Origin of the sequence: Nocardiopsis mangrovi (assembly GCF_042653925.1) — a bacterium.
Lineage (GTDB): Bacteria > Actinomycetota > Actinomycetes > Streptosporangiales > Streptosporangiaceae > Nocardiopsis_B > Nocardiopsis_B mangrovi.
Window position 1 is genome coordinate 1 of the sequence record NZ_JBHSFQ010000011.1, and the last position, 57,671, is coordinate 57,671.

General features: G+C 68.2%; 38 protein-coding genes (1 of these 38 running past the window's edge). 10 read left to right on the forward strand and 28 right to left on the reverse strand.

Annotated features, from left to right (window positions below; genetic code table 11):
- Positions 1–399: 399 nt before the first annotated feature.
- The 3 genes from ACFO4E_RS13190 to ACFO4E_RS13200 form a co-directional block, all read right to left on the reverse strand.
- Positions 400–3,654 carry an NB-ARC domain-containing protein gene (locus ACFO4E_RS13190; RefSeq protein ID WP_378574332.1) on the reverse strand — a complete coding sequence of 1,085 codons (3,255 nt, stop codon included), beginning with the start codon at positions 3,652–3,654 and terminating at the stop codon, positions 400–402.
- 438 nt (positions 3,655–4,092) lie between these two features.
- Entirely contained in the window at positions 4,093–4,497 is a 405-nt protein-coding gene (locus tag ACFO4E_RS13195) for a hypothetical protein (protein WP_378574334.1), read from the reverse strand.
- Positions 4,498–4,825: 328 nt separating this feature from the next.
- On the reverse strand, positions 4,826–5,746 hold the full coding sequence (locus ACFO4E_RS13200) for an NADP-dependent oxidoreductase (protein ID WP_378574336.1): 921 nt from the start codon (positions 5,744–5,746) through the stop codon (positions 4,826–4,828).
- 367 nt (positions 5,747–6,113) lie between these two features.
- Here ACFO4E_RS13200 and ACFO4E_RS13205 point away from each other — a divergent pair, with 367 nt between their 5' ends.
- A complete protein-coding gene (locus ACFO4E_RS13205) occupies positions 6,114–8,696 on the forward strand; it encodes a UvrD-helicase domain-containing protein (protein WP_378574337.1) in 2,583 nt (860 codons plus the stop codon).
- 316 nt (positions 8,697–9,012) lie between these two features.
- A complete protein-coding gene (locus ACFO4E_RS13210) occupies positions 9,013–10,344 on the forward strand; it encodes a helix-turn-helix domain-containing protein (protein ID WP_378574339.1) in 1,332 nt (443 codons plus the stop codon).
- A gap of 43 nt (positions 10,345–10,387) precedes the next feature.
- On the opposite strand, the gene ACFO4E_RS13215 is transcribed toward ACFO4E_RS13210, so the two are convergent.
- From ACFO4E_RS13215 to ACFO4E_RS13225, 3 genes are read right to left on the reverse strand one after another with little or no spacing between them, the layout of a single operon-like run.
- On the reverse strand, positions 10,388–11,545 hold the full coding sequence (locus ACFO4E_RS13215; RefSeq protein ID WP_378574341.1) for a hypothetical protein: 1,158 nt from the start codon (positions 11,543–11,545) through the stop codon (positions 10,388–10,390).
- A complete protein-coding gene (locus ACFO4E_RS13220; RefSeq protein ID WP_378574343.1) occupies positions 11,542–13,689 on the reverse strand; it encodes a hypothetical protein in 2,148 nt (715 codons plus the stop codon). The genes ACFO4E_RS13215 and ACFO4E_RS13220 overlap by 4 nt, the downstream gene beginning before the upstream one ends.
- The gene (locus ACFO4E_RS13225; RefSeq protein ID WP_378574345.1) at positions 13,686–14,492 is read right to left on the reverse strand and encodes a TIR domain-containing protein; all 807 of its coding nucleotides are present in this window, start codon (positions 14,490–14,492) and stop codon (positions 13,686–13,688) included. The genes ACFO4E_RS13220 and ACFO4E_RS13225 overlap by 4 nt, the downstream gene beginning before the upstream one ends.
- A 623-nt stretch (positions 14,493–15,115) precedes the next feature.
- On the opposite strand from ACFO4E_RS13225, the gene ACFO4E_RS13230 reads away from it, so the two are divergent.
- Together ACFO4E_RS13230 and ACFO4E_RS13235 are read left to right on the forward strand one after the other, a co-directional pair.
- On the forward strand, positions 15,116–16,402 hold the full coding sequence (locus ACFO4E_RS13230; protein ID WP_378574346.1) for a hypothetical protein: 1,287 nt from the start codon (positions 15,116–15,118) through the stop codon (positions 16,400–16,402).
- Positions 16,399–18,531: an ATP-binding protein gene (locus ACFO4E_RS13235; protein ID WP_378574348.1), complete on the forward strand. Its 2,133-nt coding sequence runs from the start codon at positions 16,399–16,401 to the stop codon at positions 18,529–18,531. Before ACFO4E_RS13230 ends, ACFO4E_RS13235 begins: the two co-directional genes overlap by 4 nt.
- Before the next feature lie 99 nt (positions 18,532–18,630).
- Here ACFO4E_RS13235 and ACFO4E_RS13240 read toward each other — a convergent pair whose 3' ends face one another.
- The 11 genes from ACFO4E_RS13240 to ACFO4E_RS13290 form a co-directional block, all read right to left on the reverse strand.
- A complete protein-coding gene (locus ACFO4E_RS13240) occupies positions 18,631–19,680 on the reverse strand; it encodes an SEC-C domain-containing protein (protein WP_378574350.1) in 1,050 nt (349 codons plus the stop codon).
- Positions 19,681–19,842: 162 nt separating this feature from the next.
- Positions 19,843–22,029 carry a hypothetical protein gene (locus ACFO4E_RS13245; protein ID WP_378574352.1) on the reverse strand — a complete coding sequence of 729 codons (2,187 nt, stop codon included), beginning with the start codon at positions 22,027–22,029 and terminating at the stop codon, positions 19,843–19,845.
- A gap of 17 nt (positions 22,030–22,046) precedes the next feature.
- Positions 22,047–22,865: a hypothetical protein gene (locus ACFO4E_RS13250; protein ID WP_378574354.1), complete on the reverse strand. Its 819-nt coding sequence runs from the start codon at positions 22,863–22,865 to the stop codon at positions 22,047–22,049.
- On the reverse strand, positions 22,862–23,701 hold the full coding sequence (locus ACFO4E_RS13255; RefSeq protein WP_378574356.1) for a hypothetical protein: 840 nt from the start codon (positions 23,699–23,701) through the stop codon (positions 22,862–22,864). The genes ACFO4E_RS13250 and ACFO4E_RS13255 overlap by 4 nt, the downstream gene beginning before the upstream one ends.
- A 137-nt stretch (positions 23,702–23,838) precedes the next feature.
- Positions 23,839–27,597 carry a caspase, EACC1-associated type gene (locus ACFO4E_RS13260; protein ID WP_378574358.1) on the reverse strand — a complete coding sequence of 1,253 codons (3,759 nt, stop codon included), beginning with the start codon at positions 27,595–27,597 and terminating at the stop codon, positions 23,839–23,841.
- Positions 27,597–27,992: a hypothetical protein gene (locus ACFO4E_RS13265; protein WP_378574360.1), complete on the reverse strand. Its 396-nt coding sequence runs from the start codon at positions 27,990–27,992 to the stop codon at positions 27,597–27,599. The genes ACFO4E_RS13260 and ACFO4E_RS13265 overlap by 1 nt, the downstream gene beginning before the upstream one ends.
- A 533-nt stretch (positions 27,993–28,525) precedes the next feature.
- Positions 28,526–30,658 carry a DEAD/DEAH box helicase gene (locus ACFO4E_RS13270; RefSeq protein WP_378574362.1) on the reverse strand — a complete coding sequence of 711 codons (2,133 nt, stop codon included), beginning with the start codon at positions 30,656–30,658 and terminating at the stop codon, positions 28,526–28,528.
- A complete protein-coding gene (locus tag ACFO4E_RS13275; protein WP_378574547.1) occupies positions 30,655–31,296 on the reverse strand; it encodes a BREX system ATP-binding domain-containing protein in 642 nt (213 codons plus the stop codon). Before ACFO4E_RS13275 ends, ACFO4E_RS13270 begins: the two co-directional genes overlap by 4 nt.
- The gene (locus ACFO4E_RS13280; protein ID WP_378574364.1) at positions 31,293–31,655 is read right to left on the reverse strand and encodes a hypothetical protein; all 363 of its coding nucleotides are present in this window, start codon (positions 31,653–31,655) and stop codon (positions 31,293–31,295) included. The genes ACFO4E_RS13275 and ACFO4E_RS13280 overlap by 4 nt, the downstream gene beginning before the upstream one ends.
- A 51-nt stretch (positions 31,656–31,706) precedes the next feature.
- Positions 31,707–31,979, reverse strand: a complete 273-nt coding sequence (locus tag ACFO4E_RS13285; RefSeq protein WP_378574365.1) for a hypothetical protein — start codon at positions 31,977–31,979, stop codon at positions 31,707–31,709.
- The gene (locus ACFO4E_RS13290; RefSeq protein WP_378574367.1) at positions 31,979–34,174 is read right to left on the reverse strand and encodes a tetratricopeptide repeat protein; all 2,196 of its coding nucleotides are present in this window, start codon (positions 34,172–34,174) and stop codon (positions 31,979–31,981) included. The genes ACFO4E_RS13285 and ACFO4E_RS13290 overlap by 1 nt, the downstream gene beginning before the upstream one ends.
- Before the next feature lie 458 nt (positions 34,175–34,632).
- Here ACFO4E_RS13290 and ACFO4E_RS13295 point away from each other — a divergent pair, with 458 nt between their 5' ends.
- From ACFO4E_RS13295 to ACFO4E_RS13305, 3 genes are read left to right on the forward strand one after another with little or no spacing between them, the layout of a single operon-like run.
- On the forward strand, positions 34,633–34,848 hold the full coding sequence (locus ACFO4E_RS13295) for a hypothetical protein (RefSeq protein ID WP_378574369.1): 216 nt from the start codon (positions 34,633–34,635) through the stop codon (positions 34,846–34,848).
- Positions 34,835–35,362: a DUF6879 family protein gene (locus ACFO4E_RS13300; RefSeq protein ID WP_378574370.1), complete on the forward strand. Its 528-nt coding sequence runs from the start codon at positions 34,835–34,837 to the stop codon at positions 35,360–35,362. The genes ACFO4E_RS13295 and ACFO4E_RS13300 overlap by 14 nt, the downstream gene beginning before the upstream one ends.
- Positions 35,363–35,411: 49 nt before the next feature.
- Positions 35,412–36,284, forward strand: a complete 873-nt coding sequence (locus tag ACFO4E_RS13305) for a methionyl-tRNA formyltransferase (protein WP_378574372.1) — start codon at positions 35,412–35,414, stop codon at positions 36,282–36,284.
- Positions 36,285–36,487: 203 nt separating this feature from the next.
- On the opposite strand, the gene ACFO4E_RS13310 is transcribed toward ACFO4E_RS13305, so the two are convergent.
- From ACFO4E_RS13310 to ACFO4E_RS13320, 3 genes are read right to left on the reverse strand one after another with little or no spacing between them, the layout of a single operon-like run.
- Positions 36,488–38,665 carry a WD40 repeat domain-containing protein gene (locus ACFO4E_RS13310; protein WP_378574374.1) on the reverse strand — a complete coding sequence of 726 codons (2,178 nt, stop codon included), beginning with the start codon at positions 38,663–38,665 and terminating at the stop codon, positions 36,488–36,490.
- Between the two features lie 44 nt (positions 38,666–38,709).
- On the reverse strand, positions 38,710–38,955 hold the full coding sequence (locus tag ACFO4E_RS13315) for a DUF397 domain-containing protein (RefSeq protein WP_378574376.1): 246 nt from the start codon (positions 38,953–38,955) through the stop codon (positions 38,710–38,712).
- Positions 38,956–38,959: 4 nt separating this feature from the next.
- Complete coding sequence (locus ACFO4E_RS13320; RefSeq protein ID WP_378574378.1) at positions 38,960–39,814, reverse strand: helix-turn-helix domain-containing protein; 855 nt, start codon at positions 39,812–39,814, stop codon at positions 38,960–38,962.
- A gap of 566 nt (positions 39,815–40,380) precedes the next feature.
- On the opposite strand from ACFO4E_RS13320, the gene ACFO4E_RS13325 reads away from it, so the two are divergent.
- Both ACFO4E_RS13325 and ACFO4E_RS13330 read left to right on the forward strand, forming a co-directional pair.
- Positions 40,381–40,845 carry an ATP-binding protein gene (locus tag ACFO4E_RS13325; RefSeq protein WP_378574380.1) on the forward strand — a complete coding sequence of 155 codons (465 nt, stop codon included), beginning with the start codon at positions 40,381–40,383 and terminating at the stop codon, positions 40,843–40,845.
- A gap of 252 nt (positions 40,846–41,097) precedes the next feature.
- Complete coding sequence (locus ACFO4E_RS13330; RefSeq protein ID WP_378574382.1) at positions 41,098–41,817, forward strand: RNA polymerase sigma factor; 720 nt, start codon at positions 41,098–41,100, stop codon at positions 41,815–41,817.
- A gap of 35 nt (positions 41,818–41,852) precedes the next feature.
- On the opposite strand, the gene ACFO4E_RS13335 is transcribed toward ACFO4E_RS13330, so the two are convergent.
- The 8 genes from ACFO4E_RS13335 to ACFO4E_RS13370 all read right to left on the reverse strand — a co-directional run bounded on the left by ACFO4E_RS13335 (position 41,853) and on the right by ACFO4E_RS13370 (position 56,117).
- Complete coding sequence (locus ACFO4E_RS13335; protein ID WP_378574384.1) at positions 41,853–44,024, reverse strand: AIPR family protein; 2,172 nt, start codon at positions 44,022–44,024, stop codon at positions 41,853–41,855.
- A 148-nt stretch (positions 44,025–44,172) separates the two neighbouring features.
- On the reverse strand, positions 44,173–44,706 hold the full coding sequence (locus tag ACFO4E_RS13340; RefSeq protein ID WP_378574386.1) for a DUF262 domain-containing protein: 534 nt from the start codon (positions 44,704–44,706) through the stop codon (positions 44,173–44,175).
- A gap of 356 nt (positions 44,707–45,062) precedes the next feature.
- Entirely contained in the window at positions 45,063–45,278 is a 216-nt protein-coding gene (locus tag ACFO4E_RS13345; protein ID WP_378574388.1) for a hypothetical protein, read from the reverse strand.
- 577 nt (positions 45,279–45,855) lie between these two features.
- The gene (locus ACFO4E_RS13350) at positions 45,856–47,424 is read right to left on the reverse strand and encodes a serine/threonine-protein kinase (RefSeq protein WP_378574390.1); all 1,569 of its coding nucleotides are present in this window, start codon (positions 47,422–47,424) and stop codon (positions 45,856–45,858) included.
- A 113-nt stretch (positions 47,425–47,537) separates the two neighbouring features.
- The gene (locus tag ACFO4E_RS13355; protein WP_378574549.1) at positions 47,538–50,687 is read right to left on the reverse strand and encodes a type I restriction endonuclease subunit R; all 3,150 of its coding nucleotides are present in this window, start codon (positions 50,685–50,687) and stop codon (positions 47,538–47,540) included.
- Complete coding sequence (locus ACFO4E_RS13360) at positions 50,687–51,772, reverse strand: hypothetical protein (RefSeq protein WP_378574392.1); 1,086 nt, start codon at positions 51,770–51,772, stop codon at positions 50,687–50,689. Before ACFO4E_RS13360 ends, ACFO4E_RS13355 begins: the two co-directional genes overlap by 1 nt.
- 62 nt (positions 51,773–51,834) lie before the next feature.
- Positions 51,835–53,880 (reverse strand): type I restriction-modification system subunit M, encoded by a 2,046-nt coding sequence (locus ACFO4E_RS13365; protein ID WP_378574393.1) that lies wholly within the window; start codon positions 53,878–53,880, stop codon positions 51,835–51,837.
- Positions 53,881–53,966: 86 nt separating this feature from the next.
- Entirely contained in the window at positions 53,967–56,117 is a 2,151-nt protein-coding gene (locus ACFO4E_RS13370) for an N-6 DNA methylase (protein ID WP_378574395.1), read from the reverse strand.
- A gap of 191 nt (positions 56,118–56,308) precedes the next feature.
- On the opposite strand from ACFO4E_RS13370, the gene ACFO4E_RS13375 reads away from it, so the two are divergent.
- Positions 56,309–57,671: the 5' portion of a TIGR04141 family sporadically distributed protein gene (locus ACFO4E_RS13375; RefSeq protein WP_378574397.1), read on the forward strand. Its footprint extends 317 nt past the window's final position; the window shows 1,363 of its 1,680 coding nt (coding positions 1–1,363); its start codon is at positions 56,309–56,311; the stop codon falls past the right edge of the window.

A 57,671-nucleotide genomic window follows, 5' to 3' on the forward strand; every position in this document is an offset into this window, starting at 1 on the left:
TGAGACCACTGGACAAGCCGGTCCCGCTCATCATCGGTCAACACGAACTCGGGGGCACGGCCTTCTTGATCCGCCACACGGAAAGCATAGCAATATATGTCGAAGATTTCAGACGCAGGATACTAGCGCTCCCGCGACCCGGCGCCGCCCGCAGAGCGGGAGGGGCGCGGGACGCACCCGCCCGACGACCCGGGCGGCCCTGGCCGACAGCCGAGGCCGCCCACTGCCGGGCCGCCTCCCCGCCGACCCGGGGCCGGGCAAGCTCCCACGCATCAGACACCGCCGACCCCACGTGCACGAACACCACCCCCTTCACACCACCCACCACCCACCACCCCCACGATCCAGACCGGGAGCCCCCGCGAACCACGACCCCCCGCACACCCACGACCGGCCCCGTCAATAGATCACCCACCCGCGAGCGACCCGCGAGTGCTCATTGGCGAACGTCGCCCGCCACCGGGCCGCCTCAGCCGCCAGCTCGGGCCGGGCATGCTCCCGCGCATCGGACACCGCCGACTCCAAGTGCGCGAACACCGCCTCGTTCTCGGCACCCACGGCCCACAGGATGCGGGCGAGCAGGATCCGGGTGCCGATGCGCCCGGAGTGGTTCTCCCGCTCCCCGTAGGCGGCGTGCGCCCGTTCCGCGTGCTCACGGGCGGCCTCCATCTGCGTGCGCGCCCACGCGGTCGAGGCCGACCGCGGCCCGGGCGGGTGCGGGCGCTGCTCGGCGCCATCCCCGCCGTCCCCGGGCTCGCCCGGAATCACGGCGGTGAACAGCTCCTCGGCCGCGATGTGGTGGGCCCGGGCCGCCCACCGCTTGTCCCCCGCTTCGTCGGGCCGCCCGCCGGCGGCGTGCAGCCGGGCGAACCCCTCCGCGGCCCGGCGCAGCTGGTCGCGCCCCCCGTTGAGGTCGCGCGCCCGGACCAGGGTCCGGCCCAGGGTGAGCTGGGCGCGGCGCATCCCCCACTCGTCGCCCATGCGCCCCATGAGCCCGATCGCCTCGCGCAGCAGGGCGGTGCGCCCCTTCATCGACCACGCGCGTCGGCGCGCCTGGGCGCGCCGACGCGCGCCCCGGGCCGGCCGGGTGAACTCCTCGTGCGCGTTCACGGCGTACTCGCCGAGGCGGTCCGCCGCGGACCGCTCCAGGCGCTCGTGGTGGCTCCGGCGCAGCGCCATGTGCTCGCTGAGGCCGCCGGGCGGTGTCCCGGCGCGCTCGCGCTCGCGCAGGTCGTGCGCGTACTCGCGCTCCACCCGCTCGCGCAGTTCGGCCTGGCGCCGGCCGTTGAAGACGAGGTCGCATGCCTGGTAGTGGCGTTCGAGGGCGTCGCCGTCGAGTTCGCCCATGACCCGCAGGCACTGGGCGACGTACCAGTGCCGGCCCTCCTCGGCGAAGCGGTCCCGCATCTCCCGCAGCATGTACCAGGCGCGCAGTTCACGGCCGCTGGCGGCCAGGACCTCGGCGAGCAGGATCCGCGACAGGTCCCGCTGCGTGGAGTCCCCCGCGGCGGCGAACGCCGCCGCGGCCCGTTCCAGCAGCTCGCGGGCGACATCGCGGCGGCCGAGGTCGAAGTGGAGCTCGGCCAGGTTGTAGAGGGTGCGGGCGTGCCACCAGTGCTCGCCGTGCTCGGCGAAGGCGCTCTCCGCCCGGCGCAGCTCCGCCAGCGCACCGTCGAGGTCGCCCCAGCGCTGGCGGCTGACCGCGCGTGCCCTGCGGGCGCGCGCGGTCCACCGGGCGTCGGTGCCGAGCTCCTCGAAGACGTAGGCGGCGCGCTGCGCGTAGGTGTCGCCGGGGAGGTAGCCGCCGCGGCACGCGCACAGCTCGGCGGCGTCGAGCAGCGCCATGCCCAGGGCGAGCAGGTCCTTCTGCCCCAGCGCGATCGCGAGCTGCGCGTCGACGGCCTGGTCCCACTCGTCCCAGTGCGTGCGCACGACGAGGCAGATCGCCGCGACCGCGCGGGACAGCCGCCAGGCCACCCCGGCGTGGCCGTCGGCGGCGGCCATCCAGATGCAGCCGAGCACCACCTCGCTCTCACGGTCCAGCCACTCCTGCGGGTGTTCGGGGGCCTCCAGCCCGAGGAGCGCGTCGACGCCCGGCCCGCGGGGGGCGCCGGCGAGAGCGGGCTGGGGGAACCCGTCGTCGGCGGGGTGGATGTCCTCGGCCACCCGCTCCACCATCCAGGTGTAGGTGTCCACCAGGCGCCGGCGGGCCGCCTGGGTGGCCTCGTCGCCCCATGCCCGGCCCTCCTCCTCGGGGATGGCGAAGTCGGCGGGCCGCAGCACGCGCAGCGTGTCCCCGACGAGTTCGTGCAGGCGGAAGCGGTGGACGCCGTCGTCGGCCCGGCCCACGGGCTCGATGAGGAACAGCGACTGGAGCTCGTCGATGACCCTGCGAGCGGCGGCCCGGTCGACGCCGAGGAGCGCGGCCGCGGCGTAGTCGGCGATCTCGCCCATTCCGGTCGCCGCCATGCGCCGCAGCAGCAGCCGGGCGGTGGGGCCGCTCATCTGGAAGACGACGGTGAACGACGCGGGGAACCCGCGCGGCCCGAGCAGCGGGGTCTCGTGCTCGTGCCGCAGCTTCTCCAGCAGCCCCCCGGAGTCGGGGCTGGACGGGGAGGCGAGGCGCTTGCCGCACATCGCGACCGCCAGCGGGAGCCCGTGGCAGTGCTCCACGATCTCGCGGCGCAGGGCGAGCTCCTGCCCGGGGCCGGCCGCGGCGGGGCCGACGGGGGCCAGGTGTTCCAGCAGCTCGATGCCCTCGTCGCCGGTCAGTCCGTCGATCGTGATGGAGACGAACTCGAACGACGCGTCCTGGAACGCGCGGCGGCTGGTGACCAGGACCGCGCTCATCGCGCTGTTGGGGCACAGCGCCTCGACCTGCCGGGGGTCCTCCGCGTTCTCCAGCACCAGCAGGATGCGCTTGCCCGCGGTCAGCGTCCGCCAGGCGTCCTGGAGCTGGCGGCGCGGGCCGCGCGGGGTGTCGCCCACCGCGTCCAGGGCCTCTTCCAGCAGGTTGGTCGGCGACCGCGGGACGACCGGGCCGAGCCGCGGCCCGTCGTCCCCGGACGGCTCATCAGCGGCCGGGCGGCGCCGTCCCCCCAGCGTCAACCAGCGCCGCCGGCCCTCCTCGGGCCGGTCCGCCCCGCCGGCCGCCGGGGCGTCGCCGCCCTCATCGCCGCCGAGCGTGCGGCTCAGGTCCATCCACCGGACGCCGTCGGGGAACCGGTCGGCTACGTGGCGGGCGACCCGGTTGGCGAGCTGGCTCTTGCCGGTGGCGGGCAGGCCCGTCACGACGATCACCAGCGGCGGGGCGTGCTCGCCGGGGTGGCGGCGCGCGAACGGCGGCGTCAGCACGCCGCGCCAGCCCTCCTTCGGGAAGCGGTGGAACAGCGCGTGCATGCGCTCCTGCTCGGACACGTACCCGACGAAGTGCGCGACGGGCTGGAGCAGGTTGTTGCCGAGCCCCGCGCGCCACACCGGGCGGGCCGCGTCGGCCGAGCGGTGGCCCAGGGGCGAGTCGGGTCCGAGGTAAAGGGCGGCGAATGCCTGGCCCAGGGCGCCCGCCAGGCTGCACACCCACACCACCCAGCGGGGCAGGTCCTCGAACATGTCGGGGGTGTTCTCGAGCCAGATGCCGGCCGCGAGGAATACCACTGCTCCGAACCCCAGCGCCGACCTCACCCAGCGCGCCCGCCGCGGCGGGCTCCCGTCGCCGCCGGTCGCCCACGTTCCCCGGTCGGTCACCGCGCGCCCCCGCCCGTTCGGGGGCGGGCGGGCGCGCACACGGGCTCCCGGGCGGCGGAGGGCGCGTTCCCGCAGGGTAAGGGGCGCCCGCGGGCCGCGTCGACGCGCCGTTCAGAGGTCTGCCGCACCATCCGGTCGCCCACTCCCACTGTGTCGCGAACGCGGTCCGGCCGAGCACGGGGACGCGTTCGTCGTCGTTGTCGCACTTTGATCCGTTGCGCCCCCATATTTCGGAAACGGACGGCCCGTGTCCAGCCGGAAGCCGTACCGACAGGCGATGCGGGCTCTTACGGGGGTTGGATGCCGCGGGCGGTGGCGTGGTTCACGAGCCCGCGCGAATGGGGCGGATCACCGACGCGGGCGGCCCTGACCTCGGCCGGGACGCGTCGCTCCGGAGGCACCGTCGAGCCGCGTGTAGAGCCGCGGCCCCACCGCCCAGCCCTCGCCGGCCCGGCTCAGCGTCAGGCGGCCGTCGACCCATGTGCCGCGGACCGCGATGTCCCCGCGCCCCACGTGCCCCCGCGTGGTGAACGCGATGTCCCGGCCCCGCTGTTCGTAGCGCGCGGAGTGGACACCCGGCCCCGGTGCTTCCCTGCGCAGCCAGCGGGCGATGACCGCGCCGGAGCGGGGCCCGGGGGCGGGCTCGACGAGGACGTCCAGGACCGTACCGTCCGCGTAAAAGCGGAAGACCTGCACGCCCTCGGCGAATATGCCGACCAGGGCGGGGACGCGTCGGCCGCTACGCCGAGCCATCGTCCTCCTCGTGGTCCTACGGGGCTGCGGGCCCGGTGTCAGCCGGAGCGGCCGGCCGGAGCAGCGCGGAGGCGGCGCCGCCCGACGGGGCGGGGACGGAACCGAACCGGGTGCGGCACGTGCCGTGGCGGGACGCCACGGCACGACACCGCGCCGCACTGCCGCACACGACGCGACGCCGCCCCGCGCACGCGCACGAAGCAGCACACACGGCACAGCGCGGCGCGAACATGGATCAGCCCGACGCGCCGGGGTGCGGAGCGGTCCCCCACCGCGCAGGTGGCGGACCGCTCCATCCCCCTCGCCTCCCGGCGTCACCGGGGCGGACTCAGCCCACCTCGACCGCGATCTTGCCGCGGGTGTGGCCCTCCGCGTTCAGCCGGTGCGCGTCGGCGGCGCGCTCCAGCGGGAACACCTCGGCGACGTCGACGGTGACCTTGCCGGCCTCCACGAGGTCGACCAGGGCGGACAGGTCGGCGGCATCGGGCCGGACGAAGACGTAGACGCCGCCGTTGTCGGCCACCGAGTGGTCGATGATCGAGGAGATGCGCCGCGGGTCCACCCCCAGCTCCGCCGTCGCCGCCAGGGCGTCGCCCCCGACCAGGTCGAGGGCGGCGGTCACTGTGCCGATCGCGCGCACCCGGTCGGCCAGGCCCTCGCCGTAGGCCACCGGCTCGGCGCCGAGCGAGCGCAGGTAGTCGTGGTTGCGCTCGGAGGCGGTGCCGATGACGCGCGCCCCCTGAGCGCGGGCGATCTGCACCGCGAGCGAGCCGACGCCGCCCGCCGCCGCGTGGATGAGAACGGTGTCGCCGTCACCGACCTTCAGGCCGTGCACGAGCGCCTGGTAGGCCGTGAGCCCGGCCAGCGGCAGGCCGGCGGCCTGGGCCCAGCTCGCGTTGCGCGGCTTGCGGGCGAGCGTGCGCACGGGCGCTGCCACCTTCTCCGCGAAGGTGCCGTGGTGCACGACGTCCTGGCGGACGTAGCCGATCACCTCGTCGCCGACCGCGAACTCGGGCACCGAGGTCCCGACCGCCACCACCTGCCCCGCGACGTCCCACCCGGGGACCACGGGGAAGAAGACGTCCATGATCCCGTCGAGATAGCCCTCGCGCAGCTTCCAGTCCACGGGGTTGACGGCCGCCGCCTTGACGGACACCAGCACCGAGTCGGGGCCCACCTTGGGGTCGGGGACCTCGGCGACCTCCAGTACCTCGGGTCCGCCATAGCTCCGGTACACGATCGCCTTCACTGCCGCTCACCTTCTCCTCATCGGACGGGTCCGGCCGGCCGCCGCATGGACGCCGCCAGGTCGGGGTTCACCCCAACCGGCGCCAACACCGGAGGCGGTCACCCTCTTCCCCGCACTACCCTCCGCCCATTCCGTCCCACGTGGACTCGGCCTATGACCTCGTTCACCCGCGATCGGGGCCGGCTGCCGCCGCCGGCCGCGGGAACGCACAAGCGGCTCCAGGGGCATGCGAGCGGCTGGGAAGGGAGTCGGCGGAAATTGGCCGCATCCGGCCGTTGTGTCGGCACCATCGGCTACAACAAGGGGGGAATGGCAGAGATCATGCGGGCTGTGACCACGCGGACGCGCGGCTGAGACGAGGAGGCCCATGCCCCACCTGGCCATCGACGCGACGTGTCTGCCCCAGTACGACAAGCTGGACCGGCCGACCCGCGAACGGCTGATCGCCGTCACCCGCAAGTTCCGCGAGCTGCCACTGCACGCCCTGATGTCCCACCCCGACCTGCGCATCCGTCCGCTCACCGCGGGCCAGGACCCGCGGATCCGCACGTTCCGCATCAGCGACAACTGGACCGGCGTGATGCTCGCGCCGGAGTCGGGCGAGACCTTCCTGCTCGTGCACCTCCTGCCGCGCGATTCCGCCGAGGAGTGGGCCGGCGACCAGCGGCACGACGTCAACTCCGTCATGGGGACGCTGGAGCGGCGCGACGCCACGGCTTTGGAGCGGGCGAGCTCATCCCGCCACCGGGCGGCGCCCGACACCGCCCCGCCCCCGCCGCCCCGGCCCTCAACAGCGGGTGCGGGCGGCGGGAGCGACGCCGGCCGGGCGAACAGCACGGAAGCGCGCGACACCGGCGGGACAGGCGGCCCGGGGTGGGCAGAGGGCACCGGCCGGGCACGCGGCGCCGATGGACAGAGCGGCGCAGATCTCGTAGGCAGGACAGGCGACACCAGCCGGACGCGCGGCGCAATCGGCACGGACGACGGTCCCGCCGCGCCCGATGCCCGTGCCCCGTCCACCCCTATGTCCTCTCCCGCCACCCACCTCTCTCCGGCCCCGGGCGCCGCGGTCGGGTCGGCCACGCCGAACGGGCCGAGCGGTCCGGACCGGCCGAACGGGCCCAGCGCTCCCGACCGGCCGAACGGGCCGACCCGGACGGACGGTCCGGACGATCAGAACGGGGAAACCGGGGGAAACGATGCGACCGGAGCGGAACCGACCGCCGGCCTGCTCTCCCACGTCAGCGACCGCGACCTCGCGCGGCTCGGCGTCGACCCCGAGATCCGCGACTTCTGCCGTTCGCTGAGCGGCATCAAGGAACTCCGCGACTGGCGGCCCGCCCTGCCCCAGGACCAGTACGAGGTCATCAGCGCACTCGCCGAGGGCCACCCGGTGGCGCGCGTCCTCGACGAGGTCGTGGCGCCGCGCCGGCCCGTCATCGGGGCGGTCGCCACCGACGACTACGACACCGCGATCCGGCACACCCGCGAGCGCGTCATCGTCATCGGCGACGACCAGGAGATCGAGGACATCCTCGCCGGAGAGTTCAACGCCTGGCGCATCTACCTGCACCCCAAGCAGCGCGACCTCGCCTATCGCGCCCGGTTCAACGGTCCGGCGAAGGTGTCGGGCGGGCCGGGCACCGGCAAGACCGTCGTGGCGCTGCACCGCGTGAAGTACCTCGCGGAACACCTCCCGCTCGACGGCCGGGTGCTGCTCACCAGCTTCACCAACGCGCTGGTGGAATCCCTCAAGCGCAACCTCGCTCTGCTGCTCCCCGCCGAGCTCGTCGCCGACGTCGACGTCGTCACCACCGACAAGCTCGCGCTCGACGTCGTCAAGGAGGAGTACCCCGATGTCCGGCTGCGCACCGACACCCGCGGGGTCTTCGCCAACATCACCCGGCAGCACCGGCTGCCGTTCCCCGTGGACTTCCTGTTCTCCGAATACCGGCACGTGATCATGGCCCAGGGCATCACGACCCTCGACGGCTACCTCGACCCCGACGCCCGCCGCGGGCGCACCCTGCCGCTCAGCGTCCCGCAGCGCCGCCAGGTCTGGCAGTCGGTCAGCGAGGCCCGCGCCATGATGCGCAACAGCCGCCGGCTGCCGGCCGAGGACCTGCACGCCGAAGCCGCGCGCATCCTCGACTCCCGGCCGGGGAAGCCCTACACCAACCTCGTCGTCGACGAGGCCCAAGACCTCCACCCGGCCCAGTGGCGCACGCTGCGGGCGGCCGTCACCCGCGGCCACAACGACATGTTCATCGCCGGCGACAACCGGCAGCGGATCTACGACAACACCGTCTCGTTCCGCCGGCTGGGCATCGCCGTGGTCGGGCGCTCCTACCCCCTGCGCGTGAACTACCGCACCACCGAGGAGATCCTCACCTGGGCCGACGGCATCATGCGCGGCCGCCCCGTGACCGAGCTCGGCGAGTCCGCCCCGGAACCCGCCGGCTCCACGAGCTGCGTGCTCAGCGGGCCGCCGCCCGAGCTGCACGGCGCCGCCGACGAGCCCGCCGAGCTCGACGCGCTCGCCGAACGGGTCCGGCGCTGGCTGGCCGACGGGATCGCGCCGGGCGACATCTGCGTCACCGCCCGCACCAACCGGCTGCGCGACTCCGTGACCGCCCACCTGCGCGCACGGTCGCTCCCTGCCTCGATGTTCAACCCCGGCAAGCACGCGGTGACCGACGCCGCCGGCACCGTCCGGGTCACCACCATGCACGGCGTCAAGGGCCTGGAGTTCCGCGCCGTCGCCGTGACCGGCGCCACCGCGACGGCCCTACCCCAAATGGACCACGTCACAAGCGCCGACCTGGACGAACACCAGCACCAGGCCGACCTCGACGCCCAACGCTCCCTCCTCTACGTCGCCTGCACCCGCGCCCGAGAACACCTCTACATCTCCTGGCACGGCACCCCGAGCCCGTTCCTCCCCCTCTGACCCCCGAAAGGGGAAATAGGAGGAAACAGGAAACCCCTGACGGAGACCCAATTCCCGGTAGAGGATCTCCGCCATGGCGAAGAAAACGGGGAACAGTACCTCGTGGAGGTACTGGGGGGCGGCACATGGCCGTCCCCGCGCTCGCCGAGGCCGCGAGCACCGCCTCGGGGGGCGCGGCCGTCGCCGCCTATTCCATCCCGCCGGCGCAGTGGCCCCCGGCGGCCCCGTAAACCACGGACGGGCACGCCCGAATCAACGTGAAATCCTGATGCGCGGGAATTCGCGCGGCGGCCGTCGCCGAACGAGAGGTGCGATAGTGAAGCAAGAGAAAAGAGACGCGGGTAACGACGCCGGAGCGTTCGGCGCGGAACTGCGCCGGTTGCGCGGCGCAGCCGACATGTCCCTCCAGCGGCTGGCCGAAGCCACGTTCTTCAGCAAGAGCCACCTCAGCAAGGTGGAGAACGGACGCAAGGCGCCCTCCATCGACCTCGCCCGGGCCTGCGACGCCGCCCTGGGGGCCGGCGGCCGGCTCTCCGGCCTCGTCGAAGCACCCGGCGGGCGACGCGGCGCCGCCGCCTCCGCCCGCGCCTTCGCCCCGGAGGCGATCCCCCGCCCCGCCGAATCGCGGGGACTGCCGGTGGGGGCGGGGCTCGGCGCGTTCAGCATCGGATCCGACGCCCTGCTCGGGCGCAGTGCGAGCGGCCGGGAGCGCGAACCCGCCCTGGTGTCCGAGCACGTCCTCACATCGTTCCGCATCCTCTTCGACCAGCTGCGCGTCCTCGGCCAGCAGTCCAGTCCCGCGATCGTCCTGCCGACCGTCATGGCCCAGACCCAGGCCCTGCAACAGCTCGCGAAGGGAGCGGGGCCGAAGCTCGTCCCGCCCGCCCTGATGCTCGCCTCCCGGTACGCCGAATTCGGCGGCTGGATGGCGCAGGAGGCGGGCGAGGAACGCACCGCCCTTTGGTGGACCGACCGGGCGCTGGAGCTGGCCACGGCGGCCGGCGACGGGCAGCTTCACGCCCACGCACTGGTCCGGCGGGCATGCATCGCCATGTACGCCCACGACGGGCTCCAGACGATCGAACTGGCACAACGGGCCCAGGCGGCCGCGACCGCCTCCCCCCGAGTCCGCGCGATGGCCGCCGAACGCGAGGCCCAAGGGCACGCCCTGGTCGGTGACTACGACACCTGCCGCCGCACGCTGGCCAGGGCGGCCGCCCTGGCCGAGGCCGACCCCGGCGATTCCGAGGCCGGCGCCGGCGGCACCGACGACGCCCCGCCCCTCGGATCGTCGACGGTGCTCGACCGGCACTCCGTGGTCACCGGCTGGTGCCTCTACGACGTGGGCCGCCCGGCCGAGGCCGCCGCCGTCCTCGCACCGGCCGTCAAGAAGATCCCCGCCACGGCGGTCCGCGCCCGGACACGGTTCGGGATGCGCCTGGCCTTGGCCCACGCCGGGAGCAACAACATCGACCGCGCCTGCGACCTGACCCACGAACTCCTCGACGGCGCCGAGGCGATCGACTCCGCCACCGTCGCCCACGACGTCCGCCAACTCTCCCGCACCCTGGCCCGCTGGCACACCGCCCCGTCCGTCCGCACCCTCACCCCCCGTCTGGCGAGAGCCTTGAACCGTACGCCGCTGTGACACGGCGGGTTGGGGGCGGGGCGCGCCCCGCCCCCAGCCGGCCTCAGAACGGCGGCTCCGCGGATCCGGCTTCGAAGGCGGGGTCCCCGGAGCCATCGCCGTCGTCCGTACGCCCCTCGCCGGGGATGTCAGCGGCCCTGTCCACAGCGGCGCGGCCGGGCAGCTCGAACACCTCGTACTTCTCGCGGATCCACTGGGCCGTATCCGCCTGGTGGTGGGCGCGGAGCACATCGGCGAGCCGCTCGGTCATCGGATCCCGGTCTTCGGGCCCTCCGCGGCGCACGCTTTCATCGATGAGTGCGCTGGCGTGCCGGACGGCGTCCCCGCCGACCGCGCCGTCCGTCCCGGCGACATCCACGCCCTCTGCGGGCCACGGCGGCATCCCAGGCGCCTGTGCCGTGCCCGCGCGGGCCTCCCTGCTGAACTCCGACAGCGCCTCGGGACCGTTGACCAGAGCCGACAACTCGCCCAACGTGTCGGCCAGGTCGAGCGTCTCACGCACCTTCGCCGGATCGAACTGGAGGCACCACGCGATGGCGCTGCCCTGCGACGCCAGGACCTCTTCCGCGTAGTACGCGCTCCTGTCGCGCTCCCGCGCGCGCTGGTGCTCCCATACGGCCTTCTCCTTGCGCATGTCGGCGAGCGAGCGCAGCCGGCGAGCGTCCTCCTCGGGCACCGTCAGTGACACGCCCTCGGCCCATACTTCGATCGACCCGTGCCCGCCGACGACGGGCTCGCCGAGTTCGGCCGCGAGACGGCTCCCTGCCAGCCATTGCAGATCCGGGGTGAGACTTTCGGCGATGGCCGCGGCGCGTTGGAGGACCAGGTCGTGGGCGAGCGCGTCCGGATTGCGGTGGACGCCCGGCACAGGTTCCGCGCGCTCCAGCCGGCAGATGATCGCCGAGAACACGAACGTGTAATCGGGCCAGGCGCTCCGCAGGAGCACGTCGCCCGTCCGATGCCGGTGGACCGGGTCGGGAACGGCCATCGGCACGAGCGCTTCCTCGAACACCGGGACGTCCGGGCGGACCGGCTCGGGCCTGCGGAACGCGCCGGAGGCCACGAGCGAGAGGCCGAGCACCACCAGCACCAGCGGCGCCCACAGGAGGGTCCACCATCCGTAGAAGAACGGCATCACCGCCACGACGACCGCGGCGCACAGCGTCGGCACGGCGATCCAGGTTCTGTTCTTCTCGTTCATCGTCCCACCTTCGTGTCATCCGGATCGTCGTCGTGAGCGCCACCCGTAGCGATGGGCTCAAGCCCCTGTGCCCGGTTCACGCGCTCGAGCAGCGCCGTCGCCGCACGCGCGCTTTCGGCCCTCTCCGCCGGGTCTGCCGGGCCCAGCGCCCAGCGGCGCGCGACGGTATAGAGGTGGGCCAGGCGCCCCGCCACGGAACCGGCCTCCACCAGGAGGTCCAGCAGGCCGATGGGGGCCGTGCCCAGCGCAAGGCCCTGCAACAGGCGCTCGGTGTGCCGTCTGAGCTGATCGTCATCGGTCAGCGCGTCGGCCAGCGCCGTGACCAGCCGGGAGCGCACCCATCCCCCTGCGGTGAGCGGGCCGGCACCGACCACCGCCAATAGCCGGCCCGGCTCGGTCAGGCGCCACAGCAGTTCGTGATCGGCCTCCCAGCCCTGCCCGCTGGAGCGCGACGACCCCTGCCGGTTCTCGGACGCCTCGGCCAGCCGCGCCAGCAGTTGCCGGAACCGGGGCGGCTTCTCGGCCAGTTCGAGTAGCGCGTCCATCGCCGCCCTGCGGACGCCGGACCTGCCGCGGCGGGCTATGTGGTGCAGGCGTACCAGCGCCTCGTCCGGCTGCGTCTCGACCATGACGCCGGCGCACACCGCGATGAGGACCTGGGCCAGCTCCTCCGGGAGCGCATTCTCCCGCGCCCACCAATACACCTGCCGGCGTGCGGCGCGACCCGCTTCCCGAGGGCCCAGCAGCGCCTCGCCCAGCGCGTAGGCCGCCTGGGGCGCGAGTGAGGCCCCTTGGCGGTTGTCGGTCGCCCACCTGCGCACCTGCCGGAAGAGGAGTTCGTACGACCGCAGCCGCAGGTACTGTTCGGCCAGCCGTTCGGCGATCGCGTCCCGGTCGGCCGCGCTCATCCGCCGGTCGCGCATGCACCGGTCCGCCCATTGCAGGAACTTCGGGGCGAGGTCGGGATGGCCGTCCCAGAAGCAGTCGCGAAGGGCGGCGGCGTATCCCAGACCGGCGAACCCCACGGTCCGGTCGGGACGGATGGCCACGCCGAGGTGGTCGAGCTGGCTGCGGAACACGGCACGTTCCAGCAGCGGGATCTCCGGCTCGGGAATCTGGAGGATCCCCATGAGCTGTTGAGCCGCGGTGAAGACCGCGTCGACGCCGCACCCGTCGAGAAGCGCCGCGGAGAGGAGGACCGCGCGCTCCCAGCTGTCGGACAGGCCGTCGACCTTCTTGGCGACCTCCGTGCCGCGCTCGGCCAGGGCGCTCAGCGCCTCGGTGAGCCAGGCCCCGACCCCCGCATTCGGGCCGTCCAGGCGGGCGTCGCGCACGAGACGCGCGAAATGCGCGATCTCACCAAGGCGGGCGTCGGCGGCCCAAGCGGCGGCGCGGTGCGTCCGAAGCGGGTAGCCGCCGAGACGTGTGCCCTGGACGCGCAGATGCTTCTCCAGTGCGTGGACACCGTCGGGTCGGCCGAGCTTCACGATGAGGTCGTGGAACTCGTCTCGGAGCTCATCCGCCTGACCCTGGGAGATCACCACGGCGAGGTAGGCGTCCTCGGCCTGCACCGCGTCGCGGTAGGTCTCCAGGGCAGGCTGGATCCGGGACAGCAGCCCCGGGTCGGCTGAAAGGTCCAGCAGCACGCGGTCGCCCCGATGCACGGTCTCCGGGTCGAGGATGGTCTCCGCCGAGGCACCGGGGGCGATCGCGATGTCGGGGAGTTCGTGGAACCGGGTGCCGGATTCCCCGGCCACGTCCAGCAAGGTGACAGCGGCGGTACGGCGTCCGCTGCCGGGCGATCCGGAGACGATGACGGTGCGGCCCTTTCCCGCCAGCATGGAACGCGCCTCTTCGAAACCGGGCGGCGGGACGAAGAAGGCGCCGGTGCGGTTCCGCTGCTCTTCGGTCACCACGCGGGCCGCACGCTTGCGCAACCTGCCCTCGCCGACCTCCTCGTACGCGCCGGCGGCGCCGAACAGCCGGAACATGTTGTACTGGTCGCCGCTCCCCGTGTGGGCCGGCCCGTCGACCGCCCCGACCGACGTGGCGGTGCTCCCCGTTGCGGGCCGCCCGGCCGCCGCCTCGGCGGCGACCGGGGGAGGTGCCTGCTCCTCCTGGTCTCCAGTCAGGGGCACGGTCACGTCCCACCCTCCCCGCGCCGTCGCGGAGCGCGCCGCTCGGTGCGCTGCGGCGCGCCCTGGTGGACGTCGCCGTGGTTGTCACCGGCCACATACTGACCGCCGCTGCCGTTGAACTGCGGCCCATTGACCTGGGTTCCACTCCCCGTGTGCAGGGGGCCGCCGGCGGTACCGATGACGGTGCCGTAGTTGTTGCCGACGTCACCGGTACCGCCCGAGCGGTGGTCGATGATGTCGCCTCCCTGCCTGGAGCTGCCGTGAAGGTCGCGCACGGAGTTGCGGGTGGTGCCGCCCGCAGCCGACGCCGGGCGGCCGGATACGGCCTCCGTCCCGCGGTCGGCCAGGCGCGGCACCGCCTCGGCCACCTTCTGCACCAGACGCTCGATGTCGGCGTCCGCGTTGCGGTGGCTGAGCCGCAGGTACTGGCAGTTCTCCAACCGCGCCACGTCGTCGGGGAGATCTCCCTTCGGCAGGCGCTGCCGGTTGTTGACGAGCACCGGGATCACCCGCACCCCGTAGGCGAACGCCTCGGCGATCTCGCGCCGGGTCCAGTCGTCCGGGTCGTCCAGTGCGCGCCCGCCGCGCCGGCCGGTGGCGTCGGACCAGCCGGGGCCGATGACGGCGAGGAGCAGGTCGCTGCGGCGGACCGCGCGCAGCAGTTCCTGCTCGAAATCGTCGCCGGGCCGGATCGACTTGCTCGCCCGGAAGACCTCCTCCGAGCCGAAGCGGTGCGAGAGCTCCCGGTCGATCAAAGTGGCGCTGGCCTCCTCATCCCCGGTGCGGTAGTTGATGAACACTCGGGACACAGCGGTCCCTCCTCGTCTTCACGGTCGCGAAACGCCTGCGAGCAGGCCGGTCACAGGTGTGGACCCCGCCCCGCCGTCCTCGGGACGGGGACCACCGAATCCGATCGGTCCGGTACTCGGCATCCGGTCTCACGCCGACATAGCGGGCCTCTGAGCGCGGAAATCACCGAACACGACATTCGACCGACAGAAGCGATTCCTCGACCGAAGGTTCGGATTCATACCATCGAGTCCCACGCTCCCAGAATCGGGACACCCGTGCAGAGGTTTCCCGAACCCTCCTTATCGGCCAACGGGAAACTCTGCCGGGCAGCCCCTCCACTCGCATTACGCCACGGATGTGCGACCGAAGCACCATCCGCCTTCGGGGCACCGCCGGGCATGCACTTCAGGAACGAACGTGCGTTCGAGACAGCACCATTGTTCACGTCGGACCGAAACCCGTTCCGCGGGGATATCCGCCCGAGCACCTATATGAATCGATTTGCATTTACCGGAACCGGCCATTCCGGTCCCTCGCGTCACCTGTGTCGCAGACGATCAGTAAAGTGATCGGAACGTCAACGTGCCGCCACGTTTCGCCACCACCACTCCCCCGATATCCCCCCGACGCTGGAGCGCGAGTGTTCGACCCGGACAGCATCCCCGATGTCCAGCGGCTCATCCGGCAGGCCACGTCCAGTGATTCCCGGCTGCTCGACGGGGTACTACGGGACGTCGCGGCCATCGGGCCCGAGGTGCGCGTCATCCAGCCACGGCAGAGCAGCGCGGTGTCGCTGGTCGCCTCCGACGGCGGCAACAACCAATTGCGCTTCAACCCCTTCACCATGCAGGTGATCCGGGTAGTGGACAGCCACGGGGTGGAACTGTTCCTGGACGTCGTCTCGCCGACGACCGACACCGTCGAACTGGGCGAACGCCACCTCGCCGACCCCGACAGCGTCCTCGGGGTCCTCATGCGCGATCTCGGGGTGTCGTCGCTGGCGGAGCTGAGCCCGATGATCCCGCCCGAGCCGCGCTTCGCCGGGTGGCCCATGGTCTTCCGCGACCTGTGTGAATGGGCGGTCCTGTACTGGCTGGTCTGTTACAGCAACTGGGGGAGCACGACCCTCATCGTCCGCGACGGCCTGCTGCGGTCACGGATCTTCTCCGGCGACCTCTTCCACACCATGTACACGCGGATGCGGGAGGCGATCGCCCGCACCCGGCGGAAGTGGAAGCGCGACGTCTTCGTCGTCGGCATCGCCAAGCGCTCCGAGGTCGTGGAGCGCTACCGCATGGCGATGTCCCTGGCGAACCTCTTCCCCACCGGCCACCCCTACTTCGCGGCCATCCCCTACGACCTCCAGCGCCGCGTCTACCAGCGCGCCGACTACATCCGCCCGCCCACCGACCCGGACGCCCACGACGACCGCGCCCATCTCGACGGCCCCGCCGACCGCGCACGCCTCGGCGACCCCCAAGCGCGCACCGACGGGACGGCCGACGGCGCCGAGCGCCCCGGCGACCGCACCGCCGACGGGGTGGCCGGCGGCGAGCGCCCGCCCGCCGTCGCTCGGTCCGCCCACGCCCCCACGTACAACATGGGGGCGATGCACCTCGTCCGGTTCGGGAGCGAGTCCGGCGACCCCGTGTGGACGGTCGACCTCCTCCACGACCAGCGCGACCGCGCCCAAGAGGTCTTCGGCACCCTGCTCTACGACGCCCAGTCGGGGTTCCCCGTGCCCTACTACCCGCTGTGCCTGCAAGAGGCCGACCAGCACGCGCACGTGGCCGATTTCGACCTCGAGATCCTCCAGGACTCCCTGGTGGAGGCGGTGCGCGAACAGGTCCCGCCCGACCGGCGCCACCTGTTCGACGCCTTCAACAAGCTGTACGTGTCCGACGTCGCCGCCCGGAGGTACCGGTGAGCCTGTTCCACAACGCCACCGTCGTCGGCACCTTCCTGGGCTTCTCCGAAGGCGGCATGGAGTTTCACGCCGACCTCGTCCTCCCCTACCGCGGCGAATTCCAGTCCTCCCCCATGCACGGCCAGTTCGTGCTCGTGGGGCTGGAGCACGACGGCGAAGCCGTGCTCGGGCGTGTGACGGCGCTGTCCGCGCACGGGCGGCTGGTGTCGCCTACCGGCGAGGACTACGCGATCCGGCAGCAGCGCGAGGACCGGCCGATCCCGGAGAACCTGCGCGACCAGTACCTCAAGTACCGCGTGGACGTCCGGATCCTCGGTGTCCTGCGGGAGAAGGACCCCGGCGAACCGCCGGTCTTCGTCCCCTCCCACCGCCGCCTCCCGCACGTGGGATCGAAGGTCGCGTTCCTGTCCGACACGATGCTGCGCCACGTCGCCGGCGCCACGGCCGACCCCGGGTCCACCGCCGAGCTCGGGTTCCTGGCCCTGGGCGAATTCGTCTACGGGGCCGGCGACCCCCGCGCCAACGGGGACCCGCGCCTGGAGATCCGCAAGCCCGCCGTCGTCCCCCGCTTCGACATCCGGCAGCTGGTGAGCCGGCGCTCCCTCGTCTTCGCGCGCGCCGGATTCGGCAAGTCCAACCTGGTGAAGCTGTTGTTCGCCAACCTCTACGGACGCGGCAAGGGCCCCACGGTCGAGAAGCGCGGCGGGCGGCGGGTACCTGTAGGCACCGTCGTCTTCGACCCCGACGGCGAGTACTTCTGGCCCGACGACAAGGGCCGCCCGGGGCTGTGCGACGTCCCCGAGCTCGCGGACCGCGTGGTGGTCTTCACCGACAAGGAGGCGCCCAGCGACTTCTACGCCTCCTTCACCGCCGTCAACACGGTCAAGCTCGACATCCGCGAACTTCCGCCGGGCCGCGTCGTGTCCATGGTGATCCCGCCCGAGCGCCAGGACCAGCAGAACGTGGTCAAGCTGCGCCAGCTCAAGCGCGACGACAATTGGCGCCGCCTGGTCGACGCCGTGCACCGGGGCGGCAACGGCACCGACCTCGCGGTCTTCAACGACGTCCTGCGGCTGGAGGCGGGACAGGAGTACGAGGCCATCGCGGCCCGGTCGAACATGACCCGCATCGTGAGCACCCTGCACGACCCGTCGAGCCGGCTGCTCCAAGCGCTGAAGCGCGCGCTGGGCGACGGCAGGCTGTGCATCGTGGACATCTCCCGGCTCCGCGGACCGCAGGGGCTGGCCCTGGCGGGCGTGCTGCTGGAGGAGATCTTCGAGCACAACCAGGAGCAGTTCACCCGCCGCGACTCCCGGACGATCCCCACCATCGCGGTGATCGAGGAGGCCCAGTCCATCCTGGGATCCGCGTCCGCCCAGGCGGAGGGGCCGTTCGTGTCCTGGGTCAAGGAGGGCCGCAAATACGACCTGGGGGCGATGCTCATCACCCAGCAGCCCGGGTCGATCTCGGGCGACATCCTGTCGCAGGGCGACAACTGGTTCGTGTTCCACCTGCTGGCGGAGAAGGACCTGCGCGCACTGCGCCAGGCCAACTCCCACTTCTCCGAGGACCTGCTGTCCTCCCTGCTCAACGAGCCCATCCCGGGCCACGGCGTGTTCTGGTCCAGCGCGGGCGAGCGCCCGTACCCCATCCCCATCCGCGCTCTGTCCTTCGAGGCCGCCCACGACGTCGCCGACCCCGACGACCGCCGGGAGCCGCTGGACAACTACGCCGCACGCCTCCGCCACGACCTGGAGGCGGAACTCACCGACGCCATCGAGCGGGCAGGCGGCGCGGTCCTGTCGACCGGCGAGGGAGCGGGCCAGACGGTCGACGCGGTGGAGACCCACATCCAAGCCGCCATCGAGGGCCTGCGCCAGCGGGAGGACTTCTACGACAGGCTCAGGTCCGAATCCGGCATCCGTTGGGGAGAGGTCCAGAACATGCTCGCCAACCGCCTCCCCGTCACCCTCACCTCGGACCCCCACGGCTGGGTCTACGAGCACAGACTCGTCGTGCGAGCCCTGGAAGTCCTCATCGGCCCCCAAGACCACGCCTGGCACACCGAACGCCGCCCCAAACCGAACGACCCTGCCCAGAACGCCACCTGGATCATGTCGGCAAGGTGATCCCACGCGAGCGGACCGTACGCGGCTCCGTCCTCCAGCCCTCACACGGTCCTGGTGGCCGGTCTCCTCGCCTCTCCGCCTCCGAGACCGGCGGCCTGGTCAGGGACGGCCGCAGCACTTCTTGTACTTGCGGCCTGAGGCGCACCAGCACGACGCGTTCCGATCGGGCGGCCACACGGGGAAGTCCCCGCCCCGGTCGTACTTCGCGGTGGCCGCGCCGAGCCGGACATCGGGGGTGAGAGCGTCGATCCCCTCCTCGGCGGCGAACGCCCGGATCTCCGCCAAGGAGATCGGGACGTCCCTGCCCTTGCTGAACTCCGTCTCGCTGCGCATCTTCCGGCGATCCAGCTCGACTTCGCGGAAGTAGGTCTCGGGTGTGACCGAACCGGCATCACGGTCATCGCCGTTGATGTCATCATCCCCGAAGCCGACGAGCAGGCCCTCGGTATGAGCCGCCACCACGTCGTCCCGGACGATATGGGAGAGCACGGGCATGCCCGAGCCATTGTCGGCTGGGCCGACCGCCGCCACGGACTCGGCCAACCCCAGGGCGGCGAACCCTTCGTCCTCCGGATCGTGGATGCCGAGCTCCGAGCGGAGCTCCCGGAACGGGTCGTGGCGCTCGGTGAACCGGTCGAGCGCATCCGGGGCAAAGCCCAGCTTCTTGCGAAGCCCTGCCCGCCACTGCGCCTCCATCACGCCGGCGAGGGTGTCCGTCGATTCGGCCTCGGTTCCCGGGCGGAGCCGGTCGGCAAGGCCGCGGTCGGACCACCGCAGTGCCGCCCTGTCGTCCCCCCGCTCCGCGAGCAATTCGGAGATCAGGTGGGCGGCCGTCCGTGCCTCGGTGTCGAGTTCCCACAGTGCGGCCATCTCCGCCCCGGCCTCATCGTCGCGTCCCAGGCCGAACAGGACGTCGATGCGCTGGGAGTAGGCGTACCCCGCGTCTTGACCGCCCTTGAACTCGGAGATCATCCGCGCGCACAGGTCCAGGCACGCTTCGGACAGCCCATCGTCCTTCAACCGGTCCGCGGTATCGAGCATGATCTCGGCCGCGGCCTGCGGATACTGCGCGACGTCGCGCTCCATCTCACCGAGCAGCGTCTCGGCCCGCGCACGGCGCTTGTCCTGGTTCCACTGTTCGTCGTTCATCGTCTCCACACGAAAAGCGTACTGAGTTTCACGAAGGCCCGCGCTCCCTTCCACAAGGCCCTCCTGCGCCTCCAAGGAGCGCCCTCGGACGCCCGGCTGCGCGACCCTGAGCAGCGCCGACCACTCGGCTGAGGACACCCTGTCTGTGCGTCCGCGCCATCCTCACCAGAGCACCTGCTTTCGCAGGTAGCGGCCCAGGCCCGGACGCGGCTGGAGGGTGAGCCACGTTCGGCGCTCCTGGGATCCCGATTCCAGGCGCGCCACCTCCCGCTGGTGTTCGGCGATCTTTCCTTCGAGGTGGGAGCGTTGCGGGGTCAGTGCCGCGAGGCGCGACTGCCGGTGCTTGCGGTACGCGGCGAATGCCTGGTCGCGTTCGTAGGCGAAACGGCCGTCGAGTTGGTTCAGCTCCAGACCTGCGGCGCGGATCCCCTCATCCGCGTCCCGCCGCTGCCGGGCGAAACGGTCGCTGATCCCCTGCCGGTCCGCCGCGCCCAGTCGTGACGGGCTGCCTCGCTGCGCCGTCGCCTGATGGGCCTTTCGCCACGCATCGAGCGCCTCTGCCTTCGCGGGGCCGATACCCGGAACGTTGACGAAGCGGCCCCCGGCCAGCCGGATACGGGCCATGGTGTAGTTGTGCGGGCCTCCGCCCGCATAGAGCTGGAAGCCCTGGAAATCGGCCGCGGAGGTGATGCCGTTGGCCTGGAGGTTGGCCACCAGCTTCGTTCCGATGCCGGAGATCTGCCCGCTCCGGATCCGCGCCTGGGAGAGGTACCGGTTGATGTGCTCCCTCTGCTGCCGGTCGAGCAGGGCCCGCGCCTCGCGCTCCTCCTCGTCCCGGAGTCTCGTCCGCGCCTCGGCCAGCTTCTGGGCGCGCGACGCCGCTTCCGTTCTGCGCCTGCCCTGTTCGTGTTCGAGCTTGCGGATCTCCGCCTCGTACCCCGTGTCCAGGCCGTCGATCTCCGCGACGACCCGATCGCGGTCGGCCCGCACGTCCTTGAGGGACCTCCGTGCGGCCGTCAACAGCTCCGTGTACTCCGCGAGTTCACGCGCGACCTCGGCGCCGACGCTCCACAGCCGCGTTCCGCGGTGGGCCCGCACGCCCCAGCCCGCGGCCGCCGCCAGCAGGGTCACGCACACCAGGGCGCCGACGGCCGCCCACATACCCGGGAGCACCGTGAAGAGCACGGCCGAGGAGCACACCAGCACGGACGCCGCCCTCAGGCCCCACCGCACGCCTCGGTGGACCGGGTAGTCCGGCGGGCGCGCGGGGAGGCCGGCCGGAGGGGCCACCTGTTCTTCCGCTCGCCCCTCCCGTCCGCCGGCTGCGGGGTCGCTCGGCTTCCCGGCCGCGGCGGAGGATGCGGGCTCGGCGGCCATCCGGTTTGCCAGCCACGGCGGCAGGGTCCCGTATCCGGAGGACCCCGCCGAGGTGGACGGGGCCGTCTCGCGCCGCGGCCAGGTCGACGGGGCGTCCAGCGCGGGCAGTCTGCGCACATCGGCTTCATGCGCGCCGTACAGCCACTCGGCCAGCTCACGGACCTGCGCGTCGCCGTGCCGCCGAAGGAGGTCGACCCGCCGTGACGCGAAGGGGTCCGCCAGGTCCGCCTTCTTCAGCAGCAGGTATTCCTCATGGTCCGGGTTGCACTCGTTCCAGAGCCGGGTGTCGGCGGCGAGCGCCCGCAACGACAGGGCGATCAGCCACGCGGAGAAGCGGTCCACGGCCGGGCCGTAGTCGGCCGCGCTGCGTTGGGGGTGCTGGTAGTTGGGATGGCCCACTTCGTCCGGGGGTTGGGCCGCAAGGGCCGGCAGGTACATCCCGTCGTAGTCGACGAGCCTGACCGCGTCCGCGGAGTCGACCAGGACATTGCCGTGCTGGAGGTCGCCGTGTGCCAGCCCTCGGGCTTCGAGGTCCTGCACCACCGCCGTGAACCGCGCGGCCAGTGAGAAGATGCGCGAGCGCGAATGGATATGGCGGGTGACCCACCGGGTGAGCGAATCGGCCTCGACCCAGTCCATGCGCAGCAGGGGGTACCAGGAGCCGCCCACGAGGATTCCCCGGCGGTGGAAGTCGGTCCCCACCGCCCATGAGGGCCGGCTGACGCCGATCTCCGCCGCGATGGCGTCATACCGCGTGAACTGGTGGGGGACGGACCGGGTGAAGCACTTCAGAGCATGGCGGCGGCCATCGGCGGTCCGCACGGGGAAGACCGAGGCGAAGTTCCCGGAGACCGGGCGGGGCAGGCCGAGCTTCGTGCGCTCGGGTTCCGCCGTCTTCAGCACGGCGTCGGCGAAGCAGAAGCCGGGGTTCTGGAGCGCCGTCTGATACTCGCCGGCAGCGGGAAACGACATGCCCTCCGCGCTCCGGTTCACCAGGCGTTGAGGTGGACGAGGGTGACATCGTCGTTGCGCATCCGGCCGTCCGACCGCTCGCGCGCCAGCCACTCATCGAAGCCGACCGTCACGCCGAGGTCGCACAGGACGCGCCAGGGCCGCTCTCCCCGCTCGTACCGGGTGAGGAACCACGCGGCCAGGGCATCGGTCGCCAGGTAGAGGTCATCGCCTCCCCGCAGGTCGCCCGTGTGGGAGAGGACGCGTTCGGCCAGCAGGGCGGTGTCGGGGTCACGGCTGCCGACCAACGGGGGGCTGGTGTCGAACGACGCGCTGTCCGCCATCGGGAAGGCGGTCAGCAGATCGTCGTCGCGGATCTGGAAAACACACGTATCGCCCAGGGCCGACGCCCGCCACCCGGCGCGCGCTTCGCCCGTGCCGTCCGCGTCGTGTGCGCCGGGTGCGACCTCGACGGTGAGCAGCGTCGCATGAGCCCCCTTCTCCAGTCCGGGCCTCTCGTACCACTTGACGGGCCTGCCCTCGTTCTCTCGCTGTTCGGTGTAGCGCGCGACGACGGCCGGCCACCGGTCGGCGGCGCGCCGGACCGCCGCGGCGAAGGACGCGGGATCCGCCGCCGCCACCGACCCGGCGAATTCACGGACGAGTTCGCCGGCCCATCTGCCCGCCAGCAGGCTTTCGGACGCACCGTCGGCCACAGCGCACCGCCAGCCCCGCGCGTCGAACTCCTCATCGGGCTGCGTCGGGCGCGCGACCGACCAGGCGTCCTCGTACTCCGCCGCGGAGTTGCCGTCCTTGGCCGCGTGGTGGACGGCGGCGCTCGCACTGAGCAAGGTCATCGAAGCGCGAGGGCTCGGGTGCCGATGTCCAAGAACTGGACGAGGGAGACCATGTCGGCGTTGTAGACGAACCCGCGGGTGGACTCCGACGTGGTGTAGCCGTTCTGCCCCGCGTACGCGCGCATGTGCGGCGGCAGGCCGCTCGACATGGCGAAGAGGGTGCGGGCGTAGGCATCGGGCAGGCCGGCGGGGTCGTCGGGGAACGTGACAGGGGTCCGGCTGGAATCGGAGACGTGCAGGTTGAAGAGCAGGACGCCGCCGTCCTCCGTCGCAACGGAGGTGAGCTGCGCCGCCGACTCGACCGGATCGCCGTCGTTGGCCTCACCGTCGGTGAGGTTCAAGACGATCGGCGGGAACCCGTACCGGTGCTCGTCGACCCAGGCGCGCGCGATCTCGGTCGCGCGGTTCAGCGCCTGGCACATGGGCGTGGAACCGTTCGCGGCGGGCTCGACCCAAATGGGGAAGTCGGTCTCCAATTCCACCAATCCGCCGGCACCGTCGGGGACCTTGCGCATCTTCTTGTCGACACGCAGCGGATTGTCGGCGATGACACTCACCGGCGCGGGACCGGACCCGCCGAGCCCGGCGGGGAGCGCCGAAGCGACGTTGCGGTTGCCGTAGCCGAGGACGGCGATATGGAAGTAGTCGCGTACGCCTTCCTCCTTGGCGCACTTGACCACGAGTTCGGTCAGCAGCCGGTTGAGCGAGTCGGCCACCACGTCCATTTTCGGACGCCGCTGCTCACCACCGATCGAGTCGATCATGGAATGCGACTGGTCGATGAGGAAGATGAAGGCAGAGGGGTTGACGCGGCTGATCTCCGCGGAGTAGCTCAAGGATCATCCTTCATGTCGAACACGAAAAGGACCAGGGACGTGGAGAACCACTGAAAGTACCAGCCGCCTCAGCCCCACGTCCGCCCATTGATCAAAAAGGTGCGGCCGAGCGACGGCCGGTGTCGGCCATCCGCCGACTATCTCCCGATGATCTCCGCCGCCAGGGTGTCGGGCTCGGCGAAGCAGCGCCAGGCGGGGACCCGGATCGTCGGGATCCCGGAGACGGCCTCGAACAGGGCCGCATGGTCGAGTGCGCGCTGTAGGCCGCGTCCGGCCGGGCCCGCGTTGGGGTCGCCGATGCCCGCCCTGTCGATGATGACCGCCACCTCTCCTCCACCCGCGGTGGGCACGGTGATACCGGCGGTGTAGCCGTCGACCGGCTCGCTCCGGCGCGGGTCGGCGCCCGCCTCCAGCAGCGCGGTGAACAACTGTGCGCGTGCCTCGTCCCGCGCCCCGGGTTCCTCCGGCGCGGGACCCGGCGTGCCCGCGGCGGCGATATCGCCCAGCAGGCCGTCGCGCGCCGCCCAGTACCCGCGGTCGCCGACGATGTAGAGCCGGGACTTCGCCCGGGTGACGGCGACGTTCCACAGGGTCTGCTCGCGGTCCGCCCAGTCCCCACTGCGTTTGAGTACGCCTTCGGCCGCCGTGGGGGACACGACGATCACGTCGCGCTCCTTGCCCTGGAAGGTGTGCGCGGTGCCCACCTTGATACGTTCGCCGGCCCTGTCCCCCAGGATCTCCTTGAGGTGGCGCACCTGCATGGAGAAGGGGCTGACGACCCCGATGCCGGCCTCCGGAGGAAGCTCGGCCCCCAGTTCCCACACCAGCTTGACCACCGCCGCGGCCTCCTCCTGGTTGCGACAGGAGTAGCCGCCAGGACGGTCGGTTTCGCCCCGCACGTCGATCCACTCGATGGCCGGTCCGCCCCTGACCGCGAGCCGACCCGGATCAGTGCGGATCTGGAGTCGGCCGCCGTAGAAGCGGCGGTTGACGGTCCGCACGATGTCGGGGTGGCAGCGGTAGTGCTCGTCCAGCCACAGCACCTCCCCACCGGATGCTGCGACGGCCGATGCGGCGGCGAGGTACGCGGAGGTCTTCGAGAAGACGAGGGAGCGGTCGTCGAGCCACTGCGAGTCGAGTCCGGCCCTCTCCTGGAGCGTTCGGTCCTCGTGGTCCTTGAGCGCGTGAATCGGCTGGATCTGGTGCGGGTCGCCGATGACCAGCGCACGCTTGGCCCGGTAGAGCAGGGGCACCAGGTCGGCGACGGTGCACTGGCCGGCTTCATCGATGACGACCAGGTCGAACAGACCGGCGTTGGGCGGAAACACCCGGGCCGACCGCGATGTGGTAGCCCACGCACGGACCGAGCGGAGGAGGCGCTGCATCCCCGACCACGAGCTCTGCTCCCCGGCGAGAACCCGGAGGCGGGCCTCGATCGCGCCCCTTCCCTCGGTGAGGGCCTGCGCGACCCGGCCGGTCAGATACGCCCTGGCGTCGCCGCGGCTCTCCTCTCGGATACCGGCGATGCGCGCGTGCTCGCGGCGCGCATCATCCGGATCGCCCGCGCGAGCCGACGCGTCGAGCCATTCGGCGTGGACGTTCAGGAACCGGCCGAGGGCGATGAGCGCGTCCTTCTCCGGGGGGATGCCCAGAGCGCGACCCGTGCGGCGGCGGTGCCACCAACCGGTCCAGCGGCTCTCCAGAGCCCCGTCGACCCGGCGCATCCAGCGGCGCACCTCAGCCGCGTCTCCGAACGCGTCAACGCTCACTCCAGCGGGAAGCCGATCGGCCTCGCGCCGCCACACCGGCGCGAGGACGGCGAGCTCCCGTTCGGCCTCGGCCACGTCGTTGATCGCCTGACGCGCGCGGGCGATCCGGCGCTCGTGCGCGTCGATGCGCTCCGCCGCGGTCGGGGCGTCCACACGCTCGAACCGCGCTGAGAGCATGCGATCAAGGATGCCCGGCTCGTTCTTGCGAAAGTCCCGGTTCCCCGAACGCACGATGAGGTCGGCCTGCGGCAACAGCCCATTGACCCGCTTGACCACCACGTCGACGGCTTCGTTGTTGGTGGAGGCAACGAGAACGGACTCCCCAGCCGCCACGGCCGTGGTGACGATCGAGGTGATCAGCTCGCTCTTGCCCGTGCCGGGTGCGCCGGTGGCGACGGTGAGCCGCCGGGTCATGGCGGCGATGCGCACCTTCTCCTGCGAGTCATTGCCCGGCCCAGTGATGACGGGGCGGAACGCCGGCGCAGATGGGGTCGTCCCAGGCGAGGCGGCTCTGTCCGATGCCGTAAGGGCGCCCAATGCGGACGTGTGGATGTCTTCCACCTTGAGCGCCCATTTCCCGCCGACGGCGAGGTCCGCCACGAGACCGCCCACGGCTCCGCTCGCGGGTTCGGCCACGTGGACCATCGCGACGTTCTGCGCTCCGGCCGGCCTGAACTGCACCACCACGTCGTCGCCCAGCGCGCCCGGCTTCAAGTCCTCACGCGGGAGCCCCAGCGCATGGAGCAATGTCCGTGCTTTGTCGCCGAGCCCGGCCACGCCTTGCCCACCCCAGTCGGCTTCGAACGCCGCGACCAGTTCGGCTACGGCGTCGGGCGGGAGGTCCGCGGCCGTGCGGAGCAGACCCTCGTTGAGCTGAGGTTCGCCCACGGGAACGAGGAAGACAGCGTCCCCCTCGACCTTCGCCTCCACATCCATGGCGATCAGAGGCGCCACCCTGCGATCACGCTGGCCCCGGGAGACCGTCGAACGCCCTACGTCCACCAGGACCGCCGGGTAGCCGTACCGCAGCGATTGACCGGTGCGATGGGCCTCGCGGGCGAGGTTCGCGGCCCGCCCGGTCGCCCGCCAGCGGGTCTCCGCGCCGCTGAGCAATGTCTCCGTGCCCATGACGCACGGAGCAAACCACTTCCCTTGTGCCTTGGGCAACTGCTGAAGCAGGCTTTCGCGCTCCAGACAAGAGCGGTAGTAGCCGAGGAGCGAGCGCCACTGGTCAGCGTCGAACGGCGCGTCGGGGCGGGCGGGCCGCCTCGCACCCTCGGAGAGGGGCGCTGGGCCGGTCGTCGTCGCACCGGCGGCTCCGTCTTCTGCCGATTCCCCGCCGGGGGACGCGAGCGGGGTCGCCGTTGCCGATCCGATGTGGCGTGCCAGTTGGATGCGACCCTGAAGGCCATCGGTGAAGACCGTGGTGCGCTGCCGTCCGTCGCCTTCGAGCGCGCGCTCGACGTGCAGATTCAGGTCGGTCGGGTCGATCCAGCCATCGCCATCGGCATCGCCGGCGTGGCCGGCCAGCCCATGGGCGACGGCCGCGCTGAACACGGAGGGCTGGACCCGGGAGCTGTTGTCCCCCTCGTGCGCCTTCTGGGTGGCACCGGATGCCGCCATGACATATGTGCCCTTGGCGTCTTTGAGCTGGCGCCCGACGTCGATGGCGTCGATCTCATCGTCCGCGCTGCGGGTGCCGAACCCGTCGGCGAAGGCGCCGCTGTGGCAGCAGTCGAGGAGCAGCACCTTGCCGTCGGCTCGGGTGTCACGCAGCAGCCCTTGGAGCTTCTGAGCGGAGATCGCAGTGCTCATCAGCCGGTTCGGCCGGGAATCCCGCAAGAGCAGGTGGAGGTTGCCGTGTTTGTCGGTCATGCCATGGCCGGAGAACGACACGAACACCAGATCATTGGGCGTGCTATCGGTGAAGACCTCATCAAGCGCCTCAATAGCATCCGTGTAGGTAGGGTCAGGAGGCAAGGACTTGACACGGAAGTGCCCGTTCTGCTCCAGCGATTTCTTGATGGCTTTCACATCGGCAGAGGGCGATTTGAGGTCGGGGAACGCAGGGTCGTCGTAACGATCGACCCCGATGAGGATGGCCGTACGCTTCCTATCGCCCCGCATCAGTCACCGCCACCGTTGCCGTACCGGGGATCGCCGCCCCCCAACAGCTTCACGTACGCTTCGACGTCGGCGCGCGTCACTCGCTGCCCTTTGACCTCGATGCGGCGCCCGTCGACCTCCACGGCCGCCGAACGCTGTCCGCTGGCCTCCAACCAGGCCGTGATGACCTCCACGATGTGGGGCAGGGTGGTCTTGAGCGCAAAGCCCGCGAGCGTGATCGCCCCCGCGACCGTCGCGAGATCGGCGCGGGTTTCCGGCTCGGCCGCGCCGCGGGTCAACTCCACGGTGTCGATGGGGAGGCGTTCGAGCCGCAGGAGGAGCGTCCGCGTGTGGGCATCTGCTTCATCGGGGGTGACGTCCTCGTCGAAGCGGATGAGGAGGTTCAGCTCGTGCACAGGCCGTCCATTCGATATGCCAGGGTCCCGGTCGGTCGGAAGGGCCCGAATCCACGGAAAGTCGGCGCCCTTTTCAATAGCTATAGCATCGCTGCGACAACGGTATGACTTGAACAGGGGAAATGACCTGATCCGGACATCGGCCTCCCCGACATCGCCCGAATTATGCAATGGGCCGCAGCGGACGCAAAACGTTGTCGCCGCGTACTCCGCTGGACAGCGGAAACGCTGATTCGTAGGGTCATAGCCCGGCGGTTCCCAATGATCCGCCGGGTCACCGTCGGCCAAGCCCCTTCCCGGCGGCGTGCGCGTCGAAAGACGACACAAGAAGTCGAGACGTGGAGCCCTACCATCCCCCCTGTGACCCGGATCGGTGCGCGTGAGCTTCTCGACAGGCACGAGCGCTCGTGGCGGGAGCGCCTGGCGAGTGTTTCGCTGGTCCCCGACACCGATATCCCCCTCCCTATCCTCGAACGCGCCGGGCATGCGCTCGGAATGGTCTTCACCGGGGCGCGGGACCGCAACGCGGCCCCTCACTGCATGGTGAAGCGCGCTTTCTCCCGGAGCACGGCACCGGCCGCATCGACATCGGCAAGGCGGGCCGCCAGCGTCCGCGCGGCGAGGTGCGGGGGGAGGGCGGCGGTGAACTTCAGGCCCGCGAGGGCCTTCCCGCTGACCTCGGGCAGGGCGATCCGGTCGACCGCTCCGGCGGTCAGCGCGGCCCACTCTGTGGGACCGACGTCGTCACGCAGCCGCAGGAAGTGGTCGTGCGGCTGCTGGCCGGGATCGGCCGCCCCGGCGAGCGTGGCGCGCAGGGTGAGGTTGGCCCGCGTGCCCGCCCACGTCCACCATCGGACATCGCCGCCGGAGGTGCGGGTGATGACCGGGCCATCGGGGTGCACGTGGTCGGCGTGGCGCTCGCGCGCCTCGGCCAGGGCCGCCGTTGCGCGCTGTGTCCTCCGGACGGGCGGATCGGCACCCAGGAGCACATCGCGCACGGCACGGGTCAGCGCGAACGACGCTCCGGTGCGGTCGGCGGAGTCCCAGCGTGCGGTGCCGCCGTCGTCCGCCGGCTCCACGTGGCACCTCTGCCGCTTCCAGTCGACCCACGTGACCGCCCAGCTTCGCCCGGCGAGCAGCAGCCTCCTCGGGCCGCTCCCCTGCTCTCTCGCCGACAGCAGTGCCGGATTGGCGCGCCCGATCTCCGTGCGCCCGTGCAGCACCACGAACTCCGGCGGAGCGGTGAAGACGGAGGTCAGCTCCATGAAGTGCCGGCGCCCGAACCTGCGCTCCGCTGCGGGTCCGACCATCAGCATGCCGCCGTCGCGTTCCACGAACCCCTCGCGCAGCAGGTGCGCCACGATCGGCTCCGCGTGTGCGAACGGCTCCAGCCCGGGCCACCACTCGGCCCATAGGCGCTCGCCGACCTGGGCTTCCTGGAGGCACAGGGCCAGCAGCTGCTGGGCGATGATGTGCCGCGGCTCGGGGGTGGGGTCCACGGCCTCCACCCAGTGCCTCCCCCACAGGTGCAGCAGTGCCGACGCCCTCAACAGCCCGTGCTCGTCGGTGGCAAGGAACAGGCAGTTGCGCTCGGCGCCGGAGCGGCGCCCGGTGCGGCCGATACGCTGCAGGAAGGAGGCGACCGTGCCGGGGGCGTTGATCTGGATGACCCGGTCGAGGTCGCCGACGTCGATGCCCAGTTCCAGAGTGCTCGTGGCGACGATCACGCAGTCGCGCGCCTCGGCGAACGCCTGCTCCGCGCGGCGCCGCTCGTCGACGGCCAGGGAGGCGTGCGACAGGAACGTGGTCACACCGCGGAACCGCAGTGCGGCGCCCAACTGCTCGACCGACTGCCGGGAGTCGCAGAACACCAGCCGCTTCTGCCCGGCGTGCAGCGCCGCGATGACCTTGGCCGCGTTGTCGAGCGAACCCACGTAGTCGAATTCCACGTCCCCCGGGGGCGGCTCCGCCGGGACCGCGGCGCCCGGAAGGCGTACCCCGGGGGCGATGACGCGGCCGGGCCGGGTGCCCGCGCCGCTGCCCTGCAGCCAGGTGAGCAGATCATCGGGGTTTCCCACGGTCGCCGACAGCCCGACCCGCTGGATGGCGCCGGACCGCAGCCGGGCGAGTCGCTCCAGGACCGACAGCAGGTGCCAGCCGCGGTCGTCCCCGGCGAAGGCGTGCACTTCGTCGACGACGATGGCGCGCAGTCCCGAGAACATGTCGCGGTGGTCGACCTTCGTGCTGACCAGCATCCCTTCCAGCGACTCCGGTGTGGTGAGCAGGATGTCGGGGCGCCGGCGGAGGATGCGCTGCCGCGCGGCGGTGCCGACGTCGCCGTGCCACAGGTCGGCCGACCGGCCCATCCACCCCGCGTAGCTCTGCACGCGCGGCAGCAGGTTGTTGAGCAGCGCCTTGATGGGGCACACGTACAGCAGCGACGTCCCGGACCAGCCGCCTGCGGCCATCGCCGACAGAAGCGGGAACAGCGCAGCTTCGGTCTTGCCCCCCGCTGTCGGCGCCAGCAATACCGCATCGTCACCCGCCACCAGCGGTCCCAGCGCGTCGCGCTGCAGCGGACGCAGCCCCGGCCACCCCAGCGTGTTGACCACGTGGTGGGCGAGGGTGGGGTGGAGCAGGTCGAGGCTGCTGCCGGTGGCGCTCACAGGTCGAGTTCCACCTCGTCGGCCGAGTCGGCGCGCTGGGTCCACGCGTTGCGTTCGACGTCGGTGAGGTCGGCGCCCTTGATCTCCACCCGGTAGTGGACTCGCGGGTCGAACTCCTCGATGCGGTCCACCCGGTCGACCACGTCGACGAGCTTGCGCAGGAACATGCGCGGCGCGACCCCCACCTGGCCGCCGAGTTCCCCGGCGACGGTGCGGGCGAAGTCCATCAGGTAGGTGTCGTCGATGCGCGCACGGACGCGGGCGGGCTCATCCGCCCCCTCGGCGTAGAGGTCGCGGATCGCGATCCCCAGCAGGTGCAGGCGCTCCAAGTCGAACCCGGGCAGCCGGATCTGGGGGGCCAGCAGGTTGTCGAAGCGCGGGTCGGGCAGGAAGTCGGTCGCCAGCCGCTGGGCGAGCGGGGCCAGCCGCTGGATCCCCTGCGGGCCGTCGTAGAACGCGGGGGTGCCGGTGATGACCAGGTACAGCCCGGGGAATCGGCCGGCCGCGATCTCGTCGAGCAATTGCCGCAGCGCGTTGAGCCCCTTGTCGCGGGTATCGGTGCGCGCCCGCTGCAGGGTCTCCAGCTCGTCCAGCACCACGAGCAGGCCCGGGTGGCCGCAATCGCGCAGCAGGGTCAGTAGCCCTTGGAGCGCGGCGAGCGCGCCGAAACGGCTCCGTTCGGAGCGGCGAACACGGGGTGCCCGGGGTAGAGGTTGTCCAGGAGCTGGCCGGTGATGTACTGGCGCGCCGGAGGCAGTTGGCTGCCGGCTTCGATGCGGATGCGCGCTCCGTGCGCCAAGGGCTCGACGTGGTCATCGATGGGCGTGCCGAAATCGGTGTCGTTGCGCCCGTAGGCACCGCGCATCAGACCCCGTAGCTGCGCTTCAATCTGGGCGCGCTGGTTGTCGAGCTGCGCGCGGGCCTCGCGGCGGTCCTCCGAGCCCCAGTTGGGGGCCTTCTCCTCGATAACGCCGGGCTGGAGCAGGTTCTCCATCATCAGCAGCCGGCGGGCGTCCTGCTCGCGATCGGCCGACAGGAGGTTGGGGATTCAGGCGAGGGTGGCGGGCGGCTCGGTGAACTCGTCGCGGAGCTCCTGCACGCGGGTGCGGGCTTCGGACGAGCTGTGGCTGCCCTCGTCGAAGGGGAAGTCGATGACGACGCGCAGCGCCCCCTGCGCCTCCGGCACGAAGCGGTGCCGCTCCAGGGACATGGACCCGCCGGAGCGGATCTTTCCGAAGTCCAGCTCGATGAGGCGGCGGGTGCCTCGCCACACGGTGTGGGTGCGCGTGACATCGGGGTCGAGGCCGAGTTCCTGCCACATCAGCCGCTTGAGTCGTCTTCTCGGTCCGGTGAGTCCGGGAAGGCCAAGAGCAGTCGACGCGCCTCACTGTCGTGTTCTTGGGCTTCCGCCGGGGACCCGTGGCGCGTCAAGGCGACGGCGAGGTGACGGAGCGACCGCGCCAGAGACCACCGGTCGTTCCGGCTGCGGAACGCTGAGCATGCCTGACGGTGAAACGCGATGGCATCCTCAACCCGTCCCAGTAGGAGACACACTTCGCCGGTCGTTTCCCACGCGGCGGCTTGAAGATCAGGTCGGCCGACTCGTTGGAAGAGGACGGCCGCCTGCTGGAGATGGCTCAGGGCTTCGGTGCCCATTTCGCTCGCCAGCGCGATGCGCCCCAGTTCCAGCAGGGCGAGGGACTCGAACAGCTTGCCGTCGGCCTCGCCCGAAATGGCCAATGCCTGCTCGGCCGTCTGCTTGGCCGTTGCGAACCGCCGCTTCCGTCGGTGGGCACCCGCAAGAAGGGTCAATGCCTCCGCCTGCTCCAGCGGCTCCTGCGCACCGGCCAGAAGGGCCACCGACTCGCTCAACAGCGTCTCGGCCCGATCGAGATCGCCCTGTTCGAGGACCGCCCACCCGAGATTGCGCGTGAAGGCGCCGATGTACACAGGGTCATCGAGCTCGTTCACCTGCTCCAGTGCCTGCTCGAAGCGGATCCCGGCGTCGTCGAGACGGTGAGCGAACATGTGGCACACGGCCAGGCCGTTGGCGGCTCGGGCGTGCCCGAACGTGTTGCCCAGGTCCTGGAAGATCCGCAACGCGGCCTCAAAGCACTCTGCGGCCTCGTCCAGGCGGAAGAGGTGCCGGTAGGCGATCCCGAGGTTGTCGAGGGTGATGGCCTCGCCGTACGGGTCTCCCGCACGGCGCGCGGATTCGAGGGCGGTTCGCTGGGAGGGGAGCCAGGCGTCGGCCGGCTCTCGATCAGCGATGACCATCGTCAGAACGGCAGGGATCTGCCAGGCGATCTTGTCCATCCCCGTGACGCCGGCGATACGAACCGCAGCGGTGAGGTTGTCGCGTTCGGTCTCATACCAGGCGATGGCCGCCTTGCCATCATCGAAGGCCATCGGCTCGACGCGGTCACTCAGCGGCTCAAGGGCGAGCGGCATGGTGTACGTGCATGAGCCGGCTTCGGCGGCGGCCGCCGCAGAGTGGAGATACCAACCGAGGACGCGTTCCAGCGCGGCGCGTCGTTCCTCCTCCGATTCCTCACGCTGCGCCTGGTCCATGGCGTAGGCACGGAGCAGATCGTGGAATTGGTAACGGTCATGGCCGCATTCCTCCAGCAAGTGTGCACCGGCAAGGCCGTCGAGGTGGCGGCGGGCGCGTACCGGCGTAGTGGCCAGGAGCGCCGCAGCGGCCTCCACCCCGAATTCAGATCCGGGGTGCAGTCCCAGCAGCCGGAACATGCGTGCGACAGGGGGTGTGAGAGCGCGGTATGACCAGGCGAACACGGTACGTACGGCGTCCGCTTCGTCGGCTTCCTCTTCCCCCGTCGCCGACAGCGCGTCCCATAGCCCGGACTCGTCACGCAACTCTGAGATCAGGTCGCGCAGTGGCATGTGCGGTCGTGCCGCAGCCCGTTCGGCCACGATCCTGAGCGCCAGCGGTAGCCGGGCGCACAGGCTCGCCAGCTCGTCCAACTCGGCATCGTCGTCATCAGCGCGATACTCGGCGATGATGGTCCGCAGCAACAGGACCGACTCGGCTTGCGACAGTGTTTCCACACTCACACGATGCGCTCCTTCCCGTATCACCAAACCCGACATGCGGGTGCGGCTTGTGATCGCCACAAGGCAACTGGTCGAACCGGGTAGCAGCGGCCGGATCTCCCTTGCTGTTGCGGCGTTGTCAAGGACGATGAGTACGTACCGTCCGGCTGTCGCAGAACGGAACAGTTCCGCACGTGACTCCTCATCACTGGGGATTCGCTCCGCCGGCACATCCAGTGCACGTAGGAAGCGCCCGAGGACATCCGTGACGGCCACTGACGGGCCCGGGTCGTATCCATGCAGGTTGACGTATAACTGCCCGTCCGGGAAGTGATCCTTGATCCGGTGTGCCCAGCGGATCGCGAGGGACGTCTTTCCCACCCCGGCCGTGCCGATGACGACGGCGATGCGCAGCCCTCCGGACTCCTGGGAGGCACCGGAACCTTCCACCAGGGTGTCCAACCGCAACAGTTCATCGGTTCGGTTGACAAATCCCCGCACGTCACCCGGTAGTTGGGCAGGTCGGGAAACTGCGGTGAGAGCCGCTGCGTGGAAATGGACGCCTCCGCTGACATCACTCGCCTGGACCACATTTCCTGCTGATCCCGAAAGGTCATTTCGGGCGTCCGTCCGGCGTGCGGAATCGGCGCGGCGCTCCGATCCCTGATCGGACTTCCTCTCCATCATTCCTCCTCCCGTCACCCAGTCAACGTCGCCGACCAGGGAGAACCTCGTATGGAGTGTCGCGCTCGGGGATACACCGGAAGAAGCCCGCGACGTGAAATCTCCCGGGCACGTGGAGAGCCAAAGAGCACAAGCCTAGCGAGCGGGTGACGGTAGTAGGGTGGCCGCGGGTCGGTGGTTCTGGACCTGCGCCGTGCCAAGCGATGGATCGCAACGTCGAGAGTCGGGAATGGATTATGAAGATCGAATTCGTCGGTGGTTCCACCGGCCAGGGCGGTTCACCGCGGTTGTACCGGGACGAGGAAAGCGGTGACTTCATCGTACAGGGATATACGGTGACCGATCCGGAAGATCTCGACCAGATGAAAGTGCCTTCCGGAGAAACCGTCGTCCGTGTACCCGCGTCGCTTTTCACCTACGCGCCGAAGGATTACCTAGATGGAGTCGCTTGACGCCGATGGTTGGGCGAGCCTTTTCAACGCCGCCCGCGAGTCGGCTTGCCATCTGGAAATGCGCGACCACTACGCGGTAGAGGAAGAAAAGTCCGACATTGAGAAATGGCGGGCCGGAAAATGGGGTCCTGAGCAGGACGCCGCCAGCAAGGCCGGGTGGCTCAAGCTGATGAGGGACACCGCGGCGCGCGGCGTTCGCCTGCGTCGCTTGCGAATCATATCTGAACCGGTGACCGAGTACATCAGGTTCGAGCACGAGGGGACGCCGCAGAATATCGCTGCGGGGGAAGACGTACGGTGGCTGCCTCGGCGGCACGCCTCCGGACTGGCTCTTCCGGGAAATGACTGCTGGGTCATCGACGGGAGAACAGTCCTGTTCAACCACTTCACGGGCGAAGGCGGTTGGGTCGGGAACGAACTCAGTTCCGATCCCGAGGTGGCACGCATCTGCGCAGACGCTTTCGAGTCAGCCTGGAAGATCGGCGTTCCGCACGCTGAGTACATCCTGACGTAACGACCGGTCCGACCATCGCCATCATTGCGTCACCAAAAGAAATAGGGAGATGTCGACTCCTCTCAGAATAGCTGTGATCTCCTCCGGCCCTGAAGAGTTCTCCACGATCCATGCGGCGTGCACGGATTCCGGACACGTCCCCGTCGCGTATCTTTACGGCCGCTCCCTTCGTTCAGGCGGCCCGAAACTCGATGACGCAGGAACGACAACCGCATCGATCGTCGAATCCCTTCCACAGGGAATGGACCTGATAGTTCCCGGAAGCACTCGCGGACTTGCGGGCACCCTACAGAACTACCGCCCCGATGTACTCATCGTGTTCGGATTCGCTTGGAAGCTCCCTCGCTATGTCTTGGACATCCCGAGGCTCGGAGCCATCAATATTCATGTCTCGCTGCTGCCGAAATACCGGGGGCCTGCGCCTCTGCCATGGGCGATTCGCAACGGGGACTCGACCGGCGGTATCACCGTTCACCGGATGGATGACGATTTCGACACCGGCAACATTCTCGCGCAGAGTGGCGGGATCCCCCTTGCGGATGACATCAGTTGGGCGAGTTATTGCGTGGACGCGATGCCCGTCGTTCACAAACTGGTCCGTGCATCGTTGACTCGAGTGGCGGCCGGTCACGTCGGCGATCCGCAGGACCACTCGGCAGCGACTTACGCCGGTTTCATGGAGCCCGAGTTCTCCGTCGTACGGTGGTCTGACAGCGCCCGAACGATCCACAACCAGGTCAGGACGCATCGTTTTATGCGTTCATCAGAGCATCCGGTGGCCGAGATCGGCGGGTCCTGGCTGCGCGTGATGCGCACCAGCATCCAGCCGGCTGACGGGCCTTCCGTTACCTGTGGTGATGGAAACCCTCTGTGGATCACGGAATCCCAGGCAGGGCGACCGCCTGGCGGGGGGCAGGACTGACGAGGGGTGGGCATTCGGCCGGGCCCGCCCCTCCTCTTGTGATTGATACGTCTCCCACCGCGTGGAAACCGCGGGGCTCGCCAATCCGGCATCGCGACAGGCGCTGCCCGGCATCCTGCGACCACGAGTGCCTTGATGATCGGCAGTACGCCCTGGTCGGGCGTCGGGCCCCGCTCCGGAGCGGGGCCCCGACAGGCTGGGCTTCAGGCGCCGGTGCGGACGTCCATCACGTACAGGCCCGAGTCACCGACCGCGGCCAGGCGCTTGCCCGCCGGATCGAAGGCGGCGTCGACAACGGCACCGTTCACCTTCAGCCAGCGCACCCGGCTCAGATCAGCGAGTTCCGCCAGTCCGATCCTGCCGTTGGCGGTGACGATCGCCAGATGGGCGTGAGTCGCCGCGAGGCCGTGGATGTGGCCGATGCCCTTCGCGCGCCACCGCACCACCACCGGCTCCGTGTCGGCTTTCAGATCCCACACATGGAAGATCAGGTCCCTTGCCAGGCGGTCGGCAGGATCGCGAACGTACTTCGTGGCGGCTCTCACCACTCGCCGGCTGTCAGGGGTGAAGCACACGGACGCCCCCGGGATGCCGCTCATCCCCAGCCGTCGCTCCTCCCCCGACACCACGTCGACCACGGTCGCGGGCTCGCCCCGCCCCTCGATCACGGCCCACTTCTGGTCCGGGCTGAAAGTGACCTTCTTGTTCATCCCGTGACGCTCGATGTGGATGTGCTCGTAGTCGTCCACTGCGCGGTCGTCGATGTGGCGCTGCAAGGCGGCGGCCGCCTCATCGGTCAGCCGAGGGAACGGGCAGACCTTCCACTCTCCCGGGAGAAGGGCTCCGTTCTCGGCGTCGACGAGTCTCCAGCCATCGTTGCGATACGCGCGCGCCGCCAAAGCAGCCCCATCAGGGCTCCACACGACCGTGCGCATCGTCGTCGGCCGTGGGAACGCCTCCGCCCCCGGCCCACTCGACCAGATCCGGACACACGACTCGTCCCCCGTGGCGATCAAGCCCGTCTCAGCCTGCCATCCGATGTCGTGTTCCGGGTCCACGCGAAGGTCGGTCTCGCTCCCCTTGAGCGGAGCCATTCCCGCTCGGAATTCAGCGGCCGTGCGCGGAACCTCCCAGACCATGTGTACGGGGTTGCGGTCGATCCAGGTCAGGGCCCCGAGTCTCGCTCCATCCGCCGACCAGGTGGCGGCTTGGAACAGCGTCTTGCTCCCCCTCTCCTGGCCGTCGTGCTCCCAGAGCACGGCCTGGTCGTGCGGGTCGACGACCTTCAGCGCGACTCCGCCGCCCAGCGCGAGCATCCTGCCGTCCGGGCGCCAGCGCAGGCCGTCATGAGCCGCGCTCAACCGGTCGTCCGTCCACGTTCGCTGTTCATTCGAGGAACCGGGATGCGCCCACAGGGTCAGTGAACGGCCGGCGGCCAGAGCCACCAGACCTGCGAGCGGATGCCACGCCAAGGCGGAGGCGATCTCAGAGGGACCGCCCTGGTCGGAGGAGAGGTGGACGAATTCCTCGTCGGCCCCGAACCGCCACAGCCACGGTCCGCCCGCACCGGCTATCGCCAGGCTGCGTCCGTCCGGGGCCCACGCGATGGCCGGCGCCTTCATCGACCTCTTCGGCAGGGTTCCCGTCGCCGCCGTCTCCGCCCACGTCGCCGTGTCGAACACGATGACGGTGTGCACGTGCTGCTCCACGGTGATATCGGGGAAGTCGTACTCGTCTCCGGGCTCGTACTTCTTCTCCGCATCAGGGAACCGGTCGCTCCTCCCGACCACCGCGATCCGGCCGCCGTCGGGGCTCCAACGGACGGTGTCGAGCGAAGCACCGGGCACCGTGATGACGTGGACCTGTTCCCAGGTGTGGGCGTCCCAGACCCGCACGGACGTGTCGTAGGAGCCCAGGGTGGCCAGGCGGCGGCCGTCCGGGCTCCAGTCGAGCGACACGACAGGGGCTCTGTGCCCCGTGAGAACCCGCTCCAATTGCCGACCGGGCGGGGGAGGCGAGAACGGCGGCGCGTGCTCCAGCCGCATCGCCGGCAGTGCGTCGCCGACGTGCCGAAGCTGGGCGGCGACGGAGGGGCGGACCATGAGCCTGCCGTGGAGGGTGCAGGCGAGGTCGCCTTCGCTCAGATGCCCCACCAGGAGGTCGGCCTCTTGACGAAGCGAACTCCGAAGCTCGAAGGCGTAGACGTCCTCGGGTTGCCGAGCGAGATGAGCGTCGATGTCGCGTACGAGTTCCGCCGGATCGCCACCGAACAGCCGATCAACGAGAAACCGCAGGTTCCGCAACCGTCCACCCGTGTCGTCACTGGCGGAGACGTCTTCGAGCGGTGCGGAATCGGGACCATCCGGTGTCATCGGCGTCATGCGGCAGAGCGTAACGCCCGACGCTCATGCCGCTGGAGACGACCTCAAAGCACCCCAGCACAGGCAGAGCGGACAAGTGCTGACCACTCGGCCGAGGAGAAGGTCAGGGTGGCGGCGTCCGGGGCCTTCGAATCCCGGAGGGCGGTGGCGCCGGAAAACTGGGCAACCTCCAAGCAGTTCTCGTTGGCCCCGCTGTAGGTGCTCTTGCGCCAATGAGGCATGGACACCTCAACGCAATTGTTGTTCACCCCGCTGTAGCTACTCCTACGCCACACCTGGTCTTCGGGCACAGTCTCACTCTTCTAGGGACTCGATGACGTCGTTGATGAACTGGAGGGATCGTGCCGGACTCAGAGATGATCCCTGAGCACCACCAAACGTGGAGTTGAGGTCCGCCAGATCGTTGGGCTCTTCTACGTACACGCTGGACGTCGGTGTCTCGACGTACCCGATGCTCGCGTCCGTTGGGTTGGGGAAGTCCATGATGACAAAGCTCCCCACTGTCGCCGGATGCGCTCCTGCGGAGAACGGTAGTACGTAGATGTTGATGTTGTGACGCGCGGCCATATGCGTGAGATGGCGAAGCTGAACTCTCATCACTTCGGCGGACCCCACACGACGCCGCAATGTGGCCTCGTCGAGGATCACCCAGTAGGTCGGAGGATCAACACGGTGAAGGATCTCTTGACGCTTGACCCGGGCAGAGACCCGCTCTCGGATCTCCGCGTCGCTCCGAACCAAGTTGGCTCGAAAGATCGCCTCCGCGTAATCACCCGTCTGTAGCATGCCCGGGATGACCTGGCATTCGTAGGTCCGAATGACGGACGCTTCCGTCTCGAAGTCCGGCAATGCCATGGTCAGGACGTCCTTGTACCGAGACCACCAACCACGCTGCTTCGCCATCCGAGCACACTCATGCAGCTCGGACCGGACGTCCGGGTTCTCCTCGGCGTAGTAGTCCAGGAGCGCGTCAAGCTCGTCAGCCTGCACGGACTTCTTCACCCCGGTCTCGATCCTGGAGACCTTCGTCTGCTGCCAGCCGAGGTCCTTGGCCACCTGACCGGTCGTCTTGCCGGTTGCCTCTCGGTATGTGCGCAGCCTGGCGCTGAGTCGGCGCCGCCTGACGCTCGGGCTGTAGGGCTGTTGCATGCGTGGCACTCTATCGACCATCCTCATTTTTGCATTATCTAATTTTTCTCTTGACTCATTGGGTTACCTATCGTCACTATGAGTAGTGTCACCTAAGGCTGATCGTGACAGTCAGACGACGACTATGCAGGAGGTTTCTTCATGTCCGCAGTGGCTCTACCAGAACCAACTCGCGAGAGTCCCCGCCTCCGACTCCTCACCGAGCTCGCCGCCACCATCCGCCTCATCGGCGGGCACGCTCTCCTCTCCCTCGCCTCCGACGAGTTTCCCGTCCTCTACGTGCGGCAGCGCAGGCGCACCGTTCCCGTCGTAGCTGCTCAAGGGCCGCAGGGCACGTGGTGGTTCGTGTGGGGGCGGGACTCGGTGGCGCGGGCCGACCGTATCGAGGCGGCGGCTCGCCACCTCGCGGGGGAGGCACCCCCACCTCCCGTCACACCGCCGACCGCCGCGTCAGCGACCTCCCGCTGGCCCGGCCGCCTCCTGGGATTGGCCGGCGCCCCCGCGGCGCCGACACACACGACCCCCGCCATCGCCACACACCACACCCCCCGAAAGGCGGCTGCCTGATGAACGCCCTCCCGTCCAGCGGCCTCGTCGGCCCGAGTGACTCCCGCCCCTCTCCCGTCTCCCAGGAGTGGACCTTCCCCGGCCGCCCCGCCCTCTGTCCGGAGCTGCGGCGCCGGACCCGCGCCGCGCTGACGGCGTTCTCCCGAGTCGTCGACGACGCGGAACTGGTCGTCTCCGAGTTGTTTGGCAACGCCTGCCGCCACTCCCGCAGCAGCGACCCCGACGGCACCGTCACCGTCGGCATCTCCGCGCTCGCCTCCGGCCTGATCGTCCTGTCGGTCGGCGACGACGGGCCCCGGCCCGACCCGGTCACCGGCGAACCGCCGCTCCCCCAGGTCAAGCCGCTCGACGTGAGCGCCGACCGCCACCGCGGCCTCCGCCTGGTCACGGCGCTCTCCCACGACTGGGGCTTCTACGACGGCGACCAGGGTGGACGCACCGTCTGGGCCCTGTTCGCCCGCTGACGCACACCACCGGCACGACCGCACCACCGGTACGACCGCAGGCGTCGCGGATTCCCCTTCCCCCGCACCCGCCGACGACCCGCACCAGCACCTCCGCAGCACCGAGGGCGAGCCTCCACGCAGCGCACGGAGCGCCACACACCACCGCACCGCGTGCCTAAGCCGTCTCCCGCCGCTCGCCCCGCTCTCCTCGTCTTCCCGCGCGGATTCACCGCGTCCACGCCCGAACAAGCTCCGAAAGAGTCCTTTGCCATGCCCGCTTCCGGCCCGGCCGACGTCCGCCACGCCTGCCACGCCCGCCACGAACCCATCGCGCACGGGTTCAGCACCGCCGATATCGACGACATCGCCGCCCTGGCCTCGTCGACCATCAGGTGGCCGGGTCGGCTCGACTGGCACACGCGGGCCCAGGTGGCGTGGTCGGCGATCGCGGAGCACCTGGTCCGCCTCGCCAACGCCCCCAACGGGACGGATCACTCGGGCGGACCGCCGACCCGCAGGGACCTGACCATCGTCGGATGGAGCGCCATCAGCGCGTACGCGCGCAAGGACGATTCCTTCCGCGGCTACACCTGGGGCTACGAATCGGCGTCCACGCCGAAGTTCGAGCGGTATTGGGCCCTCGCCGCGAACCCCTCCCCCAGCCCGGAGAACCCGGTCGTTGAGCGCCGGGCGCTCGCACAGATCTGGGCCGCGCTGCCAGCCCAGCACCGCCGCATCCTGCTCGCCCTGGCCGAACACGGCCACTACGCCGAGGCGGCCGAAGCCCTCGGCCTGACCCTCGGCAGCTTCTACGCCCTCGTCTCCCGCGCCCGCCGGGCGTTCCTCGCCCTGTGGCACGAAGGGGAGACGCCCTCCCGCCCGTGGGGCCACGACGTCGGGATCACCTGTACCCGACCAGGACCGCCGCTCCGCCCGGCTGATCGATCGCCCAGTTGCGTGACAGCGCACTCCCTGCCCGGTACGCGATGATCCATCATATCAGATAAAACCGGAACGTCGCGTCATTATGTCAAAGTATTTACTTCTGAATCCCCTTCATCGATGATCCCCCTCCAAAGTTTTTCAGCGATCTCCACCAGCGTTCCTTCACCGGAAATTCTCCATTGTTTGGGACCCTGCACCGTGCTCCACTGATCCTTCCAACCAGCCGCGTTCCATATCTTAAATACGAGTCCGGTCGGCGAGTACTTCTGACCATCACTCTCCCAGAGGATCGGCGTTTTCCGATCATTCACCCAACTGGCCCGACGACGTCGAGGATCAGCGTCGAGCCATACTCCGATGGCCATTTCCTCCACCGCGCTCGGCGTATATACGAGAGGGGTGCCGTCGTTGATGACATCATAGTCAACGAGCAAACGCACGGTCTGCGGCCGCTTTTTCTTTTTTGGCGCGGCCCCATCCACGTACGCTCGCAGAGCGATGGACGAATCCGGCCCTACGCCACCTTCGAGAGTGTCGAGTACGGCACCGACCAGTCTCGCGCAGCGCTCCTCATTGGCAAAAGTACTGGTAATGTAGCTCTTGTTCGTGAAATGAAAATCGACCATGCCAATGAGACACGCGAGCACAGCATCAACCTGCGCAGGCGTCTCGCTAAGCACGATCTGCCATTCACCGTCCGATTCGTCGAACTTGTCCCTGCCAATGCGCTGGAACACTAGATGGGCTACCAGCAAGGAACCACTGTCCACCACTGCGGCCGGGCGTCCATTTAACCGAGTTCGCAGCACTGACAATCGATCACGCACCAGCCGAAAAACCTGCACCGCACGCCAGATTTGCTGTGCGGTCGGCTGCTGCCCGAACAATCGGATGTAAGCGCCGCCCTGGCCCTCTTCCCACAGCGCGTTCGTGGACCCTTTGACTCGCACTGCAAGCGACGAGTCGCGGTGCATGCACGCCAGCGCGGTTGCGGCTTCCGTGACCGAGCAACCGGAATCAGGCGCAGGATCGAGTTCGCCCCTCCGGAAGATGTATTCTTTATCGAGCGATAGACGGAAATCCTTTTGAATCTCGCTCTGGACAGCATCGATGGCGATGAAGTCTCGGCGCTCCATGTGATTTTGGGTATTCGTTGCCTTGGTTATGGAATGACCAAATCCTTCAGGAGCCCCCTCGAGGGAGATGATCCGTACCAGGACATATGCCTCGGCGACGGATTCCGGATCCCTCTCGTACGCACGGAAAGCGGAGGTCACTGTCTGAGCGCCGTTCACGACGCTGGCATTGTGCAAAGTAAGGGTGGTGGGCTGTCCCACTGCTCGTTTGGAGTGGTACTCCTGCTCAATTCTATTGCACTGCACGGTGATGCCGTTGTGACGATACATGAACGCTTCAGGGTCTTTCAGCATAGATTCCACCATGGTCTGATTGACCCCAGTCAACCCCAACGACTGGCGGACATTACGGTCATAGAGACGCTCACCGTGGCCTTTTACATCAAGCTGTCCACCATACCAAGTCGCCAACTGGTCGGCGCTAACCTCGCCAATCACCGCCTTATACGGCGTCTCCCTGGTGTACCATTCCCGGTCCATCGACACCTTTAGAGTGATGGGCTGGGGTTCCAGATCTTCACGGACGGCTCGATGAAAATCGGTCTGGTCTAGAACTTGATACTCTACAGTCCGGCCGAGCCCACCAAACTCTCGAGCCGCCTCCTGGAGGATATTTCGGGTCTCAATGGACAGATGCCCCTCGCCGACGAGCGCAATTACCAGATTGACTTTACATGTGGGGAGCCGAAGGACACCGTGCACACGATTCGCGAGTTCTTGCAATCTCTCATTAAAGTGATCAAAATCGCGATTATCAAGCTTCTTCAACCCATGCACGAGCTTGAGGGCGGCCTGCGTATCAAACCCGGCCGCGCCTTTATCGCTCCATTTGGCTTGGATAAGCCACAGTTCTGATCCGGAAGCAGAGAACGCCACACAGTCGATTCCGAAATCGTCCCGACCGTCGATCACCCCCACTGCCGCCTCATCCGAGGTGCAGTCGGTGAGGATACGAGCCGCCTTAGCAGACACCGCCCTCGACAGCAAGGACCTCTGACGCTCCTGTAGATCTTTCTTCTCAAAATCCGCCATGGAGATCCGGCTCTGGAATTCTCGCAACAGTGCGCTCCTGATATGTTGCACCTCAAGAGGCACGTGCTGCGCGTTCTTGCCCATCCACACTCCCAACGATCGCTCACAAGGACGGATTAGCGTATCTGAAAGACGGCAACATTCCTACCGATCTCACGAATCGACGACGAATGAGCGCCTCCCGCGCGGGGCCGCCGGGCACCCTCCACCAATGGTTATGCCTTTGATCGAATCACCCCTTGCGCCGTTTGCTCGCGTTTGAATCCTGCGAGGTCACCTCGCAGACGGGGCCGCGCTGACGTCTCCGGATGTTGCGGGGACGAACCTGATGGCCTCCTCTCGATCCGCCTCCGTGCCCACAGCGGCCACGAGGTCGATGTAGAACCAACCGCTGAGGTCGCGCCCGCGCTCGTCCTGCGTGGTGAGCGGGCGTACCCAGCTTCAGCGCCTGAAAGAGCGACGTCATGCGCTGCTGGCCGTCGAGCAGCAGCTGCTCGGCACCGTGGGCGGCGGTGGTCTCGGCTCCCTCGATCGGGCGATGCCGGAGACGCGCGTCGCCGCCCGTCCTAAGCAGCATCAGCGTCCCCACGGAAAAGCCGAGGGAAATGGATGCGAGCAAGCCGCTGATCCCCGGCTGCGACCACACCCAGCCTCGCTGGAAATCGGGGAGCTGGATACGCTCATCAGCGAGCTGTCTCAGCAGCTCATCGAGGAATTCATTGGTGCTTTCGAACGTGTGGACGGCCAAAGCCGACCTACCTTTCACTGAGGGACGACCGCGTGACGATCCGGTGCTACCGGTAACGCTACTGGACGCGTCCGGCAGGGAATGCCTTTCCGATTGTCCGGCCAATGCCGCTTCCGGGTGGCGTCACCCCGAGGGAGTTCCATCTGCTCGGACTCGGTGATGGTGCCCGCCGGATCGTCATCGAGCATCGCCGACCGCTGCGGATTGCGCATCGGGCTGAGGAGCCATATCCCGTACGGGGCGGTCCCGCTTTAGCGGGCCTCCTGGGTCAGGGTGCTCAGCAGCCGGCGCCCGGCCGGGTACCGGGTCAGCGAAGCGGCGCCGTCCAGGAAGACAGGGGGGTCGGCACCTGCGGCGCGGATGCGCTCTCCCAGTCACACGCATGCCTCGGCCGCCATGTTGCCGAACTCGGGCGGTCCTCCGGGGCGGTCCACGTCGACCACGATGCTCCACAGCGGGCCGCCGCACTTCTCGATCATCGCGGTCAGGATGGCACCGAACTCAGCGGACACCTCGAAGGAGACGACGTCCGTGCGCCCGCTCAGCAGGGCGGGGGCGCGCTCCGCGTCCTCCAGCCAGGTCTTGATCACAAGGTAGCCGCCCGTTGCGGCCGCCTGGTCAAGGCGCCGGTCGGCGTTCCGGTGCTCCTCCGGGGTCGCAGGCGGGCCTCGCCGAGGCCGTGACGCTCACCGAGGACAGGGAGCTGACGACCGTCGGCAGGTACCAGTGCTCGACGCCGTCGATGGTGCGGCTCGCCTGTTGCCTGTCCTTGTCCTTGCGCGGACGTTCAGCCGGGCCTCGCCGGCACCGCGATATCAAGGGCTATTGCCGAACTCGCACGGCCCGGTAGTTCCGGTGCGTCCCGTCGTTTTCGACGCTGCTTTCCACCGGGCCCTATCGACTCGCCGGACTCGGCTGCCCCGTGCATCCGCCATCTCACCGCGACGGGACGGGACGACGGTGGGTGGTCTCGGACCCTCACGGGGATCACAGCACCACATGGCGCAACCCCAAGGCGGGACAGATCCCTCAAACTGACACTCCCGACTGAGGACACTCCAGCGTCTAGAATCGGTCGCAGTCGCTGGGAGTCACGCAGAAGCCACGGTGGATTCCGTAGTAAAGCGATCAACCTACAACAGGGACGGGACCGAAATCGACGGGTGGTCAGTCCTCGTCAAGGCGCAGGTGGGCCAGGATGTCCACGACTTCTTGAGTGTCTTCATGCTCCGGGCCATAGACGAGGCACAGGTCCGCGTAGAGCGGCTCCAGGATCTCGGACGCCGCATCCGTATCGCCTTCCGCCAGCAGCAGTACGCCGATGCTGCGGCGCAGTTCCAGAGCAGTGTCGGACGCATCGCCTTCGGCGGTTCGAATTCGGTCGAGAACCTCGCGGAATTCCTTCAGCGCCACTGTCGACTGCCCGAGTTCAGCACGGCAGTTGGCAGCTTGATGACGACATTGCAACGCGTCAGGACTGGCCGGTCCGGCGGTCCGCACGTAGGCCGCCGTCAGAGCATCAAACTCGGGCAGAGCCTGACCGAAACGTCCACCAAGAACGAGAACAGCGGCCCAGCGCTTTCTCAGCGTGAGCAACTGAGGGCTCTCTGCACCGAGAGCATCAGCGGCACGGGTGATCACCTCGCGGAGGACATGTGCGGCCTGGGCGTAGCGCTCCTCGTTCAAAAGTGCACGGGAGTGCTTGATCGCGGCCTTGATGGCGTCGTGCAACCCGGTTTCCGGGGCGACCGCAGGTTGGTCCGTGTCAGCTGGGGCGGAGGTGGGGACCACGGACGATGTATCGCCACGGAACGGCGCGTTCGGCCGACGGTACATCATGGTCGGGTCGGGGACGCCCAGTGACCGCCCATCCGCCGGTGGCGGCTGCGAACCGGGCACGGGCAGGAAAGGCAGGAGTCTCTCGTATACCGCGTATGCGTCCCTTGGACGTTTCTCGGGGTTCTTCTTCAGCAGGTCCAGAACCAGTCGTTCGAGTTCCAAGGGAACGTCCGCACGCAACTCGCGCAGCGGGCGCGGCGGTGCAGACGCATGCTGCTGCCAAAGTTCGAAGTCGGTCCCACCGTCGAACAGCGGGTGTCCACAGAGCAGTTCGTGCAGGATGCAGCCCAAGGCGTAGAGGTCACTGCGCGGAGTGACCTTGATGTTCCGCACCTGCTCAGGGGCCATGTACTGGCTGGTGCCCAGAGTTTCCCCGACCTTGGTGAGCCGTGTGACGTTCTTTCCGACTATCGCCGCGATCCCGAAGTCCAGCACTTTGACGGCGCCTTCGCCCGTGACCAGGAGGTTGTCCGGTTTGAGATCCCGGTGGACCACTGGAACGGCATGGGCGTGCGAGAGAACCGTGCTGATCTGCGCGGCCATGGCTGCGGCCCATGTGACGGGCAGAGGAGTGCTCGGGTTGATGAAGGACCGCAGAGAGAAACCCTGCACCAGTTCCATCACCAGGTAGACGCGGTCATATGAGCGGTCCAGGACCGCGTCGTAAACCTGGGGCACACCATGGTGACGAATGCGCGCCGTGACCCGGGCTTCGCGCTGAAAACGCTTCGCGAAGATCTCGGCCTGTTCGAGTGAATCGATCTTGTCAGGGCGGATGAGTTTGACGGCCACCTGCCGGTCGAGTACAGCGTCATAGCCACGCCAGACCGCGCCCATGCCGCCGGATTCGATCTCTTCGATTAGCTCGTAACGCCCGGCGATCGGCTCCTCTGACAATCGTTCCCCCGATTTGCGCTCGTGTTCGAAGGGTCATGGGACATGTGGTGCTGCGCTGGAAAACCGCCTCGGGCCTCCGCGGGCTGACCGCTCCGAAACGCTTGACGGAGGTATCAGGCTACGTCGTCGACGACACCCTCCTGGTCACGGATTAGACGCCAGGCGGCGCTGCGGGCACTGCGATTGAGTGAACTCCGGAAGCTCTTGTCCGCCCCGAAGTACTGACGACCCAGGTCAGCGATGCTGTCGATGTGATCGGCCATCTTGTCCTCGAAGACGTCGTCAAAGACGACCCCGAAGTTTTCCGTGTCATTGTTGGCCACGGCAGCCAGCCGCACCTTGGGATCAGCCACGGCCTCCTTGAACGGTTGAATGACGTCCTGCTCGTTGAAGTCCGTGCCGAACTTCTCATTGAAGCGTTCGATCAGCTCGGAGAGCAGCGACTTCTCCTCGTCCTTGGCGCCACCGGAGCCGTCGCCGAAGCCGGGCAGCTGTGCCGTTCCCTCGGGGGACAAACTGAGGTCGTGCTCACCTGTCTGCTCCACCCGCAGGTGGGACAGATCCAGGTCGCCTACATCCACTCCGCCGTTGGCGCGCGGTGGGAGCCGGTTGAGCAGATGCCGACCATACAGATACAGCCGCTCCAACTCCGCGTCCCGATAGGGGACGATCTGAGCCAGGAAGCCGTACTTACGGACGTAGTCCTTGAGGTCAGCCCGGAACTGTTCGGCAGCGTCGTCCCCGTCTTCCTCCTCGTCGTCGATCTGGTCGACGAAACGACCTACGGCCGGTTCCAGAAGCCGGTACAGCTCGGCGTGCAATTTCTTCCATGTGTCCTGGGAGCCGCCGGCCTTCTCCTCGGCCGCGAGATACGCCTCCGCGAATTCCTGCATCTCCTGATCGACGAGGATATCCGGCGGCGGCATCACCCGACTCTGAGCCTTGTAGAGGAGGTTCGGATCGGAAGGGAGTGTCTCAGCCTCCTCGAAATAAGGGCGGAAGGAGTCCTTGATGTCTTCGGCCTCGTTGACGAAGTCCAGCACCGCCAAGTCGGCCTGGGCCTTGCGTTCCGCTGTGCGGTTGACGCGAGAAAGCGTTTGCACGGCTGAGATACCAGTGAGCTTCTTATTGACGTACATCGTCGTCAGCAGAGGCTGATCGAACCCCGTCTGGTACTTGTCGGCGACGACGAGAATGCGGTACTCGGGCTGTCCTGGTCCTCCGGAGCGGACGGCTTTGTCGTCGGCACGAGTGTAGGCGAACGCCTTGGGCAGCGCGCTCTCCGGGAGTCCACCGTTCTCCTTCGACTCGGTGACCTCTTCACCCTCGTAGGTGAGTGTGCCGGAGAAGGCGACGAGCACGCCGATCCCCCGGTACGCCATATCGCCGCTGTGCTGCTTGATAGCGCGGGCCATCTGCACGGCGCTGTGGCGGGAGGCGGTGACCACCATGGCCTTGGCTCTTCCGCCGAGGCGCCCCGCGGTGTGCGCACGGAAGTGCTCGACGATGACCTTGGCGTGCTGGGCGACGGTCGAGTCGTGGGTGAGAGCGAATCTGGCGAGGAGAGGGTTCGCCTTGGACACGTCGACCTCGCGGTCGTCCGGGTTTTCGCTGACCAGTTTCCAGTACGTGTTGTAGGTGACGTAGTTGCGCAGCGGATCGAGGATGTACCCCTCGTCGATCGCCTGCTGCATGGAGTAGGTGTGAAAGGGCCGGTATTTCGCGTCCCCTTCGATGGTGTCCGGCGTGCCGAAGAGTTCGAGCGTCTTGGCTTTCGGAGTGGCGGTGAACGCGAAGTAGGAGAGATTCGCGGCTTGACTGCGCTGCTCGGCCTTCTGCACCAGCTTCGCTTCGACGGACGTCGACCCCGCCTCGTCGGAGTCGGCATCCAGACCGAGGTCGCGCAGGGCGGCCCGAACTGCGGTCGCCGCGTCACCGGACTGGGAGGAGTGCGCCTCGTCGACGACAATGGCGAATTTGTTGCCGTGGATCTCGGTGGGGTTGCGCTTCATGTAGTCGAGGAGCGCGGGGAAGGTGTGCAGAGTGACCGTGACGATCTTCCCACCTCCCCGCGAAAGCACCTTGGCGAGCTGTTCAGACTTCGCTCCGTGCTTTTCGTCCACTTTCGCCACGAGACCGGCGGTCTGCTCGAAGCTTCCCACGGTCTCCCGGAGCTGGGCATCCAGGTTCCGACGGTCGGTGATGATGATGACCTTGTCGAAGACCGGGATACCGGGCTGCACACCTTCGACCGCATCGGATGCCGTGAACAGGTCGCTGAGCCGGTGGGCGAGCCAGGCGATGGTGTTCGACTTGCCCGAGCCGGCAGAGGCCATGATGAGGTAGTTGTGCCCCGAGCCGTGGCGGGCGGCATGGGCGGTGAGCTTCCTGACGGCGTCCCACTGGTGGTAGCGGGGGAAGATGATCGACTTGGTGGCGCTTCCGCCCGGCGTCTTGGACTTCTGAAGGTGAACGAACCGTTCCAGCAAGTCCAGCCAGTTATCCCGCTGCCAGATCTCCTCCCACAGATAGGAAGTGGCGTAGGTGCCGTAGGCGGAGGGCTTCGGGTTGCCGGCACCGCCGGGCCAACCCGGACCTTGCGAACCGGTGTTGAATGGGAGGAATTGCGTCTTGGCCCCGCGGAGGCGGGTCGTGACGAAGACCAGATCGGGGTCGACGGCGAAGTTCGCGATGGAGCGGTGCGAGAAAATCAGCTCGGTCGGGTCTCGATCCGTGCGGTACTGCGCCTTGGCCCGCTCGACGCCCTGTCCGCTGAGCGGGTTCTTCAGCTCGGCGGTGGCGATCGGGATGCCGTTGAGGAACAGGGCCAAGTCGAGGCGGTTTCCTTGGTCGGCCTGCTTGGTGGCGTACTGGAGTTCACGCACGACGGTGAGCCGGTTGGCCCGGTAGGTATCGAGGACGGAGTCCGACAGGACGAGATTGGGCTTGAAGTACGCGACACGGATGCGCACGCCGCGGTCCTTCACGCCCTTGCGGAGGACATCGAGAATACCGTCGGTGACGATCGCCTGGCCAAGCCTCTTGGCGAACCCGAGCTGCGCGGCATCCGGATTGTTGCCGTAGAGGGAGAGGAGTTCATTCCACTCGGCGGGCTGGGTGGCACCGATGAAGGCGAACAGGCGGCCGGTGTCAAGGCCGAGGTCTGGGCGGTAGTCGTGTGGACTGCCTTCTTCCCAACCGCGCTCCAGCATGGCGGAGACGATGGCAGCGCCGAAGGCGGATTCGCGATGAGCGGAGGGCATCAAGCTCCCACTCCTTCCGTTACGTTGCGTCCGCTTGCAGTGGAGACATCGAACTGGCCGGTTACAGCAGCGGTGATGAGGGCTTGACGACGCTCAACCGCAAGGGCATTCGATCGATCAATTGCGACGCGAAGTGGCCGAATCGAACTGATCCATGCGCCAATTTCTCTCTGCTCCTGCTGAGGGACTTGGGGAATTGGAATTCTTCCGAAGAGATCCCAGTTACGAAAATCAACCGCTCGTTCCCGTGTGCTTGTAGCGAAGAGTCCCAAATATCCGGTAATCGCGAGCACGCGCAATAGCCTGCCAAGAAAGAGAGGGTCACCACCATCCAGGGGCGTGCATACATGATACACTGGACTACAATTTCCAGATGCTTCAGATGTGCCGATTGCGCCTGCGAATCCGTCGAGCCCATGAATTACTACATCGCCTGGTTCGACAAATTGACCCGCCGCTTCGGTGGACGACGGAAGTGTGTAGCCATCAGTTCGACGAAGCAATCTGGCAGTAACCTGACCATCCCTGAATGCGGTAATAGGATGCGCGTCGGGCTTCGGCATCCTATTCATTTTCTTCAGCAGCCTGCGAATTGGCGAAACGGATCGACTCAATTCGGACTTCGCCAAATTACTGGCGCCAATGAGATCAAGAATCCGACTGTCGATTCTTTCTTCGAGAAGCGAGAGAAGGCTGAGCTTCTTTGAAGTCAGCAAATCAATCCGTGCAGTTTCGGTGTCAAGAAATTCGGCAATGCGGCACTGTTCCTCAAGAAACTGCGGAACAGGCAATAACACCTCATAAGCCGTCTCGCGAGCGAGTCCTGGAACGCCGACGTCCTGGGAAGCGCCACGCAAGTCTACGGCCTGCAAAGCATAGTAGAGCCACCTGAGATGCGCTGATGTCAGTCGGCGATCGATGAAATATGCGGTGTCGATGGCGAACCCATTGGTTGGGATCCAATGGATTGAACCGTAACTCCCTTTGCGACCGATAACGATTCCCGGCCCCTTGAAATTATGGGAAATATGGGTCCCGGATACACCGCCTGATCCCACAACCGGAAATTCTCCATCGACACGCACGTCGGAAGCGAGTGAATCACCGTATGATATTCGAGAAACACGCCTGAGGGGAATCCAATTTCTCATTCCGTCACCTTTCCCAGTAGCGTCTGAATCTCCGCCTCCAGCACCTTCAGTTCCGCGTCGATCTCCGCCAATGGCCTCGGTGGCTTGTACACGTAGAAGTGGCGTGTGACCGGGATCTCATAGCCGACCTTCGTCTTGCTGTGGTCGATCCACGCATCGGGGGCGTACGGCAGCACCTCACGTTTCAGGTATTCTTCCACGTCCTCATCCAGCGGGACGTTCTCGTGGTCCCGCAGCTCCGGGTCTGGCTCTGGGAAGCCCTTGACCAACTGAACCTCGCCGTCCGGGTCCCGTACGCTGAGCGCGTCTCGAAGCGCATTGTTGAACGGCGCACCTGTGGGCCATTGCAGACCAGCCTCAACCACCGCGTCCCTGAGTTCAAGCCACGCCTCCGACTTCGTACCCCAGCATCGGCCATTCACGGCTTTCAAGGCGTCGAGGAAGGCGCCTGCGTTGGGAAGTTTCTGGATCTGCTTAGATACTGCCAATGCTGCGAGCGTCTCTTCCGTAAGCTCGAAACGCAGCTTCAGCGGGCGCTCGACCGTGATTCGTCGGTAACCGAATTCTTTGTTGCGGAAGACCTTCACCTTGTCGTGTAGCGGGTGCTCCGAGTCCTCGGCGACCGTCAGCGCTTCTGCGTACAGGGAAGTGATCTCTTTGATCTGGTTCGGTGTGACATATTTGCGCTTGTTGCCCAGCGCCTTCCGCATCTTCTGCCAGTGGTCGCGGGCGTCCAAAAGCACGACCTTGCCTTTGTGGTCAGGCGACTTCCGGTTCGTCAGGATCCAAAAGTACGTTGATATTCCCGTATTGTAGAAGATCTGGTCCGGCAGGGCTACGACGGCTTCCAGCCAATCGTTCTCCAGGATCCACCGGCGGATCTTAGACTCGCCGGATTCGACCGCCCCCGTGAACAACGGGGATCCGTTGAAGACGATGGCCACGCGACTTCCGCCCTTACCCGCCGCGTCCACGGGTTTCATCTTCGAGACCATATGCTGGAGGAACAACAGTGAGCCGTCGCTGATCCGTGGCAGGCCGACTCCGAAGCGGCCGGATTCTCCTTCTACTCTGTGCTCGTGCTCGACTTCGTCCTTGACCTTCTTCCACTCGACGCCGAACGGCGGGTTGGCCAGCAGGTAGTCGAACTTCGCCTGATTGTGCCCATCGGCGGAGAACGAGTTACCGAAAACGATGTGTTCAGGGTCCTGCCCCTTGATCATCAGATCGGAACGGCAGATTGCCCACGACTCGGGATTGAGCTCCTGTCCATACACCTCGACCGTGGCGTCCGGGTTCAGCGTCGTGATGTGTTCCTCCGCTGCACTGAGCATGCCGCCCGTGCCGCAGGCAGGATCCAGGACCTTGCGCACGGTTCCCGGCACACTCAGTACATCGGCGTCCGGCGCCACCAGCAGGTTGACCATCAGTTCGATGACCTCGCGCGGTGTGAAGTGCTCACCGGCGGTCTCGTTGGATTGTTCGGAGAAGCGGCGGATGAGCTCTTCGAAAATATATCCCATCTGATGGTTGGAGACGATCGAGATGGGTTTGCCGTCTTCGCCCTTCACGACGTTGTTATCCGCGTCGCGTAGAACCGGGCGCAGGTCTATGTCGGCGAACCGTTCAATGACCTTGTAGAGAAGGTCCGCCGCGTCCAAACGCTTGATCTGCTGTGTGAACTGGTACCGCTCCAGTACCTCACGCGCGTTTTCAGAGAACGCGGCGACATACTCCTCCAAATTGCCAGCCATGTTTTTGGGGTCGGCAAGGATTTTTTTAAGCGTGTATTCGCTGGTGTTATAGAAGGAGTGGCCAGAAGCTCGCCTCAAGAAGCGGTCCGTGTCGATGATCTGGCCGTCAAAGGCGACCAGCCGTTCGATGACCTTGTCCCTGGTGGGCTGGAGAACGCACTCAAGGCGCCGCAGCACGGTGAACGGCAGGATGACCTTGCCGTAGTCGGACTGCTTGTAGTCACCGCGCAGGAGATCGGCCACGGACCAGGCGTGGTTCGCCAGCTCCGTGTGCTTGCTGCTGTTCAAGGGGGTTGGGTCCTTCCAGTGGTCTGGTGTTCCAAGGCGAATACTGGGGAGTACGAGTGACTAGTCACCTTATCGCCGCGGGGGATTCACATTTTTTCATGGCGAGGCGGCAGCAACGCGCCGCCGGTGAGCCCTGCCTTGAGTATTCGGGTGCTTTCCTCCGCCGCGTGAGCTGTGCGGCGGGCGGCAGCATGCAGGTCGTACAGGCGCCGAAACGCCTCACCGTAGCGCCGCTGTTCGGCTAACGGGAGCAGCGGTACCCGCAGCCGACGGGGTTCGACACGGACGATCGACGTGCCTGTGACCGCGGCATTTATGTTCTGCTCCTCTGCCAGGAACCCGGCGAGGAACCATGGATCCAGCCGGCGCTGGTCCGGACGGAAGAGCAGAAGCTCGGGCCCGAGGTAGCAACTCGCTTCTTCAGGTTGCGCGACGCGAGCGACGAGGGGTGCGCCACCACGCAAGACCTCAGGAAGCAGCACGTCGGCTTTCTTGATCATCGGCGGAAGCCCGTCCGGAGAGAAATACGTCTTTGTCCCAGACGCGAGTCGACCTTCGAGAACATCGTTCGCGGTCAGGAGCACGAGCCGCTGTGCGGATTCGGGGGCGGGGTGCGGCCGGACATGCTCTGTCCGTCGACTTTCTCCGCTTCGCGTTCGACGCCCTGGATGCGAAGCGTGGAGCAGGGTGAGTGCGCCGCCTCGTAGAAGGTCGGCGACTGTAGCGGTACGCCATTCGCGCGGCTGTTCGCCGGACGGTGGCCATGTCGCATGCTCGGTGACGCGGATCAGCTCCGAAGCCTCTCGGTACACGAGGTTGAGCGACCTCTTCCCGTTCCGGGCTTGCTGTTCGGGAGAGGCGGAGTTTCGGACCGTTCGGACATGACGTGCCGGGGTCAGATCCGCCACTTCAGTGAGAAGGTCGATCAGTGGGACCACTTGAGCGGTACCCGGCACCCCCGTGAAATCGTCGGATGCTTGGCCATACTCCCGCCATGCCGACAGCACGGTCTGTCTGAGACCAACCCAGTCCGGCCCTCGGCCGTCAGCGACGACGTCGTTCGCCGCGTCAACGAACAGGACGTTTTCGGGCACATGGCCTTGCGTTCCAGGCCGCTCCAGCACCCACAGGTGCAGACCGATATGCAGAGGGGGAGCCGCTCCCGGGGGGAGAGCGACTAGGGCGCGGAGGATGCTATCACGCAGAAGTTGAGTCCGAATCCGGCGGGCGCCGGCACGCTCAGCTACAGCCGGTGGAAGGAGAAGCACCGCACGACCCCCTGGCGCGAGGTGAGAGAGGCAGTGCTGGACCCATGCGAGTTCGGGCTCTCCCTTAGGGGGGACGCCATAGGCCCAGCGTTCGTCATAGGCCAGCTCATCGTGGCCCCAATTGCGGACGCCGTAGGGCGGGTTGCACAGCACGGCGTCCGCCTCAAGATCGGGAAATGCGTCAGAGCGCAGGCTGTCCCCCGACCGGACCGTGGTTTTCGCCTTCGGGGCGGTCAACCGCAGTCGAACCGCCGCGTGGGCCGCCTGACCTGTCAGGATGTCCTGCCCGAACAACTTCCGAGCACCAGCGCCGGCCGCTTCCACCAACAGAGACCCACTGCCGCAGGCGGGATCGAGCACCGTACCGAGGGGCGCATCCGCCCTGTCCCGGAGCAGTTCGGCCATGAGGCGGGCGAGGGGTGCTGGAGTGGTGTACGTACCTGACGCACCAGAGTCCTCAACAAGACGCCTGGCCAGAATGGCAGCAGTGGTTTCAGGACCCTCGGCGATGACCGCACGCAGAACCGTTCGCAGCAATTCGGCGGACTCGGCGTCGTCCAGATCTGCTTCGTCTCCCCCAGGAACATCTTCACCCACGTCACCTCGAGCCGACCTGCCCCATAGCAGCAATTCGTCGTCGGGTAACTCCGGCAAGGCGTCGAGCCGCCGCCGACTGAGCAGAGCGGCCGCAAGAACAGTAGAGATCAGGAACGTCTTTCCGCTGCCCGCCTCCAAGTGGAGTACGTCGGTCCGCAGCTTGTCAGCAGGGGAGTCCTCGGGGAGCTGCCCGCGGTCGGCGAGCCAGGCGCGTACGGCGTTGAGGTCGTAGGTGGGACTCGTGTCCGTTCCGCCCACCGGGGCCGGGAAATCCGAGTGCCGACGGCGCCAGTTGCTCACCGTGGCACGCGTGACTCCCGCCAGGCGGGAGATGTCGGCTGCGGTCACGAGGACGCTGACCTGCTGGCTCATGAGCTCCTGCCATTGGTGGGGGTGAAGACCTGCTGGACACCGTCACCTTATACCGACGTCCCACTCAACGGAAGCATTTGACAGTGCTTTCAGTCTGCGCTCTACTTGAGGCGCTTTCACTGGTTTCCCGGGGCTCTCCCCGGACTCCCGGTCTTCCCCATGCCCTGAAGCAGTCATCGAGGAGTGGCACCATGGCGACCAGTACCTCCACGCGCACCCTGTACCGGCTCAGGGATGTCGCCCCGACCATCGAGGCGATGTTCGACGCTCTCGATCCGGACCAATTGGAAGCGGTCGGCGCGGAGTTGGCCGTCCCCGAGCGCCTCGGGGTGCCGGCGATCCTGGTCAGCGGCGGCTTCGAGCACTCTGTTGCGAGCTGGTGCGACGAGGTCTTCCGCACGACGGGATGCGTCGTCTCGCGGCCCGTCAATCGCTCGGCCGGTCTACTGATGCTCGCGGTGGACGGCAACGTCTACGCCATCGGTTACGACCAGGGATTCCGTCTCATCCCCGACCGCCTCAAGGACCAGCGGTTCGGGCTGCGCTTCGCGTCTCGTCGGGTGGACCCCAGCAGGATCCGGGACCTGGTGTCGCACACACCGGGTGGGGGTCGCACGGACATCACCTTGGTGCCGGATGGAGCGCCGGTGTGGAGCCTGGGGATCCAGGAACACGCCCAGATCGTGCGCCGCCTTGGCGGCCGCCTGGAGGGGATCAACCTCACGATCTCCCGGGACAATCCGACGAAGGTCTCCAGCGCCGAAGGTGGCGTCGGCCTGCGGCTGCGGCTCGGCGTTGACGCTGCCGACCTGGTCACCGATATTCGCGCAATCGCCGGCGTACTTCGTGACGAGGTGCCCAGCCCGGGACTCGAGTTCGTCGAGCACGTCGTTCCCGTCAAGGACAAAGGCCTCGTGTCGCGGCTGGAGGATGCCCTCGACGACCAGCTCGGCAAGGAACCTGACGGACGCATCGCCGCCGCGGTCCCAGCCGATCACTGGGACGACTACGCAGCGGCTCGCACATTTCGAATCCGGATCAACAGTTACACGGCGGGGCAGCCCACCGACGACTTCAGCCTGCCGTACGTACTCGAGCGGGCACGCGTGCAGCGCAGGGGGAATCGAGTCGTCGCCCTCCGAGCCGGGACGGTCACCCTTTACCGGCACAGCCGAGCCGAGAAGACCGATGTCATCTGGTCGTCGAATGTGCTGAGCTGGATCGAGGCGGAGGTTCGCCTCGACTCTCGCCGGTTCTTCCTGATGGACGGATGCTGGTACGAGATCGGCAAGGAGTACCTGAAGGCGATCCGCTCGCATGTCGAGCGGCTCATCACCGACTCGCCATCCGTCGACTTGCCTCCGTGGGTCCTTGGGGACTCAGAGAAGACGTACAACGAGTCAGTGCCGGACAAGCGGCCTGGCTACGCCTGCTTCGACCGCAACAACGTCCAGACCGGGCTGCACCGGCGTAACGGCGTGGAGGTCTGCGATCTACTGAGCCCGGACAATGTCCTGATCATGGTGAAACGGGCCAAAGGCTCGGATGCGCTGA

What these genes read in the sequence shown, in the direction of transcription:
- ACFO4E_RS13280 (WP_378574364.1), bottom strand. Translation starts at nt 31,655, where the DNA reads ATGATGGAGAACCTGCTCCAGCCCGGCGTTATCGAGGAGAAGGCCCCC.
- ACFO4E_RS13335 (WP_378574384.1), bottom strand. Translation starts at nt 44,024, where the DNA reads ATGGGCAAGAACGCGCAGCACGTGCCTCTTGAGGTGCAACATATCAGG.
- ACFO4E_RS13260 (WP_378574358.1), bottom strand. Translation starts at nt 27,597, where the DNA reads ATGCGGGGCGATAGGAAGCGTACGGCCATCCTCATCGGGGTCGATCGT.
- ACFO4E_RS13325 (WP_378574380.1), top strand. Translation starts at nt 40,381, where the DNA reads ATGAACGCCCTCCCGTCCAGCGGCCTCGTCGGCCCGAGTGACTCCCGC.
- ACFO4E_RS13245 (WP_378574352.1), bottom strand. Translation starts at nt 22,029, where the DNA reads ATGTCGTTTCCCGCTGCCGGCGAGTATCAGACGGCGCTCCAGAACCCC.
- ACFO4E_RS13370 (WP_378574395.1), bottom strand. Translation starts at nt 56,117, where the DNA reads ATGAGCCAGCAGGTCAGCGTCCTCGTGACCGCAGCCGACATCTCCCGC.
- ACFO4E_RS13195 (WP_378574334.1), bottom strand. Translation starts at nt 4,497, where the DNA reads ATGGCTCGGCGTAGCGGCCGACGCGTCCCCGCCCTGGTCGGCATATTC.
- ACFO4E_RS13355 (WP_378574549.1), bottom strand. Translation starts at nt 50,687, where the DNA reads ATGCCCTCCGCTCATCGCGAATCCGCCTTCGGCGCTGCCATCGTCTCC.
- ACFO4E_RS13205 (WP_378574337.1), top strand. Translation starts at nt 6,114, where the DNA reads ATGCCCCACCTGGCCATCGACGCGACGTGTCTGCCCCAGTACGACAAG.
- ACFO4E_RS13330 (WP_378574382.1), top strand. Translation starts at nt 41,098, where the DNA reads ATGCCCGCTTCCGGCCCGGCCGACGTCCGCCACGCCTGCCACGCCCGC.
- ACFO4E_RS13250 (WP_378574354.1), bottom strand. Translation starts at nt 22,865, where the DNA reads ATGACCTTGCTCAGTGCGAGCGCCGCCGTCCACCACGCGGCCAAGGAC.
- ACFO4E_RS13285 (WP_378574365.1), bottom strand. Translation starts at nt 31,979, where the DNA reads ATGTGGCAGGAACTCGGCCTCGACCCCGATGTCACGCGCACCCACACC.
- ACFO4E_RS13215 (WP_378574341.1), bottom strand. Translation starts at nt 11,545, where the DNA reads ATGAACGAGAAGAACAGAACCTGGATCGCCGTGCCGACGCTGTGCGCC.
- ACFO4E_RS13295 (WP_378574369.1), top strand. Translation starts at nt 34,633, where the DNA reads ATGAAGATCGAATTCGTCGGTGGTTCCACCGGCCAGGGCGGTTCACCG.
- ACFO4E_RS13320 (WP_378574378.1), bottom strand. Translation starts at nt 39,814, where the DNA reads ATGCAACAGCCCTACAGCCCGAGCGTCAGGCGGCGCCGACTCAGCGCC.
- ACFO4E_RS13305 (WP_378574372.1), top strand. Translation starts at nt 35,412, where the DNA reads ATGTCGACTCCTCTCAGAATAGCTGTGATCTCCTCCGGCCCTGAAGAG.
- ACFO4E_RS13300 (WP_378574370.1), top strand. Translation starts at nt 34,835, where the DNA reads ATGGAGTCGCTTGACGCCGATGGTTGGGCGAGCCTTTTCAACGCCGCC.
- ACFO4E_RS13310 (WP_378574374.1), bottom strand. Translation starts at nt 38,665, where the DNA reads ATGACGCCGATGACACCGGATGGTCCCGATTCCGCACCGCTCGAAGAC.
- ACFO4E_RS13240 (WP_378574350.1), bottom strand. Translation starts at nt 19,680, where the DNA reads ATGAACGACGAACAGTGGAACCAGGACAAGCGCCGTGCGCGGGCCGAG.